The organism is Microcoleus sp. N9_B4 (genome assembly GCF_036701635.1).
Classification (GTDB): Bacteria; Cyanobacteriota; Cyanobacteriia; order Cyanobacteriales; family Microcoleaceae; genus Microcoleus.
The window spans coordinates 30,020-87,690 of sequence record NZ_JAUBRC010000030.1 but is presented as its reverse complement, the minus strand read 5'-3'; the positions used below and the strand labels follow the sequence as shown (position 1 = coordinate 87,690).

The window sequence follows — 57,671 nt, the reverse complement described above, 5'->3', positions numbered from 1 at the left end:
CGTCGTCGAAAAACATAGCGGTTCCCTTCACGTCAACTCTCGACTGGGAACAGAAACTGAATTGATCGTCACCTTGCCCACTCACACCGAACAAAAAAGTTAAGACTCTCTCTTCTTCAGACTTATTTAAGCAAGCACTCACTCATCAATTATCAAACAACAATAGCCATGAATAACTTTGACAAAAATAGCGACACTCCTACAAATATTAAAATTCCCAACTATCAAATTATCTCCACAGTTTATTCAGGAAGTCGCACCTTGGTATATAGGGCTATCCGTAATTCAGACCAATTACCTGTCGTCATCAAACTCCTAAAAAATGACTATCCCACCTTTAGCGAATTGGTGCAGTTTCGCAATCAATACACCATTGCCAAAAACCTTAATTCACCTTCGATCGTCCAAACCTACAGCCTGGAACCCTATAAAAAAGGCTATACGTTAGTGATGGAAGACTTTGGGGGGATTTCTCTTCAGGAATGGGCAGTCAAAGGGAAAAACGCATTCTCATTGAGAGAATTTTTAGAAGTCGCGATCGCACTGTGTGACACATTGAATTTACTCTACCGCGAGCGGATTATTCATAAAGATATCAAACCCAGCAATATTTTAATTAACCCCGAAACCAAACAAGTTAAATTAATCGACTTTAGTATTGCTTCCTTGCTACCGCGAGAAACCCAAACACTAATTAATCCCAATGTGTTAGAAGGGACACTAGCTTACATTTCTCCCGAACAAACAGGCAGAATGAATCGGGGGATTGACTATCGCACAGATTTTTATTCATTAGGAGTTACTTTTTACGAATTACTCACAGGAGAGTTACCTTTTCAATCAAACGATCCGATGGAGTTGGTGCATTGTCATATTGCTAAAACCGCACCCTTAGTACATGAAATCAACACACAAAGCCCACCTGTACTATCAGAAATAGTTAGTAAGTTGATGGCAAAAAATCTCGAAAATCGCTATCAGAGTGCATTGGGAGTGAAGTATGATTTAGAGAAATGTTTAACTCAAATTCAAGAAATTGGTCAAATTGAATACTTAGAAATTGCTCAAAAAGATGTAAGCGATCGCTTCATTATCCCCGATAAACTCTATGGAAGAGAAACCGAGGTAGCAACTCTACTAGAAGCCTTTGAAAGAGTTGCGAACCCCCCTGAATCCCCCTTTGGTAAGGGGGGACACCCCCCTGAATCCCCCCTTACCAAGGGGGGACATAGGGGGGTAGAAATGATGTTGGTAGCGGGTTTTTCCGGAATTGGAAAAACAGCAGTTGTTAACGAAGTTCATAAACCAATTGTGCGGCAACGCGGTTATTTTATCAAAGGTAAATACGATCAATTTCAACGCAATATTCCCTTCAGTGCCTTTGTCCAAGCATTCCGAGATTTAATGGGGCAATTGTTAACAGAAAGTGATGCACAGATTCAGAAATGGAAAAGTAAAATATTAGAAGCTGTCGGGGAAAATGGACAAGTCATTATTGAAGTTATCCCCGAACTAGAAAGAATTATTGGTCAACAACCAACCACAGTGGAATTATCAGGAACAGCCGCTCAAAATCGCTTTAATTTATTGTTTCAAAAATTCACCCAAGTTTTTACCAGTCCAGAACATCCATTAGTAATGTTTCTTGATGATTTGCAATGGGCCGATTCAGCTTCCCTGAACTTAATGCAGGTTTTAATGGCTGATACTAGTCATCTTTTTATTATTGGAGCCTATCGCGATAATGAAGTTAATCCAGGACATCCCTTGATGTTGACTTTGAGTGAGATGCAAAAAACACTCTTCACAATTAATACGATTACCTTAACACCCTTGAGTCAATTACAAGCCAATCAATTAGTAGCTGATACGTTAAAATGTTCCGAAAATTTAGCATTGCCCCTGACTCAATTAGTTTTCCAGAAAACTCAAGGAAATCCATTTTTTGCGACACAGTTTCTCAAAGCATTGTATCAAGATGGATTCATTCAATTTGATTTAGAGTTGGGTGGTTGGCAATGCGATATTGCTCAGGTACGTCGGCAAGCACTGACCTCGGATGTGGTGGAGTTTATGGCATTACAATTGCAAAAATTGCCAGCCGAAACTCAAGAAGTGTTAAAATTAGCAGCTTGTATTGGCAATCAATTCGATCTGACAACTTTAGGAATTGTTTGGGAACACTCCGAGGTAGAAACGGCGGCAAGTTTATGGAAAGCCTTACAAGAATGGCTAGTTTTACCGATTAGTGATATTTATAAATTCTATGTTGGGGAAGAAAGTCAAGGAGTTTATCAAGAAAATCAAGAAACTGTTGCCTACAAATTTTTACATGACCGAGTACAACAAGCAAGCTATTCTCTGATTCCCTCAGACCAAAAACAAGCAACTCATCTCAAAATCGGACAATTACTCCAACAAAGCTTATCCAATATCGAGCAAGAGGAAAAGGTATTTGATATTGTCGGGCATTTGAATTTAGGAATTGAGTTAATGACTCAACCGAGCGCTCGCCAAGCATTAGCTCAACTAAATTTACAAGCGGGAGTGAAGGCGAGAAATTCCACAGCTTACGCCGCAGCCAGGGTTTATCTACAAACAGGGATTGAGTTATTACAGCTAGACTGCTGGCAACATCAGTATGAATTAACTTTAAATCTGTATGTTGCATCGGCTGAAGTTGCCTATTTGAATGGTGATTTTGAGGAAATGGAACAGATGGCAGCACTGGTGTTGCGATCCGCTCAAACCATACTAGACCGAGTGAAAATTTATCAGATCCAAATCAGCGCACTGACAGCCCAGAGTCAGATGTTAGAAGCAATATCTGTCGGCAAAAATGCGCTGGTAGAATTGGGGGTTGAGTTCTCATCTGAACCTGATGAAGCCTTGACAGGCAAAGTACTACAAACCCTTGGCGATCGCCTTCAGGGCAAACAGATTTCAGAACTGATTAACCTCCCTGCAATGAGCGACTCAGAGACAATTGCAGCGATGCAACTATTAGCCATGTTGTTTTCAGCGATTTTTGCAGCGTGTCCTGCCTTGCTACCTTTGTATTGCTCCACAATGGTGAGTCTATCTCTCCAATTTGGAAATGCGCCTGCATCAACAATCGGATATGTAGGTTACGGCATGGTATTGTCTTCTTTTTTAGGACAAGTAAAAACAGGTTATGACTTTGGGCGACTAGCACTGAGCTTAGTCAATGAGTTGAATATACAGGAATTCAAGCCCTCCGCTTTACTTTTTTTTGGCGCTTTTCTTCAGCATCGTCAAGAAAAACTAAGGTCAGCGATACTAACGCTCAAAGATAGCTATCTAGCGGGGATGGAAACAGGTGATTTCCTCGATGCTGGCTACAGTATCGCTATTTGTTTTTACGATCATCTATTCGGGGGAGTGGCTCTGGACGATTGGGTACTAGAAATAGAAAATTACTGTGTTGTATTAGCCACTCTGAAGCAAGATTCTCCTCTGGCTTACCTAAAGGCAACACAACAGACGGTGCAGAACTTGACGGAAATTGTCAACCAACCGGATTTATTAATCGGTACTGCCTACGATGAAACGGTGATGTTTCCTAAGCAGCATCAAAATAACGAACTCACTATCCTTGCTGTTGTCTATATCTATAAACTGATGCTTGCCTATATTTTTGGCAACTACACCACTGCCCTAGACTACCTTACCCAAGCTAACCGCTATTTGATGGCAGCAACAGGAATGATTCAAATTCCGGTTTTTCATTTCTATGCTGGGTTAACCTACCTGGCACTATGCTCTATGGAGTCAGAAATTGAGCAAGCAGACACTCTGCTCCTGATGGAAATTCATCAAACGAATATTACTCAATGGGCGCATCATGCTCCCATGAATCACCAACATAAAGTTGACTTGATCAAGGCAGAAAAATACCGAGTTTTAGGACAAAAAGCAGAAGCAATTGAGTTATACGACAAGGCAATTGCTGGAGCCAAAGCCAACGAATATCTCCAGGAGGAAGCCCTTGCCAATGAACTAGCCGCGAAATTTTATCTCAACTGGGGTAAAGAAAAAATTGCCCAAATCTATATGCAAGAAGCCTACTACTGCTACATTCGTTGGGGAGCAAAAGCTAAAGTCGCCGACTTAGAAAAATGCTATCGGCAACTACTGGCTCCCATCCTCCAGCAAACCCGTTCTCCCCTTTCCCCTCACGAAACTCTCTTCACATTGGGAAGTGTCACCTCCACCTGTTCTCCCATTTCCAGCAGTAGCAGTGTCTCTACTGCTCTAGATTTAGCTGCCATTCTCAAAGCTTCCCAAACTCTTTCTGCCGAAATCGAATTGTCCAAACTGCTTTCATCGTTGCTTTCTATCGTCATCGAAAATGCGGGGGCTGATAAGTGCGTGTTAATGCTCTTACAAGAGGAGCGCCTGTGGATCGAAGGGTCAATTATCGGGGGTGCGGAGCCAGTCGTGTTGCAGCACCTTCCCATTGAGGACTCTCAGGATATTCCCCTGAAGGTAATTTATAAAGTGAAGCATGAAAGGCAAACTATTGTGCTGCTGGATGCAAGTGCCGATCCGACTTTAGCCAATGACCCGTATATTATTCGTCAGCAGCCTCATAGTATCTTGTGCAGCCCGATTTTACATCAAGGTAAGTTTCTAGGCGTTTTATATCTGGAGAATAATTTAGCAACGGGGGCATTTACAAGCGATCGCGTCGAACTGCTCAATTTACTCTGCGCTCAGGCGGCAATTTCTTTGGAAAATGCGCGACTTTATCGAAATTCCCAGAACTATGCACAAGAGTTAACACAATCTTTAGTAAAATTGCAGGCTACTGAAACCCGCTTTCAAAATTTGGCGAATAATATCCCGGGGATGGTGTACCAATTTCGTCTGGGGCCAGATGGTTCAATTTCAACATCCTACGTTAGTTCTGGTTGTTTTGACTTGTATGAGGTAGAGCCAGAATTGGTGATGACAGGAAAGTTTAGTCTTTACGATCTGCATCATCCTGACGATAACCCAGCGATTGAAAAAGCAATCGCTTACTCTGCCCAAAATCTGACACCATTTGAACAAGAATGGCGTATTATTCTACCTTCTGGAACCGTGAAATGGATTCAATCTGCTGCTAGACCAGAGCGGCTAGCTGATGGATCGATCCTATGGGATGGGGTGGTGATGGATATTAGCGATCGCAAAAACATTGAAGCTGAACAAACCCGCCTGTTGGCAATTCTGGAAAGTACATCTGACTTGATTGGCACTGCCGATCCAACGGGTAGAAATCTTTATCTCAACCGGGCATGGCGTAATCTTTTAGGTTTAGAACATGAGGCAGTAGCAAAGGGTTCTGAAATCTCTCACTATCACCCGGCGTGGGCGCTAGAGATAATTGGAAATCAGGGATTACCCGAAGCTATCCGCTCTGGAATTTGGATGGGTGAGACGGCAGTTTTTGATGGACATGGAGGGGAAATTCCCGTTTCTCAAGTTGTGCTTGCCCACAAATCGAATGATGGGGAGTTAGAGTATTTTTCTACGATTATTAGAGACATCAGCGATCGCAAACAAGCTGAGTCAGCCATCTTGCAAAAATCTCAAGAACTCCAACAAGCTCTACAATCTTTACAACAAGCCCAATTACAAATCGTCCAAAGTGAGAAAATGTCGGCATTGGGAAACTTAGTTGCTGGCGTTGCCCATGAAATTAATAACCCCGTCGGCTTCCTAACTGGCAATTTGAATGAAGCTAAATCTACAGTTCAAGAGTTAGTAGAGCATCTCAATCTCTATCGCTCTCGCGCCCCGGAAACAGAGCTTGCCGACCATGCCGAAGATATCGATTTAGACTATATCATAGAAGACCTGCCCAAAATGATTGATTCAATGCAATTGGGCTGCGATCGCATCAAAGATATCAGCACTTCACTCCGCACCTTTTCTAGGGCTGACAAAGACTACAAAGTTCCTTTTAATATCCACTCTGGCCTCGACAGCACGATCTTAATTCTCAAATATCGATTGAAAGCCAACGATCGGCGACCCGCAATCGTTGTAGTGAAAGACTACGGGAATATTCCCGATATCGAATGCTTCCCCGGACAGCTAAACCAGGTGTTTATGAACATTCTCGCCAATGCGATCGATGCACTGGAAGAATCAAATACAAATCGCAGCTTTGCAGAAATCAAGGCTAATCCCAACCGCATTACCATTCAAACCTCCTTAGTAGATCACCAGGTAAAAATTAGTATCGCTGATAATGGTCAGGGGATGAATGAACAAGTTAAAGCCCAAATATTTGACCATTTATTTACGACCAAAGCAGTCGGGAAAGGGACTGGTTTGGGATTGGCGATCGCTCGTCAAATCGTCGTCGAAAAACATAGCGGTTCCCTTCACGTCAACTCTCGACTGGGAACAGAAACTGAATTGATCGTCACCTTGCCCACTCACACCGAACAAAAAAGTTAAGACTCTCTCTTCTTCAGACTTATTTAAGCAAGCACTCACTCATCAATTATCAAACAACAATAGCCATGAATAACTTTGACAAAAATAGCGACACTCCTACAAATATTAAAATTCCCAACTATCAAATTATCTCCACAGTTTATTCAGGAAGTCGCACCTTGGTATATCGGGCTATCCGTAATTCAGACCAATTACCTGTCGTCATCAAACTCCTAAAAAATGACTATCCCACCTTTAGCGAATTGGTGCAGTTTCGTAATCAATATACTATTGCCAAAAACCTTAATTCACCTCTGATCGTCCAAACCTACAGCCTGGAACCCTATAAAAAAGGCTATACGTTAGTGATGGAAGACTTTGGGGGGATTTCTCTTCAGGAATGGGCAGTCAAATGGAAAAACGCATTCTCATTGAGAGAATTTTTAGAAGTCGCGATCGCCCTCTGCAATACCTTAGATATATTGTACCGCGAGCGCATCATTCACAAAGACATTAAACCCAGCAATATCTTAATTAACCCCGAAACCAAACAAGTTAAATTAATTGACTTTAGTATCGCCTCCTTGCTGCCAAGAGAAACCCAAACACCGATCAATCCTAATGTATTAGAAGGGACGCTTAGCTATATATCCCCAGAACAAACAGGCAGAATGAATCGGGGGATTGACTATCGCACAGATTTTTATTCATTAGGAGTTACTTTTTACGAATTACTCACAGGAGAGTTACCTTTTCAATCAAACGATCCGATGGAGTTGGTGCATTGTCATATTGCTAAAACCGCACCATTAGTACATGAAATCAACCCACAAATCCCGCCTGTACTATCAGAAATAGTTAGCAAGTTGATGGCAAAAAATGTCGAAGACCGCTATCAGAGTGCATTAGGAGTGAAGTTTGATTTAGAAAAATGTTCAACTCAAATTCAAGAAATCGGTCAAATTGAATACTTTGAAATTGCTCAAAAAGATGTAAGCGATCGCTTTACCATCCCCGAAAAACTCTACGGACGAGAAAACGAAGTAAATCAACTATTAGCTGCCTTTGAAAGAGTCAGCACAGGTAACACCGAAATCATGCTAGTGGCGGGATTTTCTGGAATTGGAAAAACTGCCGTAGTTAACGAAGTACATAAACCCATTGTCCGGCAACGGGGTTATTTTATCAAAGGCAAATATGACCAATTTAAACGCAACATTCCCTTTAGTGCCTTTGTGCAAGCTTTCCGCGACTTAATGGGGCAATTACTATCTGAATCAGATGCCAAATTGCAAACCTGGAAAAATCAAATTATATTAGTAGTGGGAGAAAATGGACAAGTCTTAATTGACGTAATTCCTGAGTTAGAAAACATCATTGGCAAACAGCCACCAGCCACAGAACTATCAGGCAGTGCTGCCCAAAATCGGTTTAACCTCCTATTGCAAAAGTTTGTGCAAGTTTTCACTCATCAAGAACATCCCTTAGTAATGTTTTTGGATGACTTGCAATGGGCAGATTCTGCCTCCCTGAATTTATTAAAATTACTGCTACAAGATACGAAATATTTATTAGTATTAGGAGCTTATCGCGATAATGAAGTCTCACCAGTACATCCATTTATTTTAACTGTAGATGAGATTGTCAAAACTGGAGCAACAGTCAATACAATGACCTTGCCACCGTTAAGGGAATCAGACATGAATTGCTTGGTAGCAGATACGCTGAATTGCCAATTATCCCTGACCGAGCTTTTGACTAAATTAGTTTATCAGAAAACCCAAGGAAATCCTTTCTTTGCAACCCAGTTTCTCAAAGTCTTACATGATGATAAGTTAATTAGTTTTGATTGGGACATTTGCCATTGGCAGTGCGATATTGCCAAAGTCAAAGCCTTAGCAATTACTGATGATGTAGTAGAGTTTATGGCATTGCAATTACAGAAATTGCAGACAGAGACTCAAAATATTCTCAAACTAGCGGCTTGTATTGGAGCCGAGTTTGATTTGAATACTTTAATAATTGTTAGTGAGAAATCTGTAGAAACAACAGCTATAATTTTATGGGAAGCATTACAAGAAGGCTTATTAATTCCCACTACCAGAATCTATAAATTTTTTACACAATCGGATAGTGAAGAAGTTTTGCCAGCCTCAGCCAATCCGACTTATCGGTTTTTACACGATCGGGTTCAACAAGCTGCCTATTTGTTGATTCCAGAGGAACAGAAACAACTGACTCATCTTGCCATTGGACAACTGCTTTTACAAAATAGTGACAAAGCGCAACAAAATGAACGGATTTTTGAGATTGTCAATCAGTTAAATTATGGTATTTCACTTCTTTCCTCACTCGCTCAGTGTGAGCAGTATGCTCAATTAAATCTGAGGGCAGGTCGCAAAGCCAAAGAATCAACTGCCTATAGCGCAGCACAAAATTACCTCGCTCAGGGAATACAGCTATTAAGGGCAAGTGATTGGGATGTTAATCCTAATCTGAGGCAAAGCTTGTACGAGGAAGCGGCAGAAGTCGCATTGCTCAATTGTGATTTTGAGCAGATGGAATCTCTGATTCAGGTTGTGTTACAACAAACTACTACCTTACTTGGACAGGTGAAAGTATATGAGGTCAAACTCCAAGCATATAAGGTACAAAATCAACAGCTTCAGGCGATTACGGTTGGTCGAGAAATCCTTCAGAAATTGGGGGTAAGTTTTCCTGAGTCTGTCACCCCTTTAGAAATTCAACAGTACGTCGAAAATACACTGGCATCTTTACCGAGTTATGCAATCGAAGAGTTAGTAAACTGCCCAGTCATGCAAGATGCGAATGCTTTAGCTGCTTTACGAATTATGACTAGCCTTGTTCCGTCCGTGCATCAGGTAGCTCCCCACCTTTTTCCAATTATTGCCTGTGAAGAAGTCAATTTATCGCTTAAATACGGTAATTCACCTTGTTCTGCACCGGGATACGCAGATTTTGGAATTATTGTCAGCAGTGTGTTGAATAAGCTAGAAGAAGGCTATCAATTTGGACAGCTAGCACTTAAAATTATGGATAAATTCTCTGATAAATCGGTTCAAAGCATGACTCAGTTTAAGGTTGCTGCCTTTAATCAATCAAATCGAGAAAGCATTCAACAAGCGATTAATTTATTGAAAGAGTCCTATCAAGTTGGATTAGAAACAGGAGATTCAGTTCACTCACTTGTTTCCACTTCGTTTAGGTTAATGTACACCTATTTAAGTGGTGCAGAGGGGCTAGAAACATTACTAGAAGAACTTGCTATTTATCAAGCAAAGTTTGCAACAAGTCAACATTTTTTAAGTTGGGCACATATCCTGCGTTATTCTATCAAAAATCTTACTGAGTTTAGCGAAACTCCAAGCTGTCTTGGTAGTGATGCTAGGGATGAAGCGGAGTATGTATCAAGAATCTGTAAAGAAAACGATCAATTAGCCCTCCATCTATTTTATCTGTGTAAGTTGATGTTGAGCTTCTTGTTTAGAGATATTGCTGTTGCAATTCAGGATGGAGATGCAGGAGAAAAATATCTTCAAGCTGGTCTGGGAATGCCTTCTGCACCAGTTTATTATTACTATGATTCATTAGCTCGTCTCACACTTTATCCAAAGGTCGATCCTTCGCAGCAAGTAAAACTTCTCTCTCAGGTTGAAACTAACCAAGCAAAACTAGCCATCTATGTCAGTGCTGCACCAATCAATTATCAACACAAGTATTTTCTGGTAGAAGCACTACGGTGCTGCATTTTAGGTAACAGAGCAGAAGCGATCGATCTGTACGATCGCGCGATCGCTGGAGCTAAAGCCAATGGCTACATCCAAGAAGAGGCTTTAGCCAATGAACTAGCCGCCAAATTTTATCTCGACTGGGGCAAAGAAAAAGTCGCGATCGCCTACATAATTGAAGCCTACTACGGCTATGCTCGCTGGGGAGCCAAAGCCAAAGTTGCAGACCTAGAACGTCGCTACGGGCAACTGCTGGCTCCTATCCTCGGGCAAGCTCACTCTGCCCTCTCGGTCAACGAAACCGTCTTTGCAGTAGGAACCGTCACCTCCACCAGTTCCTCCTCCACTGTCTCCAATTCCCTCGACCTCTGTGCCATCCTCAAAGCTTCTCATGCTATTTCCGGCGAAATCGAACTCGAAAAACTACTTTCATCGTTGCTTGAGATCGTCATCGAAAATGCTGGAGCCGATAAATGCGTGTTAATGCTGTTGCGAGACGATAGCCTGCTAATTAAAGGGTCAATTACCCTGGGGTCAGAGCCGGTCGTGTTGCAGCGCCTACTGGTTGAAGAGAGTCAGGAAATTCCCCACAGACTAATTTACAAAGTCAAGCACGATCGGCAGACTGTTGTGCTGCTGGATGCGACTGCCGAGCCGACCTTAATAAATGACCCGTATATCATGCGTCAGCAGCCGAAGAGTATTTTGTGCAGCCCGATTTTGCATCAAGGGAAGTTGCGGGGCATTTTATATCTAGAAAATAATTTAGTTACGGGGGCGTTCACGAGCGATCGCGTCGAGATCCTCAATCTACTTTGCGCTCAAGCTGCTATCTCCCTAGAAAATGCCCGACTTTATGAACAGTCACAAACCTATGCCCAACAGCTAGAGGAATCACTCAATGAGTTGAGTGCTGGTAATTCTCGCTTCCATAACCTGGTAGACAATGTGCCTGGGGTAGTTTATCAATATCGCATGAGTGCCGATGGGGTTATATCGTTGAGCTACATTAGTACCGACTGTTACAGCTTGCTCGAAATTACCCCAGAGCAAGCCATGTCGAATTGGCAGTTTTTCAACAATATGGTGCATCCAGAAGACATCGCAAGTTTTCTAGAGTCCCAAACTCAAGCCATTCAAACCATATCTCCCTGGCGATGGTCAGGACGAATTATTACACCCTCTGGAATTATCAAGTGGATTCATGGGGAATCTAGAATCCAAAGATTTGCCGATGGGTCTATGGTTTGGGATGGATTATTTTTGGATATTAGCGATCGCAAACAAGCAGAAGCCGCCATCCTCCAAAAATCTCAGGAATTAGAACAAGCTTTACGAAACTTGCAACAAACCCAATTGCAAATGATTCAAAGCGAAAAGATGTCAGCTTTGGGAAACTTAGTTGCTGGCGTTGCTCATGAAATTAATAACCCCGTCGGCTTCCTAACTGGCAATTTGAATGAAGCCAAACGCACAGTTCAAGACTTAACAGAACATCTAGCTTTGTATCGCACCCAAGCATCTGCTGCCAACATTGCCGACCATGCGGTCGAGATTGATTTAGACTATATCATCGAAGACCTGCCCAAAATGATTGATTCGATGCAACTGGGATGCGATCGCATCAAAGATATCAGCACTTCACTCCGCACCTTTTCTCGCGCTGACAAAGACTACAAAGTTCCTTTTAATATCCACGAGGGGATAGATAGCACGCTTTTAATTCTTAAATATCGATTGAAAGCTAACGATCTGCGACCCGCTATTGAAGTAGTGAAAGACTACGGAAGTATTCCAGCGATCGAATGCTTCCCCGGACAGCTTAACCAGGTGTTTATGAACATTATGGCCAATGCGATCGATGCCTTAGATGAATTCAATACAAATCGCATCTTTGCAGAAATCAAGGCTAATTCTAATCGCATTACCATTCAAACTACCTTAGTAAATAATCAGGTAAAAATTAGTATTGCTGATAATGGTCGCGGGATGACTGAATCAGTCAAATCAAAGATTTTTGACCATTTGTTTACGACAAAAGCGGTAGGGAAAGGCACGGGATTGGGATTGGCGATCGCGCGTCAAATTATAGTCGAAAAACATCTGGGACAAATTACCGTTAATTCTCTACCTAGTGAGGGTAGTGTGTTTGAGATCACTCTCCCTGTCAAATAATAGAATAGAATAGAATCAAATATTCTAATTAAAGTGTTATCTAATAGAGGACGAACGAATTATGAGCCAGTACCCCAATTTGTCAGGCTATCAAATAACAGAAGAACTTTATCTCGGTACTCGTACTCTTGTCTACCGAGGCATCCGTATTAGCGACCAACAACCAGTAGTTATCAAACTACTACGAAACGACTACCCCAGCTTCAACGAACTTGTCCTATTTCGCAACCAATATACCATTACTAAAAATCTTGACTTTTCTCATATTATCAAACCCCTGACTTTAGAAGTATACCACAATAGCTATGCCTTAGTCATGGAAGATTTTGGTGGAGTCTCCCTCTCTATTTATCTCCAGATAAGAAAAGATATCAGCAAAATCAATAAAACCTTACCTTTAGCAGAATTTCTCCAAATCGCTAGACAACTGACAGATATTCTCAACTATCTCTACCAAAACCACGTCATTCACAAAGATATTAAACCTGCTAATATTCTCATTAATCTTGAAACCAAAGAAGTCAAATTAATTGACTTTAGTATTTCTTCTCTGCTACCACGAGAAACCCAGGAAATCAAAAATCCCAATGTCTTAGAAGGAACCTTAGCCTATATCTCTCCCGAACAAACCGGGAGAATGAATCGAGGCATAGACTATCGGACTGACTTTTATTCTTTGGGCGCAACTTTCTACGAATTACTCACAGGAGAATTACCATTTCAAGCGAACGATGCGATGGAGCTAGTACATTGTCATATCGCCAAAGCATCGCCATTAGTACATGAAATTAACCCACAAATTCCATCTGTACTTTCAGAGGTTGTCAGTAAATTGATGGCAAAAAATGCTGAAGACCGATATCAGAGTGCATTAGGACTGAAGTTTGATTTAGAAAATTGTTTACATCAAATTCAAGAAACTGGTAAAATTAATGATTTCCCCATTGCTCAAAGAGATGTGTTCGATCGCTTTACGCTCCCCGAAAAACTTTATGGTCGAGAACAAGAAGTAAGAATCCTGCTGGAAGCATTTGAAAGAGTCAGCATCGGCACAACAGAAATGATGCTAGTGGCGGGATTTTCGGGGATTGGCAAAACCGCAGTTGTCAACGAAGTGCATAAACCCATTGTGCGGCAACGGGGTTATTTTATTAAAGGCAAATATGACCAATTTCAGCGCAACATTCCCTTCAGTGCATTTGTGCAAGCATTTCGAGATTTAATGGGGCAATTATTATCAGAATCAGATCGGCAACTACAAACCTGGAAAACCCAAATTCTCGCAGCAGTGGGAGAAAGCGGACAAGTATTAATTGACGTAATTCCTGAATTGGAAAACATCATTGGTAAACAACCACCAGCGACAGAATTATCAGGCAATGCTGCTCAAAATCGGTTTAATTTACTATTTCAAAAGTTTGTGCAAGTCTTCACCAGTAAAGAGCATCCCTTAGTGATGTTTTTAGATGACTTGCAATGGTCAGATTCCGCTTCCTTGAACTTGCTGAAATTATTGATGCAAGATACAGGATATCTCTTAATATTAGGAGCTTATCGGGATAATGAAGTTTCTCCCGTCCATTCCTTCAGTTTAACAGTAAATGAAATTGCCAAAACTGGGGCGACAGTGAAGACAATTACTTTGCCACCACTCGACCAATCTGAGGTGAATCAGTTAGTGGCAGATACACTGAATTGCGAATTATGTATTGCCCAATTTTTAAGCAAATTAGTCTATCAAAAAACCGAAGGAAATCCTTTTTTTGCAACGCAATTTCTCAAAGCTTTACACGATGATAAGTTAATAAGTTTTAATTGGGATATTCAGCATTGGCAGTGCGATCTTGCCAAGGTCAGAGCCTTAGCTATCACCGATGATGTGGTAGAGTTTATGGCACTGCAATTGCAGAAATTGCCGGTCGCAACTCAGTCTGGGTTGAAGTTGGCAGCTTGTATTGGAGCGCAGTTTGATTTAGCTACTTTGGCGATCGTTTCAGAAAAATCATTTGAAGAAACGGCGGCAGATTTGTGGAAAGCGTTACAAGAAGGCTTGCTCGTCCCCACCACCGAAGTATATAAATTCTTCACTCAAAGTGACGCGATCGCCACGGTTAACCCAACTGCTGCTAATGCCAATTATAAATTCCTGCACGATCGCGTCCAACAAGCTGCTTATTCCCTGATTCCAGATTCACAGAAAAAAGCAACTCATCTCAAAATCGGACAATTACTTCAACAAAATTCCTCAGAAATAAAACAAGAGGAAAAATTGTTTGATATTGTCGGACATTTGAATCGAGGAATTGAGTTAATTACTCAAGCCGAGAAACGACAAGCCTTAGCTCAAGTTAATTTAAAAGCAGGACAGAAAGCCAGAAATTCTACAGCTTATGCTGCGGCAAGAGTTTATCTGCAAACGGGCATTGGGCTACTAGAGATAAATTGTTGGCAAAGTCAGTATGAATTGACCCTAAAACTCTATGTTGCCTCCGCCGAAGCCGCTTATTTGAATGCTGACCTCGACGGCATGGAAGAGATGGCAGCAGTGGTGTTGCAATCAGCTCAGACAGTTTTCGATAAGGTGAAAATCTACGAAATTCAAATTGCGGCACTAACGGCTAGAAGCCAAATGTTAGGGGCGATCGCAGTGGGAAGAGAGGCTCTAGCGCAATTGGGGGTAGAACTCCCGACGGAAGTAGACGAAACCAAGATTGGCAAAGCCTTACAAGACCTTAATCACCAACTCCAAGACAGAGAAATTGCAGGGCTGATTGACCTACCGATGATGAGCGATCGTACTGCTCAAGCCGCGATGCAACTGTTAGGAGTGTTGTCTACACCAGTGATCCAGGGAATGCCAGGTTTACTGCCCCTCTTGGGCGCAACGATGGTGCGGTTGTCGCTCCAATTTGGCAATGCCCCCGTCTCGACAGTAGGATATGTGATTCATGGAATGGTGCTGTGTACCTTTTTGGGCGAAGTCGAAGCAGGCTACAAGTTTGGTAGATTAGCGCTCTCGTTGCTGGAGAGGTTGAATGCTCAGTCCATGAAGTCTAACACTCTAAACCTGTTTGGGTCTCTCATTCAACATCATCAAGAATCGCTCTTGGCAACGATACCGGTGCTCAAAGATAGCTACACGGCAGGTATGGAAACAGGCGATTTTCTCTTTGCTGGCTACAGCATGACAGCTTGCATGACTATTGCGCTTTTGGCAGGTGTAGACCTAGACACTTTGGCCTCCGAATTCGCCGTTTACAGTGCTGCTCTGGCTCAAATGAAACAAGATTCGGCGCATATTTATTTGGGCATAACTGGGCAAACGATAAAGCATTTGAGAGAAACGGTCAACCAACCAGATTGCTTAATTGGTAATGCCTACGATGAAACGGTGATGCTGCCCAAGCACCAGCAGGATAACGATCTCATACCGATCGCGCTTGCCTACATCTACAAACTGCTGCTTGCCTACTCATGGGGCAATTATCAAGCTGCCCTCGACTACATCACCCAAGTCAAGCTGTATTTGATGGCGATATCGGGAATGTTTGTGGTTCCCGTTTTCCATTTTTATGCCGCACTTACGTACTTGGTACTCTTTCCCACTCAGCCACAACCAGAGCAAGCCGAAATGCTTGCCCAAGCTGGAACCCATCAAACTATTCTGCATCAATGGGCGCAAAATGCCCCGATGAATTATTTGCATAAATGGTATTTAGTGGAGGCTGAACGGCAACGGGTTTTAGGCAATAAAGCAGGCGCAGTAGATTTGTACGATCGCGCCATCCAACTAGCTAAAGAACATCAATTCCTCAACGAAGAAGCACTAGCTAATGAACTGGCGGCGAAATTTTACCTAGAGTGGGGTAAAGAAAAATTTGCCCAACTTTATGCGATCGAGGCTTACTATGCTTACAGTCGTTGGGGAGCTAAGGCTAAAGTAGACGATCTGGAAAAACGCTATCCCCAACTCCTCGCTCCCCTCATTCAGCAATCTCGTTCCTCTACTTCCTTCAAGGGAACTATCGCCCACCAGGGAACGATCGCTTCTACGCGCACTTCTAGTAGTGCCTCTGAAGTCCTAGATTTAGCAACTTTACTCAAAGCTTCTCAAGCAATTTCTGGAGAAATTGAACTAAATAAACTCTTAATTACTCTCCTAGAAATAGTTATTGTTAATAGTGGCGCAAATAAGTGTGTCTTACTCCTCAAACAAGATATTGATTTAAAAATAGTAGCCTTGATAAAAGAAGGAGAATCACCACAAGCTTTACCATCAATTCCATTAGAATCTAGCTCAGATTTGGCAATTAGTTTGGTGAATAATGTCAAGCGAACTTTGTTACCTTTGGTATTAGAAGATGCTCGGATAAGTTCTCAATTGGCAGCAGATATTTACATCCAAGAACACCAACCTAAAAGCATCCTTTGTAGCCCAATTCTGAATCAGGGGCAGTTAATTGGGATTTTATACTTGGAAAATAACTTGACGGTAGGCGCGTTTACCAGCGATCGCGTCGAACTGCTGAATCTACTTTGCGCTCAAGCTGCTATCTCCCTAGAAAATGCCCGACTTTATGAGCAGTCACAAACCTATTCCCAGCAGCTAGAGCGAGCCTTGCATGATTTGCAGCAAACCCAATTGCAAATGATTCAAAGCGAAAAGATGTCTGCTTTGGGTAATTTAGTTGCTGGCGTGGCTCATGAAATTAATAACCCCGTTGGCTTTATTGCTGGCAATTTGAATGAAGCTAAAGACACGGTTCAAGACTTAACAGAACATCTAGCTTTGTATCGCACCCAAGCATCTGCTGCCAACATTGCCGACCATGCCGAAGATATCGATTTAGACTATATCATCGAAGATTTGCCCAAAATGATTGACTCGATGCAATTGGGCTGCGATCGCATCAAAGGTATCAGCACTTCACTCCGCACCTTTTCTAGGGCTGACAAAGACTACAAAGTTCCTTTTAACATCCACTCTGGTATCGACAGCACGATTTTAATTCTCAAGTATCGATTGAAAGCTAACGATCTGCGACCTGCTATTGAAGTAGTGAAATACTACGGGAATATTCCCGATATCGAATGCTTCCCCGGACAGCTAAACCAGGTGTTTATGAACATTCTCGCCAATGCGATCGATGCACTGGAAGAATCAAATACAAATCGCAGCTTTGCAGAAATCAAGGCTAATCCCAACCGCATTACCATTCAAACCTCCTTAGTAGATCACCAGGTAAAAATTGGTATCGCTGATAATGGTCAGGGGATGAATGAACAAGTTAAAGCCAAAATATTTGACCATTTATTTACGACCAAAGCAGTCGGGAAAGGGACTGGTTTGGGATTGGCGATCGCTCGTCAAATCGTTGAGGAAAAACATGGCGGTTCCCTGAACGTTAACTCTATACTAGGAAAAGGAACAGAATTTATCATCACCTTACCCATCAAGGTGGCATAAACAAGTTAATTGTTCCCTAGCATTCGGACTCATGTAAGTGATCGCTCACTCATAAATCCTCAAAAAACTATGACCATTAATAACTCTGACTCCTCCAGCAAACCTCACACAACCGTTCAAATTCCCAACTATCAAATTGTCGAGACAGTTTATTCAGGAAGTCGAACTTTAGTATATCGGGCTATCCGTACCCACGATCGATTACCTGTCGTCATCAAACTCCTGAAAAACGACTATCCTACCTTTAGCGAATTGGTACAGTTTCGCAATCAATATACCATTGCTAAAAACCTTTTTCAACCTGGAATCATCCAAACCTATAGTCTAGAACCCTATCGGAATAGCTATGCGTTAGTAATGGAAGACTTTGGGGGTATTTCTCTTCAGGAATGGGCGGGTTCGGGGAAAAACGCATTCTCATTAAGAGAGTTTTTAGAAATCGCGATCGCCCTCTGCAACACCTTAGATATATTGTATCGCGATCGCATCATTCATAAAGACATCAAACCCAGCAATATTTTAATTAATCCCGAAACTAAACAAGTCAAATTAATTGACTTTAGTATTGCGTCTCTACTCCCAAGGGAAACACAAACACTAATCAATCCCAATGTCTTAGAAGGGACACTTGCTTATATTTCCCCAGAACAAACAGGCCGAATGAATCGGGGAATTGACTATCGGACTGACTTTTATTCTTTGGGTGTTACCTTCTTTGAATTACTAACCGGAAAGTTACCTTTTGAATCCAATGATCCAATGGAGTTGGTACATTCTCATATTGCCAAAGCCTCGCCATTAATACATGAAATTAACTCGGAAATTTCCTCTGTACTATCAAAAATTGTCAGCAAATTGATGGCAAAAAATGCCGAAGATAGATATAAAAGTGCTTTGGGATTGAAGTTTGACTTAGAAAAATGTCTAACTCAACTTCAAGAAACTGGTGAAATTCAGAGTTTTGAAATTGCGCGAAGGGATGTATGCGATCGCTTCCTCATCCCTGAGAAACTCTATGGTCGAGAAACTGAGGTTCAAGCATTACTTAAAGCCTTCGATCGCGTTTCCCAAGGCAGCTCAGAACTCATGCTAGTGGCGGGATTCTCTGGGATTGGCAAAACCGCCGTAGTCAATGAAGTCCACAAACCCATTACCCAGCAAAAAGGCTACTTCATCAAAGGCAAATTCGACCAATTCAACCGCAACATTCCCCTGTCAGCCTTTGTCCAAGCACTGCGAGATTTGATGAATCAACTACTCTCAGAATCCGATCGGCAGTTACAAACCTGGAAAGAAAACCTGCTCAAAGCACTAGGAGATAGCGGTCAAGTCCTCATCGATTTGATTCCTGAACTCGAACGGATTATTGGGTCACAACCTCCCACTCCAGAACTTTCTGGTGAGGCCGCCCAAAATCGCTTTAACCTCCTGTTCCAAAACTTTATTCAGGTTTTTGCGAAGGTAGAACATCCCCTAGTCATCTTTATCGATGACCTGCAATGGGCTGACTCCGCCTCCTTGAACCTCATGCAAAGTTTGTTGACGGAAGCCCAATCTCACTCTCAATGTCTCTTAGTCTTAGGAGCCTATCGAGATAATGAAGTATTTCCCGGCCATCCCTTTTTGATGACAGTTAAGACCCTAGAAAATGCCGATGTTACCCTGGAAACTCTCACCCTCAGTCCCTTGAGTGCTGATAGCCTCAATCACCTAATTGCTGATGCTTTTCAAGCCTCACAAAGCGCTGTGCAGCCCTTAACCAACCTGGTCATACAAAAGACCCAGGGCAATCCGTTCTTTGCGACCCAATTTCTTAAGGCATTACATCAAGATAGTCTAATTACTTTTGACCGGGAGGTTTGTCACTGGCAATGCGACCTAGTGCAGGTACAGGATGCAGCCTTAACCGATGATGTGGTGGAATTCATGGCTTTGCAGTTACGAAAACTGCCCGTTACCACCCAAGAACAGCTTAAATTTGCCGCTTGTATTGGGGCAAAATTTGACCTCAAGACTTTGACGATTGTTTCAGAACAAGACGAAATTCAAGTAGCCTTGACTTTGTGGTCTGCGCTCAAAGAGGGGCTGATTGTGCCGGAGGGTAAAATCTATAAGTTTTATTTGGATGATAATCAAACCCAGGAGCATCGATCCCTGAGTGAAGAGATTTCGGAGCAAATTCACTATCGCTTTTTCCACGATCGCGTGCAACAGGCCGCCTACTCACTAATTCCTGAAGACCAAAAACAGGCCACTCACCTCAAAATGGGTCAGTTACTCCAAACTCGTTTGTCAGCAGCAGAGCGAGAGGAGAAGTTATTTGATATTGTCAGTCATCTAAATCTAAGTCGTGGGTTGCTAAGTCATCAAGCCGAACGTGAGTCTTTGATTCGACTAAATCTAGCTGCGATCGAAAAAGCGAAAAAGGCAACCGCTTACGGTGTGGCGAGAGACTTGGTGACGGTGGGACTGGAATTACTCTCGGAAGATAGTTGGCAAACTCAGTATGAGTTGAGCTTAAAACTCCATGAGATCGCCGCAGATGTGGCCTGTTCAAAGGCTGATTTTGAGGAAGCGATCGCCCAAGTTCAACAGGTTTTGGATAAGGCTCAGACGGTTTTGGATAAAGTGCCTGTTTATATGGTGCAAATCAGGGTGTTGACGGCTCAGAATCAATTGGCGGATGCGATCGCCATTGCTGCTCAAGCCGTCACTCAATTGGGGATAGAATTTCCCTCAGACATCACACCAAGCCTAACCCAACAAACCATACAAAATGTGGAAGTCGCGCTAGAGGGGAAAGTCATTGAGGATTTGGTCAACTTGCCTGCAATGACTGACCCGACCATGATGGCTGTCATGGAACTGCTGGGAACGATCATGCCAATGGTATTTATAGCTAAACCCGCATTTCTGCCCTTTGTTTGTGCGAACATTGTGAGCCTGTCGCTCCAGTCTGGCAATGCTCCTGTTTCGAGTGTTGGCTATGCTACCTATGGCTTGGTCTTAGCGACGGGCTTGGGTCAAGTCGAGCGGGGCTATCGCTTGGGGAAAATGGCTTTAACTTTAATCGATCGGCTCAATACAAAAGCGTACAAGTGTCTGACAATCCTTCATTTTTCTGCCTGTGTCCAGCATCAAAAAGAATCTATGACTTCTATGGCTGCTTTGCTCAAGCAGGGATATTTAGTAGGAATAGAAATCGGTGACTTTTTGTATTTAGGCTATTGTATGGCCCACTATTTTTATGCTTGTTTCTATGCTGGCAAGGAATTGTCTGCCCTTCAATCAGAAATCGCTCATTTTTGTTCGGTCATTGCTTCACTAAAGCAGGATAATGCCCTAGCCTACTTAAAAATGAACCAAGAGTTATTTGGGCGCTTGCTTGAAAAAAACCATCAACCAACTCTCTTGATTGGAGATGCTTATGACGAGACGAAAATATTTCCACAGTACCTTCAAAATAAGCAACTAACAGGCTTTGGCATTGCTTACACCTACAAGCTGATCTTGGCTTATTTGTTTGGTGATTATAACCAGGCTGTTGAATATCTCAATGAAGCTAGCCAATATTTAGGTAGTATTGTCGGAATGCTGCATATTCCCGCCTTGCATTTTTATGGGGGGCTAACCTATTTAGCGGTGGTAGCAGGTAAGTCTGAGGATGAGCAGTTACAACTACTTGCTTTAGCGGAACAGCATCACGCTAACCTATCAACCTGGGCAGAGAATGCCCCTATGAATCACCAGCACAAGGTGGCTCTCTTGGCAGCAGAAAAATGTCGAGCTTTGGGCAATATCTCAGAGGCAATTGATGGCTATGAGCGGGCCATTGCGGGCGCTAAAGCCAACGGTTTCATTCAAGAAGAAGCCTTAGCAAATGAACTTGCAGCTAAATTCTATCTCGATTGGGGGAAAGAGAAAGTCGCCGCCAGCTATATGCAAGAAGCTTACTACTGCTATGCCCGTTGGGGAGCAAAAGCCAAAGTCGCCGACTTAGAACAACGCTATCCCCAACTGCTTGCGCCAATATTACAGCAAACCCGTTCTCCGCTTTCAACTAACGAAACTATCTTTACATTGGGGAGTGTCACCTCTACCAGTTCCGCCACATCCAGTAGTAGCAGTATCTCTGTAGCTTTAGATTTAGCCGCTATTCTCAAAGCTTCCCAAACTATCTCAGGCGAAATCGAACTGGAAAAACTGCTGGCATCGTTGCTTTCGATCGTCATCGAAAATGCGGGGGCTGATAAATGCGTGTTAATGCTCTTGCGAGACTCGCGCCTGCTGATTAAAGGGTCAATTACTATAGGGACGCAGCCAGTTGTGTTGCAAAGCCTTCCTGTTGATGATAGCCAGGACATTCCCCTGAAGCTGATTTACAAAGTCAAGCACAATCGGCAGACTGTTGTGCTGCTGGATGCGACGGCCGAGCCGACTTTAGCGAATGACCCGTATATTGTGCGTCAACAGCCTCAGAGCATCTTGTGCAACCCGATTTTGCATCAAGGTAAATTATTGGGCATTTTATATCTAGAAAATAATTTAGCCAAGGGAGCGTTTACGAGCGATCGCGTCGAATTACTCAATCTGTTATGCGCTCAAGCGGCAATTTCTATAGAAAATGCCCGACTTTATGAGCAGTCACAAATCTATGCCCAGCAGCTAGAACAAGCCTTACAAAACTTGCAGCAAACCCAATTGCAAATGATTCAAAGCGAAAAGATGTCGGCATTGGGCAACTTAGTTGCTGGCGTTGCTCATGAAATTAATAACCCCGTCGGCTTCCTAACTGGCAATTTGAATGAAGCTAAATCCACAGTTCAAGACTTAGTGGAGCATCTCAACCTCTATCGCGATCGCGCCCTAGAAACAGAGATTGCCGACCATGCCGAAGAGATTGATTTAGACTATATTATCGAAGATTTGCCCAAAATGATTGACTCGATGCAACTGGGATGCGATCGCATCAAAGGTATCAGCACTAGCCTCCGCACGTTTTCTAGAGCCGACAAAGACTACAAAGCGCCCTTCAACATCCACTCTGGCATAGACAGCACGATCTTAATTCTCAAATATCGATTGAAAGCCAACGATCAGCGACCCGCAATCGTTGTAGTGAAAGACTACGGCAATATTCCCGATATCGAATGCTTCCCCGGACAGCTTAACCAGGTGTTTATGAACATTCTCGCCAATGCGATCGATGCTTTAGATGAGTCAAATACAGGTCAAAGTTTTGCCCAAATCAAGGCTAACCATAATCGGATTACCATTAAAACTTCCGGGGACAATCAAGAGGTAAAAATTACCATTGCTGATAATGGTCGAGGGATGAGTGAAGAAGTTAAAGCCAAAATATTTGATCATTTATTTACAACCAAAGCCGTTGGTAAAGGCACGGGGTTAGGATTGGCGATCGCTCAACAAATCGTTACAGAAAAACATGGCGGTTCCATCCACGTTAACTCGATACTAGAAGAAGGAACTGAATTTATCATCACTTTACCTTTCACGGCAGAATAAAGCCGTTAATTTTCCCTAGCATCCAGACTCATTTAACCCATGACTCACCCATCAATTCTCAAATAAAAACGGTCATGAATAACTATCACAAAAACACCAACTCTCCCACAACAGTTCAAATTCCTAACTATCAAATTCTTGAAACCGTTTATTCAGGAAGTCGGACTTTAGTATATCGAGCTATCCGTACATCAGACCAATTACCTGCGATCGTTAAACTCCTAAAAAACAACTATCCCACCTTTAGCGAACTGGTACAGTTTCGCAATCAATACACGATTGCTAAAAATCTTAATTCACCTCTAATTATTCAAACTTACAGCCTAGAAGCCTACCAAAATGGCTATGTGTTAGTCATGGAAGATTTTGGGGGTATTTCTCTTCAAGAATGGGCACTGAAAGAAAAAAAACAACTCTCTTTGAGGGAGTTTTTACAGATCGCGATCGCCCTCTGCAATACCTTAGATATACTGTATCGTGAACGCATCATTCATAAAGACATCAAACCCAGTAATATTCTCATCAATCCGGAAACGAAAGAAATCAAATTAATTGACTTTAGTATCTCATCATTGCTACCCAGAGAAACACAAACACTACTCAATCCCAATGTGTTAGAAGGGACACTGGCTTATATTTCTCCAGAACAAACAGGTCGAATGAATCGGGGACTGGACTATCGGACTGACTTTTATTCTTTAGGAATCACTTTCTACGAATTACTCACCGGAGAATTACCTTTTGACTCCAACGATCCAATGGAAATCGTCCATTGTCATATTGCCAAAGCATCGCCATTAGTCCATGAAATTAATTCAAAAATTCCTCCTGTTCTCTCAGAAATTGTTAATAAATTGATTGCCAAGAATGCTGAAAATAGATATCAAAGTGCATTAGGACTAAAATTTGATTTAGAAAATTGTTTAACTCAACTTCAAGAAAGTGGTCAGATTGAATACTTTGAAATTGGGCGACGGGATCTGTGCGATCGCTTTCTCATCCCCGACAAACTTTATGGACGAGAAGCGGAAATAGAAACCCTACTTCAAGGATTTGGACGAGTTGCCAATGGCGCATCTGAGCTAATGCTAGTCACTGGCTTTTCGGGGATTGGCAAAACAGCAATTGTCAATGAAGTACATAAGCCCATCGTGCGATCGAAAGGCTACTTCATCAAAGGCAAATACGATCAGTTTCAACGCAATATCCCGTTTTCTGGATTAGTACAAGCATTCCGCGATCTGATGGGCCAACTGCTGACTGAAAGCGATGCTCAGTTAGAGCAGTGGAAAGCCAAAATTCTGTCTGCTTTGGGTGAAAACGGGCAAGTCTTGATCGATGTAATTCCCGAATTAGAAGAAATTATTGGCAAACAACCAGCGGCGATCGAACTTACTGCTAGTGCGGCACAGAATCGCTTCAATCTACTGTTTGTCAAGTTCATTGAGGTGTTTGCCACGCCAGAGCATCCATTGGTGATGTTTCTGGACGATTTACAGTGGGCAGATTCAGCATCTTTGAGTTTGATGAAGCTGTTGATGAGTCAAGCAGAGGGGGGCTATCTGTTCATTATTGGTGCTTACCGCGATAACGAAGTTTTTCCAGCCCATCCGCTGATGCTGGCGTTGGAGGAAATCGAAAAAACCAAGGCAATTGTTAACACGATCGCGCTGACTCCGTTAAGTCAATTTGACGTGAATCTTATGATTGCAGACACTTTGAATTGTGCGATCGAACGGGCAATGTTGTTAACAGAGTTAGTCTATCAAAAAGCCAAGGGCAATCCGTTTTTTACGACGCATTTTCTGAAGGCGTTGTATGAGGATGGGTTGATTACATTTAACTGGGAGATAAACGCTTGGCAGTGTGATGTAGCGCAGGTGCGATCGCTGGCACTCACCGATGATGTAGTAGAATTCATGGCAGTACAGCTACAAAAGTTACCGACCACAACGCAAAACATTTTGAAGCTGGCCGCTTGCATTGGCAACCAGTTTGATTTAGCAACACTGGCAATTGTTTCCGAACAATCGGAAATAGAAACAGCGACCGTGTTGTGGAAAGCCTTGCAAGAAGGACTAATTTTACCCCAGAGCGAAATCTACAAGTTTTATCAAAACTTGGAACTCGACACTCAACATTCAACCCCCAATAACCAACAATGTTACTATAAGTTTTTGCACGATCGGATTCAGCAAGCAGCGTACTTTTTGATTCCGGAACAGCAAAGGCAGATTACTCACTTAAAAATTGGCCGCTTATTACTGGGAAATACCACCTCAGACAATCTGGAAGAGAAGATTTTTACCATCCTCAATCAGATTAATTATGGGGTGAATTTACTGCAAGAAGAATCAGAACGGGAATTGATTGCCCGACTCAACTTAAAGGCCGGTGAAAAAGCAAAGGTTGCAACTGCTTATGACGCAGCACTCAAGTATTTGAATACAGGTAAGACGCTGTTATCGAGTGAGAGTTGGGAGACTAATTACGCACTGACACATCATCTCTATACAAGTATTTCGGAAGCTGAATATCTCAATGGTAACTACAAGCAAGCGGAAGAATTGATTGATATTACCCTCAAAAAATCAGCCTCTATCTTAGACCGCGTACCCGTATATCGCGTCCAATTACAGTTGTATAATGTACAATGTATGTATAATGAAGTGTTTGATGTCGGACTATTCTGTCTGCAAGAACTGAACGTCAATTTAGAACCAAATCCACCCCAAAAGCACGAACTTCAAGTTGAGAAGTTAATCAATCTTCCTCTGATGACCGATCCCTATAAAGAAGCAGCAATGGAAGTATTGATGGCCTTAACGGGTCCAGGTTACGTGCAACGACCCCAATTACTGATCGAAATTATTAACACCTTTCTTCATCTCTCGATTCGATACGGTAATTCCAAGTATTCACCTTATGGTTATTCTCTTTATGGGATGCTCCTTTGTGCGACGATGGAAGATATCGAGCAGGGCTATCAATTGGGTCAGATGTCGGTAGATATATTAGAAGAAGTCGGTGCTAAACTATGCAGTGCGAAGGTTTTGAACATATTTGGCAACTGCATTCGACACTGGAAAAAACCTGCGCGAGAAAATATAGATTTAGCAATTGGCGTGCAGGGATTTTCTAGCGGCTTAGAAACTGGAGACATAGAGAATGGTGGATATTCAATTATTCATTATTGCGTGAGTCTGGTGTTTTTGGGAGTGCATTTGCCTGAACTGGAGAAGAAAGTTGACGATTATTTGCAAGTTCTAACGCAACTCAAGCATCAATATGCGACAACGATTCTTCAGATCGGTCGCCTGACTATTTTGAATTTGCAGGAAAATGACTTTAGTAAGTTTGAATTGCCTGAATATTTTCAAGAATCTGAACAGTTAGAGTCTGACCTGATTGCCAGTAAAAGTTTTACTCCTCTCTTTCTTTTGTATGTGCTTAGAGGTTTGTTTTCGTACTTAATTGGTAAATATCAAGCAGCAGTTAATTACCTGAAATTAGCAGAATCTTATGTTGGCAATGCACCGGGATTACTTGCTGTCAGCGAACATAACTTCTACTATTCACTTTCTTTGCTAGCTCAATATCGGGAATTGGAGGAAAATCAACAGATTGAATGCTTGAAAATAGTGGATGCTAACCAGCAAAAAATGAAGATTTGGGTTAATCATGCCCCTGAAAATTTTCTACATCAATATGAGCTAGTAGAAGCAAAAAAAGCCAGCAAGTTCAGTCAAACTTGGCAAGTTGCTGAGTCTTACGATCGCGCAATTGATGGAGCTAAAACCAGCGGCTATATCCAAGTAGAAGCACTCGGCAATGAGTTAGCAGCAAAATTCCACCTCGACTGGAACAAAGAAAAAGTTGCCGCAGCTTATATGCAGGAAGCCTACTATTGCTACGCTCGTTGGGGAGCGACCGCCAAAATTATTGACTTAGAAAAACGCTATCCCCAACTGCTTGCTCCTATCCTCCAAAAAACTCATTCTCCTCTCTCCACGAATGAAACTATTTTTAGATTAGGGAATGTCTCATCCACCAGTTCCGCTACTTCCAGCAGTAGCAATATCTCTGTGGCTTTAGATTTAGCTGCCATTCTGAAAGCTTCTCAAACTCTTTCTGGCGAAATCGAATTTGAAAAATTGCTTTCATCTTTGCTGCATATCGTTATCGAAAATGCGGGAGCCGATAAGTGTGTATTAATGCTGAAGGAGTCAAATAATTTACTGATTCGAGCCTTAGCAAGCCTAAGCTTAGATAACAATGAGAATGCTAAAGTTAATTTTTCTTCAATGCTGACTAATCCACAGCCTGTTGAAGAGTCACAGAATGTACCAATTGGCTTAATTAATACTGTCAAACGCAACTTAAAACCTGCGGTAATTTTTAATGCCACCGTGTATCCGCAATTAATTAATGACTCTTACATTCAGCAACACCAACCTAAGAGTATCTTGTGCAGCCCGATTTTGCATCAAGGGAAGTTGTTGGGCATTTTATATCTAGAAAATAACTTAGTCACTGGAGCTTTTACTAGGGATCGCGTCGAACTGCTCAATCTGTTATGCGCTCAAGCGGCAATTTCCCTGGAAAATGCCCGACTTTACGAGCAGTCACAAACCTCTGCCCAACAGCTAGAGCAGTCATTCGCTAAATTGAGTGAGAGTAACTCTCGCTTTGAGAAACTTGTAGATAATGTTCCTGGTGTTGTTTATCAAGCCTGCTGGACTCCCGATCGAAGCAGATATCTGACCTACATCAGTGCTGAGTGTTACGACTTGTTGGAAGCCACGCCAGAACAGGCGATCGCCAATGTGCACTTTTTCACGGAGATGATACATCCAAATGATGCTGCCAGTTACGAGCAGTCGCTTCTCGACTCAATACAAACATTGACTCCTTTGGAGTGGTCAGGACGAATTATTACAGCATCAGGGATTGTCAAGTGGATTCACGCTGAAGCTCGAGTTGAACAACAGGCGGATGGAACTGTGGTTTGGGATGGATTATTGTTGGATATTAGCGATCGCAAATGTGCCGAAGCCGGCATTATCCAAAAATCTCAAGAATTAGAGCAAGCCTTATATGACTTGCAGCAAACCCAATTGCAAATGATTCAAAGCGAAAAGATGTCAGCATTGGGTAACTTAGTTGCTGGCGTTGCCCATGAAATTAATAACCCCATAGGCTTTATTTCCGGCAATTTATATGAAGCCAAATCCACCGTTCAAGACTTAACGGAACATCTAGATTTGTATCGCAGCCAAGCATCTGCTGCCAACATTGCCGATCATGCGGTCGAGATTGATTTAGACTATATCATCGAAGACCTGCCTAAAATGATGGACTCGATGCAATTGGGCTGCGATCGCATCAAAGGTATCAGCACGAGCCTCCGCACGTTTTCTAGAGCTGACAAAGACTACAAAGTTGCTTTTAACATCCACGAGGGCATCGACAGCACGATTTTAATTCTTAAATATCGATTGAAAGCGAACGATGACCGGCCTGCCATTGAAGTAGTGAAAGACTACGGCAATCTTCCGGCGATTGAATGTTTCCCCGGACAACTTAACCAGGTATTTATTAACATTCTCGCCAATGCGATCGATGCGTTGGACGAATCAAATACTGGTCGAAGTTTTGCAGAAATCAAGGCTAATCCCAACCGCATTACCATTCAAACCTCCTTAGTATATAACCACGTAAAAATTACCATTTCTGATAATGGTAAGGGAATGAATGAATCAGTCAAACACAACATATTTGACCACTTATTTACAACTAAAGGTGTGGGGAAAGGCACAGGATTGGGATTGGCGATCGCACGGCAGATTGTAGTTGAGAAACACTGCGGTACAATCGACGTAAACTCTGTATGGGGAGAAGGGACGGAGTTTACGATCTCATTGCCGATAAAAGGATAAGACTATCTTGATAGATAGCGATCTTTCTCTTCAAAAGTTAACAATCATAAAAGCGGTAGAGTCGGTCGGTTGGGGATTTGGCAGTTCTATTTTCCTCAGACTCCACCAATAAAAGTGTATACTTATTTACAAGAGTCAATGTCTGAGATGGAGTAATCCAGAGGAGTACCGCAGTGGATTTGACAAACCGAATTTCTGGATATCATCTAGTTGAGCAATTATACTGCGGTTCGAGAACCATAGTTTATCGAGCCATTCGAGAAACAGATCAGCTTCCGGTTGTCATTAAACTATTAAATCGAGACTATCCCAACTTCAGCGAACTGCTGCAATTCCGCAACCAGTACACCATCGCCAAAAACCTACGTCTGCCTGGAGTAGTTCAACCCTATAATTTGGACTCCTATCGCCACAGCTATGCCCTAGTAATGGAGGATTTTGGCGGTATTTCTCTGCGAGACTACGCCCAAGAACGCAAGCTGACTTTAGCAGAAATATTGGAAATTGCCATTCAAATAACTGACATTCTCAATGGACTCTATCGGCATCGAGTCATTCACAAAGATATTAAGCCAGCTAACGTCCTCATACATCCCGAAACTAAACAAGTCAAACTGATTGACTTTAGCATCGCCTCCCTACTGCCGAGAGAAACTCAAGAAATTCAAAATCCCAACGTTTTAGAAGGAACCCTCGCCTATATTTCTCCCGAACAAACTGGACGAATGAACCGAGGCATCGACTACCGCACAGATTTTTATTCTCTGGGAGCCACCTTTTACGAACTGCTGACAGGAAAACTGCCATTTGAATGTGAAGATCCGATGGAGTTGGTTCACTGCCATATTGCCAAACAACCTCCTTCAATAAACAGCAAAGAAATCCCGCAGGTGGTTTCGGATATTGTTATGAAGCTGATGGCCAAGAATGCCGAAAAGCGCTATCAAAGTGCCTTGGGATTGAAGCATGACTTAGAAAGGTGTTTGCAGCAGTGCCAAGAAACTGCAAAGATTGAAACTTTTGAATTAGGAATGCGCGATGTGTGCGATCGCTTCCTGATTCCTGAAAAGCTTTATGGTCGAGAAATAGAAGTACAAACCCTGTTGAATGCCTTCGATCGCGTGGCAAATGGCACATCAGAATTAATGCTGGTCGCTGGGTTTTCCGGGATTGGAAAAACGGCTGTAGTCAACGAGGTGCATAAACCGATTGTCCGGCAGCGCGGCTATTTCATCAAAGGCAAATTCGACCAGTTCAACCGCAACATTCCCTTCTCAGCATTTGTCCAAGCATTCCGCGATTTTATGGCACAATTACTCAGTGAAAGTGATGCCAAAATCCAAGAATGGAAAACTCAAATTCTCGAAGCGCTGGGTGACAACGGAGAAGTCATTATTGAAGTCATTCCCGAACTAGAACGGATTATTGGATCACAACCCCCAGCCCCTGAATTATCGGGGATGGCTGCTCAAAATCTCTTTAATTTGCTCTTCCACAAATTCATTGCTGTCTTCACCACAAAAGAGCATCCATTGGTGATATTTTTGGATGACTTACAATGGGCGGATTCGGCATCGCTGAAGTTAATGCAATTGCTCGTCAATGAGTCGCAATTGGGATATCTGTTGCTGCTGGGAGCCTATCGGGATAATGAAGTATCACCCGGCCATCCCCTGATGTTGACCCTAGATGAAGTGAGGAAAGCCGGAACCACACTCAACACTATTACATTAGCACCGCTCGACCAAATCAGTTTAAATCAATTGGTGGCAGATACGCTAGTTTGTTCCCCTAATTTGGCACAGCCACTGACAGAATTGGTCTATCAAAAAACTCAAGGAAACCCATTTTTTGCAACGCAGTTTCTCAAAGCCTTGCATCAGGATGAATTAATTACTTTTGATCTCCAATCGGGACATTGGCAGTGCGATATGAGTAAAGTTCGAGAGGCAGCACTGACCGATAGTGTAGTGAAATTTATGGCGCAGCAGTTGCAGAAGTTGCCCAGAGAAACTCAGGAGGTTTTAAAATTAGGCGCTTGTATTGGCAACCAGTTCGACTTAGCAACATTGGCAATTGTTTTAGAGAGTTCGGAAACTGAAACCGCAACGGCTTTGTGGAAAGCTTTACAGGAAGGGCTGATTATTCCCCAAAGTGGGGTTTATAAATTTTATGTAGGCGCCGAACAGGCGATTTCTGAAGCTACTACTCAAACCGTTGCCTATCGTTTTTTGCACGATCGCGTCCAACAAGCAGCTTATTCTTTGATTCCTACGGCACACAAGGAAGCAACCCACCTCAAGATCGGACAACTTTTGTTTAAAAACTATTCGACCGAAGAAAGGAACAACCAGATATTTGAAATTGTAAATCAACTGAATATGGGTGTCGGGTTAATCAATCAGCAATCTGAGCGATATGAACTAGCCCAATTGAATCTACTGGCAGGACAGAAAGCGAAAGCATCTACTGCCCATGTAGCTGCATTAAACTATCTAAAGACAGGTATTAAACTGTTGGCAACTGATAGCTGGCATAGTCAGTACAATCTAACGCTGGCGATATATCAAGAAGCCGTAGAAGCAGCCTATCTTAGCAGTGATTTTGCACAGATGGATCAGTGGATTGAAGTAGTTTTACAGCAATCTCCAGCCCTATTAGACACGATCGAAGTTTACAATGTCAAAATGCAGGCTTGTATGGCTCAGAATCAGTTGCTAGAAGCCATACAAACCGGACTGCAAGTTTTGCAATTGTTGGGGTTAGAGTTTCCTGAAAATCCGCAACTGTCTGATGTTCAAGCCAAACTAGAATCAACCCTGTCTGCTTTAGCTGGTAGGTCTCCTGTAGACTGGATTGCATTGCCAGAAATGACCGATCCCTTCAAACAGGCAACTATGCGGATTCTCAGCAGTTTGGCTCCCTGTGCTTACCAGGCTGCACCGTTCTTGCTGCCGTTAGTCGTACTGCAACAAGTCAACTTATCAATTCAATATGGCAATACGGCGCTCTCAGCTCCAAGTTACAGCTACTTTGGTTTAATTCTCTGTGGTGTTGTGGGAGACATTGAGACAGGCTATCAATTCGGTCAACTCGCTTTAAGCTTGCTAGATCGGCTTAACGCTAAAGAGATTAAAGCCAGAACGATATTTGTAACAAATGCGAATGTCCGGCATTGGCGAGAACCCGTGCAAAAAACCTTGGAACCATTGCAATCAGCTTATGCAATTGGGCTGGAAACAGGAGATTTAGAATTTGCCGCACTGTCTACCTACATTTATGCTTACCATGCCTACTTGGGTGGCAATGAATTGTCAGTGCTGGAAGGGGAAATTACCAGCTACAACGCAGCATTAGCTCAGATTAAGCAGAAAAATGCCTTGAATTTCAATCAGATTCTACATCAAGCTATCTTGAATTTGAGCGAGTGTGCCGAACAGCCATCCAGGTTAATTGGGAATGTCTATGACGAGCAAACTATGCTGCCACTACACCAGCAAGCCAATGATGCAACTGCTATTTTCTACGTTTACTTTAATAAACTAATTCTTTCCTACTTGTTCGATCAGTTTTTTGAAGCAGTTGAGAATGCAAGAACAGCAGAAGCATACTTAAGAGGCGTGACAGCTAATTTTGTAGTGGGGGTATTTTATTTTTACGATTCCCTTACTCAACTAGCCGTATTAGGAGACGCATCGGAATTTGAAAGCAGCAGCCTTCTTGAAAAAATTCGAGCCAACGTAGAGAAGATTCATAAATGGGCACATTATGCGCCTGCAAATTACCAACATAAGCTCGATATGATTTACGGAGAACAACATCGCGTTTTAGGCAATAAAGCTGAAGCAATTGACTTTTATGACCTTGCTATTGCAGGAGCCAAAGAAAACGAATACCTCCAAGAAGAAGCGTTAGCCAACGAACTCGCAGCAAAATTCTACTGGGAATGGGGCAAAGAAAAAGTCGCGGCCAGCTATATGCAGGAAGCATATTACTGTTATGCCCGTTGGGGTGCACTAGCCAAAGTTGAACACCTAGAACAAAGCTATCCCCAATTACTTCAGCCTATCCTGAATCAGCCCAAACTTCGCTTTAATCCTCTAGAGACCCTGGCAACGATTAGCCACTCTTCGCACACTTCCACCAGCAGCAGCACCAGTATTTCCGATGCCCTTGATTTCGCATCTATTGTGCAAGCTGCTCAAGCTTTATCCAGTAAAATTCAGATTGATGAATTGCTCAGCACCCTCAATCAAATTATTTTAAAAACTTCGGGCGCAGAAACTTGTGCTTTGCTACTCCCCCATCAGGATGAATGGCAACTCCGGGCAATAACTCACATCAATCCAGATCACGAGTTACCCACAACCCTACTGCAAACCCAACCTCTAGATGGCTCGGCGGTGATTCCGCTCAAGCTGATTTATTATGTCAAACACACCCTGGAAACTGTGGTTATTGAAGGTGGCAAGACCGAGATTCCGGGTTTAATGAATGACTGTACCCTCCTGTATCACTCTCAGAGTATGCTATGTACTCCGATTCTCGATCGCGGGAACTTAGTTGCGATACTTTATCTCGAACATAGCTCGACAAAAGGAGTGTTTACTCGCGATCGTCTCCTCGTCCTCAACTTCCTCTGCACTCAGGCTGCCATTTCCTTAGAAAATGCGCGATTGTATCAGCAAGCGCAGGACTACGCCCACCAAGTGGAACAATCACAACTGCAATTAGTGCAGAGCGAAAAAATGTCGGCGTTGGGGAATTTAGTGGCCGGGGTTGCCCATGAAATTAATAATCCAGTCGGATTTATTTCTGGCAATATTCATGAAGCGATCGCCGCTGTCAAAGATATTACAGAATACTTGCAACTCTATCAAGAAAAATTTCCCAGTCCGGGTGAGGAGATTGAAGAAAAAGCTGAAGAGAGCGATATCGAATATCTCTTAGAAGATTTACCAAAAATGTTGCATTCTATGCAAGTCGGGTGCGATCGCATTCAAGGTATCAGCACCAGTCTTCGTACCTTCTCCCGAGCCGACAAAGATTACAAAGTTCCTTTCAATATTCATGACGGAATTAACAGTACAATTTTGATTCTCAAACACAGATTGAAAGCGAACGAACAGCGTCCAGCGATTGAAGTTGTGAAAGAGTACGGGAATTTGCCATCAGTTGATTGCTTCCCCGGACAATTAAATCAGGTGTTTATGAATATATTGGCAAATGCCATTGATGCACTGGAAGAATCAAATCGGGAACCGAGTTTAGAGAAGATTAAAGCTCCAGCCCATTGCATCACGATTCGGACAGAAATAAACTCTAAGGAGTGGGTGACGATTCGCATTTCTGACAACGGGCCCGGGATATCAGATGAGATAAAAGGTCAGATTTTTGACCACTTATTTACAACTAAAGGTGTGGGTAAGGGCACGGGATTGGGTTTGGCGATCGCACGGCAGATTGTGGTTGAGAAACATGGGGGTGCGATCGAGGTAAATTCCGCACTAGGTCAAGGGACTGAATTTGCGATCTCATTACCTACAAACGGATGAAGTTAATTATGCGATCGCCGCCTTTAACCCTTACACATAGAGGCGCACATTAATTTTTAGCCGTCAATATTTGAGATGAGGAGAGCGAAAATGAATTCAGGTATAGATTTAACCAGTCCCATTGCCGGATACCATCTAATCGAGCAACTATACAGTGGTTCGAGAACCCTAGTTTATCGAGCCATCCGAGAAACAGATCAGCTTCCGGTTGTCATTAAACTATTAAATCGAGACCATCCCAGCTTCAGCGAACTGCTGCAATTCCGCAACCAGTACACCATCGCCAAAAATCTAGGTCTGCCGGGAGTCGTTGAACCTTACAGTCTGGAATCCTACCGCAACAGTTATGCCCTAGTGATGGAGGATTTCGGCGGCATTTCTCTACGGCAATACGCCCAAGATCGATGCCGAAGACGGCTCGGTGAAGCACCTACGTGGACTTTAGCAGAAATATTGGAAATTGCCATTCAAATAACTGACATTCTCAATGGACTCTATCGGCATCGAGTCATTCACAAAGATATTAAGCCAGCTAACGTTCTGATTCATCCCGAAACCAAACAAGTCAAACTGATTGACTTTAGCATCGCCTCCCTACTGCCGAGAGAAACTCAAGAAATTCAAAATCCCAACGTTTTAGAAGGAACCCTCGCCTATATTTCTCCCGAACAAACTGGACGAATGAACCGAGGCATCGACTACCGCACAGATTTTTATTCTCTGGGAGCCACCTTTTACGAACTGCTGACAGGAAAACTGCCATTTGAATGTGACGACCCGATGGAGTTGGTTCACTGCCATATTGCCAAACAACCTCCTTCAATAAACAGTAAAGAAATCCCGCAGGTGGTTTCGGATCTGGTCATGAAGCTGATGGCAAAGAATGCCGAGAAACGCTATCAAAGTGCCTTGGGATTGAAGCATGACTTAGAAAGGTGTTTGCAGCAGTGCCAAGAAACTGGAAAGATTGAAACTTTTGAATTAGGAATGCGCGATGTATGCGATCGCTTCATCATCCCCGACCAACTCTACGGACGAGAAACTGAAGTAGAAACTTTACTGCAAGCATTTGAGCGAGTCAGTCTTGGTGCAACAGAAATGATGCTGGTAGCAGGTTTTTCGGGTATTGGTAAAACCGCCGTTGTCAACGAAGTTCATAAACCAATTGTTCGGCAACGCGGTTATTTTATCAAAGGAAAATTTGACCAATTTCAACGCAATATTCCCTTCTCTGCTTTTGTCCAAGCATTTCGGGATTTAATGGGGCAATTGTTAAGCGAAAATGATGTCCAACTAGAGCAATGGAAAAATCAAATATTAGAAACTGTCGGAGACAACGGTCAGGTAATTATTGAAGTCATTCCCGAATTAGAAAAAATCATTGGAAAACAACCACCAGCAGTAGAGTTATCAGGAACGGCAGCCCAAAATCGCTTTAATTTATTGTTTCAAAAATTCACCCAAGTCTTTACTAGCGCCAAACATCCATTAGTGATGTTTTTAGATGATTTACAATGGGCTGATTCAGCATCATTAAAGTTGATGCAGCTATTAATGGCTGATACAGGTCATCTTTTCATCATTGGTGCTTATCGCGATAACGAAGTCAATCCAGCCCATTCATTAATGCTGACTTTGAGCGAAATTCAAAAAAACCAAGCAGCCATTAATACTATTACTTTAACATCCCTAAGTCAATCCCAAATCAATCAATTAGTCGCTGATACCCTAAAAATTACAGAAAATTTGGCATTACCCATTTCACAATTAGTCTATCAAAAAACCCAAGGCAATCCATTTTTTGCCACCCAATTTCTCAAAGCCCTACACGAAGAAAATCTCATTCAATTTAACTGGGAGTTAGGCTGTTGGCAATGCGATTTGTCCGAGATTAATCAACAAGCCTTGACCGATGATGTTGTACAATTTATGGCGTTGCAGTTAGAAAAGTTACCCTTAGCAACCCAGAATATTCTGAAGTTAGCCGCTTGTATTGGCAATCAGTTCGATCTAGCAACATTAGCAATTGTTTCAGAACACTCAGAAGTAGAAACCGCAGCCAATTTATGGAAAGCATTGCAAGAAGGTTTGATTTTACCGATCGGTGATGTTTATAAATTTTATGTAGGGGCAGAAAGTCAAGCGGTTACGTCAGAAAAGTGTCAAAATGTTACCTACAAATTTTTACACGATCGCGTTCAACAAGCAGCCTATTCCCTAATTCCCGATGACCAAAAACAGACAACTCACTACCAAATTGGACAACTACTACTACAACAGATTCCAAAAGCAGCAAGAGAAGACAGACTTTTTGAAATAGTTAATCAATTAAATCGCGGAATTGATTTAATTACCGAACAAACACAACAATATGAATTAGCACAACTTAATTTAATTGCCTGTCGCAAAGCCAAAAATTCCACTGCCTATCAAGCTGCGGGTGAATATGCCAAACTTGGATTATATTTGTTAGGAGATAAAGCTTGGCAACAGCAATATGAAATGAGCCTTGCTTTCTCTGAATTAGCTGCGGAAATCGCTTCTTTGTGCGGCGAATTTGAACTAACGGAACAGTTGGTTGATAGTGTTATAGAACAGGCACACTCTCTGCTAGAAAAGGTCAATGTCTACTGTATTATAATTCAATCTTACGTTTTTAAAAATAAACCATTTGAAGCCCTTGATGTCGGACAGAAACTTCTGCAACAGCTTGGCGTAACTTTTCCTGAATCACCCACACCAGTAGATCTTCAACAGTCAATTCAAGAGATTAAGGAATTGATTGGAGATAAAGAAATTGCAGATTTAGTGGATTTACCTGTGATGACAGATCGGGAAGTCTTGGCAATTATCCAGATTGCTAGTAGTCTCATCCCACCAGCGTACAACTGTGGTTCTATCTTGTGTCCATTACTGATGGCGTTGTCCGCCAAATTATCCATTCAGCATGGAAATACAGTAACTTCTGCATTTAGTTACGCTAACTATGCCTTCCTTCTCTGCAATTTTTTCCAAGATGTCGATACAGGGACAAAGTTTGGTGAATTGTCACTTCAAATGATGTCCAGATTTGACGCTAAAGCTATTCAACCAGAAGTACTTCTGGTGCTGGCAGGTTTTGTTCTGCACCGCAAATCTCACATCAAAGATATCCTCCCACTCTTGCAAGAAGGCTACGTGACTGGTTTAGAAGTTGGCAGCACGAAGTTTGCTGGATATCATGCCCGAACTTTTTGTAACGCTTCTTTTTGGAGTAATCAGCCTCTTGCTACCGTAGAACAAAATGCTCGTGCTTACTACCATGGGTTGATGCAACTTAACCAAGCGGCACTAGCCAATCATTGTCGCCTTTCTTGGCAGTCGGCATTAAATTTGCTGGGTTTGGGGGAGCATCCTTGTATTTTATCTGGGGAAGCTGTACAAGAGACAGAAATTCTGCCGCAGCTAATTTCTGATAATGATGTAGCTGAGTTGTGTGTCTTCCATTCATATAAACTTATGCTCTGTTTCTTATTTGGAGAAATTGAGCAAGCGCAAAACCATACTGTTGAGTGCAGTCGCTACTTAACTACTGCTAAGGGATTAGTATACGAGCCTGCGTTTTATTTCTATGATTCTTTGATTGCTCTAGCAGCTTTGAATTTGCAATCAGAACAAGTATCAGAGGTAGTTCAGCGGGTAGAGCAAAACCAAACTCAACTACAACACTGGTCACAATATGCTCCTATGAATTATCAACATAAGATTGATTTGGTAGAAGCGGAAAAATGTCGAGTGTTAGGAAAAAAAGCAGAAGCCAGTGAATTATACGATCGGGCAATATCTAAAGCCAAAGCCAACGAATATATCCAAGAAGAAGCACTGGCTAACGAACTGGCTTCTAAATTCTACCTAGATTGGGGCAAAGAGCGCATTGCCCAAGAATACATCACCCAAGCCTACTATGGCTATGCTCGCTGGGGCGCTAAAGCCAAAGTCGCTGACCTAGAAGCTCGCTATCCTCAACTGCTTGCACCTATATTAGAGCAAACCCGTTCTCCTCTCTCCACTCACGAAACTATCTTCACTTTAGGGAGTGTTACCTCCACCAGTTCGGCCACATCCAGTAGTAGTGTTTCTGTGGCTTTAGATTTAGCTGCTATTCTCAAAGCTTCCCAAGCAATATCCCGTGAAATCGAACTGTCCAAACTACTTTCATCATTGCTTTCGATCGTCATCGAAAATGCTGGAGCCGATAAATGCGTGTTAATGCTGTTGCGAGACGATAGCCTGCTAATTAAAGGGTCAATTACCCTGGGGTCAGAGCCGGTCGTGTTGCAGGGCCTACTGGTTGAAGAGAGTCAGGAAATTCCTCACAGACTAATTTACAAAGTCAAGCACGATCGGCAGACTGTTGTGCTGCTGGATGCGACTGCCGAGCGGACTTTAATAAATGACCCATATATCATGCGTCAGCAGCCGAAGAGTATTTTGTGTAGCCCGATTTTGCATCAAGGGAAGCTGATGGGCATTTTATATCTAGAAAATAATTTAGTAACGGGGGCGTTCACGAGCGATCGCGTCGAACTACTCAATCTGTTGTGCGCTCAAGCGGCAATTTCTATAGAAAATGCCCGACTTTATGAGCGATCGCAGAACTATGCTCAACAGCTAGAACAGTCTCTGGAAGAGTTAAAGATTAGTGAAGCCCGCTTTCAGAAACTTGCCAACAACGTGCCTGGCTTGATTTATCAGATTCGGATTCAAGCCGATGGTTCTGCTTCAGTGCCCTACGTCAGTTCTGGATGTCAAACACTCTATGAAGTGGCGGCAGAGGATCTGATGGTAGGAAAATACAGCCTACGCGATTTTGAACATCCCGACGATCGAGCAGAGGCATTTCAGGCAGTTATCGAGTCTGCTCAAACGCTCACCCCATTTCAACATGAGTGGCGGATTATTACTCCCAATGGGAATGTGAAATGGGTGAAAGCCGCTTCTCAGCCAGAACGTAGAGAAGACGGAGAAATCGTTTGGGATGGAATGCTGATTGATATTACCGATCGCAAGCAAGCAGAAGCAGCGGTGATTCAAAAATCACAGGAACTCGAACAGACTCTGGCAGATTTGCAGAACACCCAACTGCAAATGGTGCAAAGCGAAAAAATGGCATCACTCGGAAATCTGGTAGCAGGTGTTGCTCATGAAATTAACAACCCCGTTGGCTTTATTTGGGGCAATTTGAATGAAACCCAGCAAACGGTGCAAGACTTAGTGGAGCATCTCAATCTCTATCGCGATCGCGCCTCAGAAACAGAGCTTGCAGACCATGCCGAAGATATCGATTTAGACTATATCATCGAAGACTTGCCTAAAATGATTGACTCCATGAAAGTTGGATGCGATCGCATCAAAGGTATCAGCACTAGCCTCCGCACGTTTTCTAGAGCCGACAAAGACTACAAAGCGCCCTTCAACATCCACGATGGCATAGATAGTACGCTCTTAATTCTCAAATATCGATTGAAAGCGAACGATGAGCGACCCGCCATTGAAGTAGTGAAAGACTACGGCAATATTCCGGAGATCGAATGCTTCCCCGGACAGCTTAACCAGGTGTTTATGAACATTATAGGCAATGCGATCGATGCGTTGGATGATTCCAACATTGGGCGGGATTTTGCGGAAATAAAGGCTAACCCTAATCGAATTAAGATTATCACATCCACGGAAGTTCAACAGGTAAAAATTACCATTTCTGATAATGGTAAGGGAATGAATGAAGAAGTTAAGCCAAAAATATTTGACCATTTATTTACAACTAAAGGTGTGGGTAAAGGAACTGGGTTGGGATTGGCGATCGCACGGCAGATTGTAGTTGAGAAACACGGCGGTACAATCGAGGTAAATTCTGCATTGGGAGAAGGGACGGAGTTTACAATTTTATTGCCGATGAAAGGATAAGACTATCTTGATAGATCGCCATCTTTCTGTTCAAAAGTGAAAAAGTATAAAAGCGGTAGAGTCTGTAGGCTAGGGCTTTCGCAGTTTTATTTTCCTCAGACTAGATCAATAACAGTGTATACTTAGTGACAAAAGTCAATGTCGTCTGAGATTGAGTAATCCAGAGGAGTACCGCAGTGGATTTGACAAACCGAATTTCTGGATATCATCTAGTTGAGCAATTATACTGCGGTTCGAGAACCGTAGTTTATCGAGCCATTCGAGAAACAGATCAGCTTCCGGTTGTCATTAAACTACTGAATCGAGACTATCCCAGCTTCAGCGAACTGCTGCAATTCCGCAACCAGTACACCATCGCCAAAAACCTACGTCTGCCTGGAGTAGTTCAACCCTATAATTTGGACTCCTATCGCCACAGCTATGCCCTAGTAATGGAGGATTTTGGCGGTATTTCTCTGCGAGACTACGCCCAAGAACGCAAGCTGACTTTAGCAGAAATATTGGAAATTGCCATTCAAATAACTGACATTCTTGACGGACTGTACCGAAACCGAGTCATTCACAAAGATATTAAGCCAGCTAACGTTCTAGTTCATCCCGAAACCAAACAAATTAAACTGATTGACTTTAGCATCGCCTCCCTACTGCCGAGAGAAACTCAAGAAATTCAAAATCCCAACGTTTTAGAAGGAACCCTCGCCTATATTTCTCCCGAACAAACTGGACGAATGAACCGAGGCATCGACTACCGCACAGATTTTTATTCTCTGGGAGCCACCTTTTACGAATTGCTGACAGGAAAACTGCCATTTGAATGTGAAGATCCGATGGAGTTGGTTCACTGCCATATTGCCAAACAACCTCCTTCAATAAACAGCAAAGAAATCCCGCAGGTGGTTTCGGATATTGTTATGAAGCTGATGGCAAAGAATGCCGAAAAACGCTATCAAAGTGCCTTGGGCTTGAAGCATGACTTAGAAAGGTGTTTGCAGCAGTGCCAAGAAACTGGAAAGATTGAAACTTTTGAATTAGGAATGCGCGATGTATGCGATCGCTTCCTGATTCCTGAAAAGCTTTATGGTCGAGAACGAGAAATACAGCAACTTTTAGCAGCCTTTGAACGAGTAGCACAAGGGAACAGCGAAATGATGCTCGTTGCAGGCTTTTCCGGCATCGGAAAAACTGTTGTAGTCAATGAAGTTCATAAACCCATTGTCAGGCAACGGGGTTATTTTATCAAAGGTAAATTCGATCAATTTCAACGGAATATTCCCTTCAGTGCTTTTGTGCAAGCCTTCCGAGATTTAATGGGGCAATTATTAACAGAAAGCGATGCACAAATTCAGAAATGGAAAAACCAAATATTATCAGCAGTTGGAGAAAATGGACAAGTCATTATTGAAGTTATCCCTGAATTATCAAAAATTATTGGTGAACAGCCACCCGCACCTGAATTATCTGGAACAGCAGCCCAGAATCGCTTTAATTTATTGTTTCAAAAATTCACCCAAGTTTTTACCAGTGCAGAACATCCATTAGTGATATTTTTAGATGATTTGCAATGGACCGATTCAGCATCGCTGAACTTAATGCAGCTTTTAATGGCTGATACAAATCATCTTTTGTTAATTGGTGCATACCGTGATAACGAAGTCAATCCAGGACATCCCTTGATGTTGACTTTGAGTGAAATTGAAAAAACACAATCAACAATTAATACGATTACTTTAGCACCCCTGAGTCAAATGCAAGTCAATCAGTTAGTTGCTGATACACTTAAATGTCCAGAAAATTTGGCCTTGCCTCTTTCTCAATTGGTATTTCAGAAAACTCAAGGAAATCCGTTTTTTGCTACACAGTTTTTCAAAGCATTACATCAAGATAACCTGATTCAATTTAACTACCCCTCTCTGTCCCCCCTTGGTAAGGGGGGACAGAGGGGGGTACAAGGGGGGTGGCAATGTGACATTATACAAGTGAATCAGCAAGCGCTTACCGATGATGTAGTTGAATTTATGGCGTTGCAGTTAGAGAAATTACCATTAGCAACCCAGAATATCCTCAAGTTAGCCGCTTGTATTGGCAATCAGTTTGATTTAGCAACTTTGGAAATTGTTTCGGAATACTCAGACCTAGAAATAGCAGCAGATTTGTGGAAAGCGTTGCAGGAAGGATTAATTTTACCAATCGGTGATGTTTATAAATTCTATGTCGGGCAAGAAAGTCTTGCAGTGACTCAAGAAAATTCTCAGACTGTTACCTACAAATTTTTACATGACCGAGTACAGCAAGCTGCCTATTCCCTGATTCCCAATGACCAAAAACAATCAACTCATCTCAAAATTGGACAGTTACTCCTGCAAAATACCTCGGAGATAGAGCTTGAGGAAAAAGTGTTTGATATTGTCGGGCATTTGAATCTAGGACAAAAGTTAATCACTCAACCAAGCGAACGGGAAACATTAGCTCAACTCAACTTAAAAGCAGGCACTAAAGCCAGAAATTCTACAGCCTACGTAGCAGCAAGGGTCTATCTGCAAACAGGCATAGAGTTACTGACTACCAACTGTTGGCAAAGTCAGTATGAATTGACCTTGAATCTCTATGTTGCGACTACTGAAGCCAGCTATTTGAATGCTGATTTTGAGGACATGGAAAAGATGGCAGCTCTAGTCTTGCAAAAAGCTCAGACGATTTTCGACAAAGTTAAAATTTACGCAATTCAAATTGTGGCAAAGACAGGACAGAGCCAGATGTTGCAGGCGATCGCCGCAGGAAGAGATGTACTGGGACAATTGGGAGTCGATCTCCCCAGTGAACCTGACGAAACTAAGATTAGTCAAGCGCTACAGAACCTTGCAAGCCAACTCCAGGGTAGAGAGATTGAGGAACTGGTGGATCTGCCAGTGATGAGCGATCGCCAAACTCAGGCAGCGATGGAACTATTAGGAATGGTATTTTCACCCACTTTTCTGGGAATGCCGGGATTGCTGCCCCTAGTGAGCGCGACAATGGTGAGTTTATCGCTCCAGTTTGGGAATGCGCCCTCATCAACGGCGGGGTATGGAATTCACGGAATGGTTTTGTGTGCCTTTTTAGGAGAGGTAGAAACAGGTTATGCCTTTGGGCGACTGGCGTTGAATTTACTCGATCGGTTCAATGCGCGGGAATTTAGACCCCTAATTTTGCATCTCTATGGCATCTTTATCCAGCATCGCAAAGAAGCGCTAAGGGAAGTGAGATTGATCCTGAAAGAAGGCTATACGGCTGGCATAGAGGCTGGGAGTTTTCTATATGGTACCTACAACATCGTCGCTTACTTCTTTGCTACCTTTGCCAGTGGCATGGAACTAAATATTTGGGAACCCGAACTAGCAAATTACAGCACTGTTTTGGCGCAAACGAAACAATATTCTGCTCAGATTTATATAAGTATGATGGGGCAGATAGTGCAGAACTTGAGGGGAACTGGGAGTCAACCGGATTGCTTAATCGGTAATCTCTATGATGAAATGGTGATGATTCCCAAGCACCATCGGGACAATGAACTAACGCCGATCGCTGTTGTTTATATCTACAAACTACTGCTTGCTTACTCTTTTGGGAATTACACGGCTGCCCTAGATTACATTACTCAAGCCGAGCCTTATTTGATGGCAGTGGGAGGATGCGTTCACGTTCCCATTTTCCATTTCTATGCACCCCTAACATACCTAGCACTTTTTCCCACACAGCCAGAGTCGGAGCAAGCGAAAATTCTCGCTGTTGTGGAAACCCATCAAACGATTTTGCACCAGTGGGCTCACAATGCTCCCATGAATCATTTGCATAAATGGTATTTAGTTGAGGGTGAACGTCATCGGGTTTTAAATGAAAAAATTGCAGCCATTGAGTGTTATGACCGAGCAATTACCCTGGCGAAAGATAATCAATTTATCAACGAAGAAGCCTTAGCGAATGAACTAGCCGCTGCGTTTTACCTCGACTGGTGTAAAGAGCAATTTGCTCAAATTCACATCATAAATGCTTACTACTGCTACACCCGGTGGGGAGCGAAAGCAAAAGTTAATCACCTAGAAAAAACCTATCCTCAATTACTCCAACCCATCCTGCAACAGCAACGACTTAACCTCAACCCAATAGAAACTATTGGCTTTCGTGGGACTTCCTCATCCACTCGCACGAAGAGCACTGGCAGTACGAGTATTTCCGATGTCCTAGATTTTACTTCTGTCCTGAAAGCTGCTCAAGCTATTTCCAGTTCTCTGGAATTAGACTCACTCCTTGCCAGCCTCACCCGAATTATCCTCGAAAACTCTGGGGCAAAAAAAGTTGTATTGCTACTTCCCCAAGATGATATTTGGCAAGTCCGAGCCAATACCTTTATTGAGCATCAGGAAATACAAACTCTCCTCAGCCCACAAGGGTTAGAAAATTGTCAATCTCTTCCCATAAAAATTTTCCATTACGTCAAGAATACTCGACAAACAGTTGTCATAGATAATTGCCAAACCGATATCCCTGGTTTAATTGGGCAATATATGCTTGAACATCAACCCCAAAGTGTATGTTGTAACCCGATTATTAATCAAGGGCATTTAGTCGGGATTCTTTACTTAGAAAATCAAGTGACAAGCGGGGTATTTACTGAAGAACGCTTACAAGTTATCAACTTACTTGCTTCTCAAGCTGCCATATCTCTAGAAAATGCTCGACTTTATCAACAAGCTCAACAAGCTTTACAAGATTTACAACAAGCTCAATTACAAATTGTCCAAAGTGAAAAAATGTCGGCACTCGGTAATCTTGTTGCTGGTGTTGCCCATGAAATGAATAATCCTTTGGGTTTTATTTCTGCGAGTCTTGAAGAAGCTAAACCTACTTTTACCGAGCTGATCGAACACTTAAGATTGTATCAAAAAACTTTCCCCAATTCAAGTGATGAAATTAAAGACCATGCGTCAGAAATTGACTTAGATTATACTTTAGAAGACTTACCCAAGATAATTAATTCAATGGGGATGGCCTGCGATCGCCTCAAAAATATCAGCACTTCCCTCCGCACTTTTTCCCGTGCTGACAAAGATTATAAAGTGCCATTTAATATCCATGAAGGCATTGACAGCACGATTTTAATTCTCAAACATCGCCTGAAACCAAACGAGAAACGTCCTGCCATAGAAGTGATTACCAACTATGGAAATTTACCTAAAATCGACTGTTTTCCCGGTCAAATAAATCAGGTATTTATGAATATTATAGCGAATGCTGTTGATGCTTTAGATGAATCAAACATTGGGCGAAATTTTGCTCAAATCAAGGCTCATTCCAACATTATTAGTATTCAAACATCAGTAGAAAATGAGAGAGTAAAAATTGCCATAAAAGATAATGGTCATGGCATGACTGAATCAGTCAAACAAAAAATATTTGACCATTTATTTACAACCAAAGCCGTTGGTAAAGGCACGGGGTTAGGATTGGCGATCGCACGGCAGATTGTGGTTGAGAAACATGGGGGTGCGATCGATGTGAATTCGGTATTGGGAGAAGGGACTGAATTTGCGATCGTTCTGCCAGTTTGTTCCCTCAACTAGGCACACTAACCTTATACATCAGATACCTGTGAAAAAGACCCTCACATCCAATTGAACAAAAACGTTCTGGCTTAGAGCCGGAGTCGCAATGAAATTATCTGGGTTATACAGTATTATTCCAGATTCGGATCTCTAAATTCGGGGTTATTGATAAATTCTTCATCGGTCAAACTTCGCAGGAAAGCCAACAAATCTCGTTGTTCCTTTACAGTCAACTTAAAGCCTGAAACAAAATTACTTTTGAGCGGGTTTTCACTTCCTACTCCAGCAAATTCTCCTTTCTTAATAGTTCTGCCACCTGCTTTGTAGTGACCAATAACTTCTTCTAAAGTTTTGATACTTCCGTCGTGCATATAAGGTGCTGTCAAGGCAATATTTCGCAGAGTTGGTGCTTTAAATCTGCCCATGTCTGAGGGTTGGTTCGTAATTTCGTAAACCCCTGTATTGTTGGGCGGATAAGCACCTTTGCCGTCGATATTGTACAGGCCTGTATTGTGAAAAGCGATTTCTTTAAAGGCTAGCCGATCGTGCATAATAGAGTCGGATAAATTGAGACCGCCGTGACAGTGAAAGCATTCCAAGCGTTCGCTGTTAAATAATTCTTCTCCCCGTTTGGCTGAGGCTGAAATTGCGCTGGATTCGCCTTGGTAGCGGTATCGATCGTAGGCAGAATTGAGGGAAATTAAAGTGCGTTCAAAGGAGGCGATAGCTTTGGTTAAGTTGTTAATACTAATATAATTGTCTCCGGTTCCAAAGGCGGCTGCAAACATTTGGGGGTATTGTAAATCTGACCGCAGCATTGCTAAAAGTTCCTGTTCTTTACCTACCATTCCCATTTCGATCGGGTGTTCGCCAAACAGGGGAACTAATAGCTGAGATTCCAGTTTATTCTGTAGGGGATTTGCCCAAGTCAGCACTGAATTGTAGCCGATATTGGCTAAACTCATGGCATTACGCGGGTGTTTTTCTCCGGTAGCGCCGACTCCTAATGTTTTGCCGTCGGTGAATGCTTTGGCTTGAATGTGACAGGTAGCGCAGGAAAATTTTCCTGTAACTGACAGGCGTTTTTCGTAGAAAAGATGTCGCCCCAGTTCGACTTTCTCCTTGGTAATTGGGTTATCTGCTGGTACAATTGGTTTTGGCATTGCTGCGGGGATATTCCAATTGTAAGTTGGCGGTGGAGAAGTTGCGATCGCGCTTGTTTCGGGCGACAAAACTTCGCTAATGCTGGTTGCTAAGCAAAATGAGATAATGCAGATAATAGTAAAAGTTAATAGTCGATTTAATTTCATTCTTTTTATCGTAGGGTGGGCACTGCCCACCATTGCTGTTATGGTCCTGGGCGCAGAAACCGAGTTTTTTGGACCCGGTTTCTCAAACCCGGTTTATGAAGGGATATATGCGTAATTCCTCTGTTATTTAACCTTAAAAAAACTCTGTTCGGCAGCGGGTTGGCCTCCAAAGGGCAAACCTAGATTTGTCATAATTCCAGCGCAGTCGCCGTCATTCGGTTCTGACATACAGCCGGGAGGAGTATTGGCTTGATTGACTTCCAAATTAGTTTGAGAAACTAGCGCTTTGATGTCGGCAACAACTGTATTTTTTGCAGGATCGAAGTTACTAAAAACTATTTTTGCGGTGTTGGGATTAGCACAGCTACTCGGCTTCAGAGTGTTGCCTTCAGCTTTGCATCCGGTACTTCCTAAATGAATGGCAAAACCCTGCACTCCGCCGCCGTGACTGCCTTCTGTGTGAGCAATTTGGCTGCTTTGCCGGCCCGATTTTCCGGCTGGCATTCTGCTAGTCATTTGATTTTTTAGGTCAATTCGCACAAATTTGTAGCCTCCCCGCCAGTTCCACCACAGGGATGTTAAATTGAGGGGAGAAGGTGCTAGACTTGCGTCTCCGTGATTGAGATTGAATGGCAAGCCGAGGGTGAATTGCAGCCCTTTGTAGCTGCCTTTTGGTATTGTGCCAAGAACTCGATCGCGAATTTCTACAGTGCCGTTTGCACAACCGCCGGATTTATTTTCAAAGTCCAGCAAAGCAATGTTTTGATGCTGCCATTTGCCGTCTTGTTTGAGAGTTAGCGGTACGGCTTTGCCGCTGTTGTCAATTAAGGCAACATCGGATATATAAAAGCGGAAATCTGTAGGAGTAACGGTAGCAGCCGGCGTGCCTAAGTTACTGTAGCTTTCCCCGCAGTTAAACGGCTTTTCCCCCACCGCCGCGCTAAATTTAATCTCCAATTCTTGAGTTTCTGCCGCTGTGGCTTGATGCCGACCGACAGTTGAATAGGTACACAAAATAGCGAGGGCTGCCGCAGTTGAAGCCTGTATTAGTTGTTTTTTCATTTGAGGTTAAGCTTGGGCTGAATGGATGCCAAATATACTGAGTTTGGTAATTTTTGCCTGATTCTTACACTTCTTCGCTTGAATTGTCAAATGACAGCTTGTAAAACTTGTAAATAACAGGATTTATGATTAATTTTTTCTAAATAAACACTCCTCATCACCGTAAATGATGTAAGCTAGACAAACAATTACCTATATGGTAACTAAATCTTAAATCTTAAATCTTAAATCTTAAATAGCATGAATCCTCTGCCCAATTACCGCCCCAAACAACTTTCCCTCGGCCCTTTAGAGGCAGAGATTTTGAACATAGTTTGGGAACTAGAAATTGCTACAGTGAAAGACGTGCACGATCGCATTTTGTCCGATCCCGATCGAGAATTGGCTTACGCTTCAGTAACAACAGTGCTGCGCCGCCTGACAGACAAAGGTTGGCTGGTTTGCGACAAAACAGAACGGACGTTCACTTGGCAACCTTTAGTTTCTTGCGAAGAAGCTCGATCGCTCTTGGCTTACGATCGATTGCAGAAATTTCTAGCAGTAGGCAATCCCGATATTGTAGCAGCATTTGCTGACAGCCTCGACCAAGCAACTGTCGAACAATTAGAAGAAATTTCCCTTCGCATTCAAGCTGTCCGCCAAGCTAGGGAGGAGCAAAAATAATGCACTTAATCCTAATTTTAACTGCACTGATTGCTGCTTGCTGCCTGAGATTGAGATGGTCTTTTCCTCACGGAAATTGGACTCGCCGCTGGCAGCGATCGCTCTTGTTATTCCTGTTTCCCCCCCTGTTATTGCTCGCCACAGCTCTAGCAATTTTATTCATGGGAATTCAAGGACAAATGGTAGGAATCCAGATCGTAGGAATTGAGGAAGGGTGGTTGAGCTACTTGCTAGCTGTAACTTTTTTAATAATAGCAGCATTTTGGTGTATTAAGCTAGCCTCCAAGGGCATTTTATTTTTAAATCAAATTCGCAATTGCCCGCAGAAAGAAATAGCCGGAACAACAGTCAGAGTTATGAACACGCCCGCTCTATTTTCGGCTTTAGTTGGTTTTTGGCAACCTGAATTTGCAGTCACTTCTGGTTTGTTGAAAACCCTCGCCCCAGCTCACTTGCAAGCAGTAATTGCCCACGAACAAGCGCACTACTATTACCGCGATACTTTCTGGTTTTTCTGGCTGGGATGGCTGCGGCAAATCACGGCTTGGCTGCCGAATACGCAAGCTTTGTGGGAAGAGTTATTAACGCTGCGGGAATTGCGGGCTGACGCTAAGGCGGCGGCGGGAGTAGATTCTTTGTTATTAGCAGAAGCTTTGCTGTTGGTAGCGAGCTATCCGCACCGATATTTTGATATAGCTTGCGTGGTTGGTGCTGTCGGGTTGCCTAATAGATTGGGAGAGAGAATAGATGCGCTTTTGACAGGGGCAGAAACGCCGCTAAAATCGAATAAGTGGTTTTGGAGTTGGCTGATTTTAACGCTTTTGCCTTTAGTAACTGTTCCGTTTCACAGTTAATACAAGTGGCGATCGCACAAACATCTTGCACCATTCTCGCTTAACAGGCTTTCTGGCCTGTTCCACAAAGAGTGAGTTTTCTTGTGGGGAGTAGGGGTTGGGCGTCCCGCCCGCCCATGAAAGGCTTCCACACGAATGGTGCAATATCTGAGATAGAACCAACATTGTCTTCATCCCTGCCGAAGTTCTAAAATAAGTATTGCAGCAAGCAAAGTTAACGAGTGAGGCGAAAGAAATGCCCTCCCCATTTCCGGGAATGAATCCCTATTTAGAACAACCAGAATTTTGGTCAGAAGTTCACAGCCGCGCGATCGTAGCGGCCGCGATCGCGATCGGGAGCATCTCAGTTTTGCATTTACAGTGCGAGCTTAAGAGCTCGCGTATTGTACAATACGCGAACTCTTAAGCTCGCACTACAATAAAAAAAATGCTTTTTACAAAACTGAGATGCTCCCGATCGTAATTAATGAGGAAGGGGAAGGGGAAGGAAAAAGCAGGAATAATATTATGTCCGCAAAATTGGTTTGTAGTGAGGAATGCAAGTCCTCATAAAAACCGAGGACTTGCATTCCTCACTACAAACACATTTTTCATAAAGGAATCTCGATCGCAAATTCCGTACCTTCTCCTACGGTGGAACGGCAGCTCAATGCTCCAGCGTGTTTTTCCGCGACAATTCGGTAACTGATGGCTAACCCCAAACCAGTGCCTTTTCCCATCGGTTTTGTCGTGAAAAAGGGGTCAAACAATCGGCTCCGCACGTCTTCTGTCATGCCGATCGCATTATCGGCAATGCGGATGCAAATACTATTTTCGTTTAGGGCTTCTGTGCGAATGCTAATAGTTGGTTCCCAATCGTCGCCGCCGGCTGCTGAGCGCCTTTTTTGGTTGCAAGCATCTTCCAAGGCGTCAATACTGTTGCTAAGCAGATTCATAAATACCTGATTGAGCTGACCTGCATAACATTCTATTAAGGGGAGTTTACCGTAATCTTTGATTACTTTTATTTCGGGATAGTCGCCTCTGGCGCGCAGTTTGTTGTGTAATATTAAGAGGGTATTGTCTATGCCTTCGTGAAGGTTGGTAGGCTTTTTTACCGAGTCGTCTAAACGGGAGAAATTTCGCAAGCTCAGAACTATTTCGCGAATGCGATCGGCTCCCATTTTCATCGAAGATAATATTTTTAGTAAATCTTCTGTCAAAAATTCTAAATCGATATTATCAATACATTGTTGAATTTCTACCGCTGGCTGAGGATAGTGTTTTTTGTAAAGTTCCACAAGCTGCAACAAGTCTCTGATATATTGGCTGGCATAGGAAATATTGCCGTAGATAAAACTGACAGGGTTATTAATTTCGTGAGCTACTCCAGCTACCATTTGACCGAGACTTGACATTTTTTCGGTATGAATTAGGTGAGCTTGAGTTTCTCGAAGTTCTTTGAGAGCGATTTCTAGCTGCTGGGCTCTGTTGTTGGCGATCGCCTCGGAGAGCCGCAAAGCATCCTCGGCTGCTTTGCGCTCTGTCATGTCAAAAATCGCACCGTTGAGGGATAAAACTTGACCTGCTGCGTTGAAAATGGCTTGACCTTTCTCTGCCACCCACCGCACATTTCCGTCGCAGTGAATCAGGCGATATTCGAGCGTGTAAGGTTGTTTTGTCTTAATAGCCCGATCGATAATTGTCTCGATCTGCTCAGCGTCATGGGGATGAACTATACTCGGAAAAGCCTGCACCGGTTTTTGCATAAAGTTAGCTGCGGGATAGCCGGAAATAGCTTCGATGCCACTGCTGATAAAATTTAAGCTCGATCGCCCAGCCGCACTGCAACGGTAAACTGCACCGGGAATGCTAGAAACTAATGACCTAAATTCTTCTTCTCTTTCCCGCAAAGTTGCCTCAATCCGCTTGCGCTCGCTAATGTCGCGAGCAAACGCGCACTGATATTCTTTGCCGTTAAATTCCCAATGGTCGATCGTAATTTCTACCGGAAAAATGCGACCGTACTTAGTGAGGTGGTGAACTTCAATATTAACCGAACCGCAGCGTTTTAAGACTTTCCAGTGCAAACTCCAAGCAGTTTGGGGAAAATCTGGATTGATGTCGTGCACGGTCATCGAGAGCAATTCAGCGGTAGAATATCCCAATGAAGAGCAAGCGGCGTCGTTGACGTACAAAAATTTACCGTCGGGCCCGATCCAGAAGATCGCATCTGCAGATCGGTCGATCGCAAATTGAGTCAGTTGCAACTTTTCCTCAACCCGCTGGCGATCGGCAATTTCTTTTTCTAACTGTTCGTTAAGCGAATTGATATCTAAAGCGCGATCGACAATAGTGTCTGAAGGGGAAAATTTGAGTGATAATTTTGCCAATTCTCCTTTGTGGATATCATGCGGGTGATGGTTTTTTTCTACCTCTTTTAACTGCCGTTGTTGAAAATTTTCTTTGTGATTTAAACCCGAATCTGCAAGTGCTTTCGGCATGAGGGCGAGAGCGACTGCGGCTAAAAGCAAAGAAATCAAAGCACTTGTAGCTTTGAGAGTTACCGACAGCCAATATATGGAATGCCAAAGCGTCCAAACTTCCGTGAATTTAGCAGCGCCCCAGGCAAAAAAAACAACGGCAAACAGCCGGAAAATCTTGCTGTGAGAACCTTGGCGGGTAAAATAAACTAAAGATAGGGCGATCGAGCAATAAGCCAGTGCCGTCAGCGAGTCAAAAACAGCGTACAATCGCAACTCCGGTACCGCGTTGCAACCGAGTGTAGAAGATACAGCAAGTGTGGAAAAAAAAATTGTTAATTGTTCTTGCATAAAGTTCAAGAAAAAAATTATCTGTACCAATGCAAATCCGATCAAATCTAATTATTTGATTTTGGCTAGTGAAATATTTACATAATTATATACTTTTTTCATTTTTATGAAACAGCTATTTTTTCAGGAAATATCAAAACTATCGAGGTTGGGCCCTGGGAACGAAGCTTTCCCGAAGTATGAGCCATGCCGAGCGTCACGGCTCGCAACGCTTACAACGCTTACGTTGCTCCCTGTGACGGAATACATAGGTTCGCCTAACTATTGCTTCAGAAACATTTAAATTGTTAATGATCACTATTAAATTTTCTTTTAGATTACTTAAGCCGTGAGCCAGGGGTTTTTAACCCCTGGCTCACAGATGGACTAGCAGACTTTTAACGCAGAGAAAATCTCAATTTTTGCGCTGGGAATCCACAATTAAGCACCGCCCAGCGCCCACTGCACCAAAGTCCGAACTCCAAAACCGGTAGCCCCAGGGCCATTGTAGCCATTTTCTTTGTCAGTCCAAACCGGGCCGGCAATATCTAAATGCGCCCATGCAGTATCCTTTACAAACTGCTTCAAAAATAGCGCCGCCGTAATCGAACCGCCGGGACGTGGCCCTGTGTTTTTCATGTCGGCGTGCAATGCTTTCAAACCCTCAAAATATTTTTCTTCCATCGGCATTCGCCAAAATTTTTCGCCGGCCAATTCTGAGGCGGCGACTATTTCGGCGGCGACGCTATCTTGAGGACTCCACAAACCCGCGATATCGTCGCCTAAAGCAATTACGCAGGCCCCGGTTAGAGTTGCTAAATCGACAATTGCGTCAACTCCTAATTTATCAGCAAATACCAAAGCATCAGCCAGGGTTAAACGGCCTTCAGCGTCGGTATTGTTGACTTCAATTGTTTTGCCGTTGGAAGCTGTAAGGATGTCTCCAGGGCGCATGGCGCGGCCGCTGATCATATTTTCAGTGACGGCGCTGATAAAGTGAACTTCCACATCGGGTTTGATGTGTCCGATCGCCTTTGCCGCTCCCAAAGTAGCCGCAGCACCGCCCATATCTACTTTCATCATTTCAATGCCACTGCCCGCACCTTTGATGTTCAAACCGCCAGAATCAAAGGTCAATCCTTTGCCTACAATTGCTATTTTGCGGCGCGGTGTGCCTTCGGGTTTGTAAGTTAAGTGGATGAATTTGGGCGGCAATTCAGATGCCCTGGCAACGCCAAGAAAGGCTCCCATTCCTAGTTTTTCGCAGTCTTCCTGCTCCAATATTTCTAATTCTAAACCGCATTCGGTAGCCAGACTTTGAGCAGTTTCTGCCATGGTAATCGGGGTGACAAAATTTGCCGGCGCTGCGACTAATTCCCGTGCTAGAATGACTCCGGCAGTGATTTGGCGGGCGCGGGCGATCGCACTTTCGGTACCGGCAAAACCGAGCAAATGAATTTGTTCGAGTTGCGGGCTTTTGTCTTCCTGTTCCGATTTGAAACGGTTGTCTTGATTTAGGGAGAGTTCTACACCTTCGGCGATCGCGCTTGCTGTAACATCCGGGGCGTTTTTCCACACCGGAAAGCTAATTCCGAGGGTTTTGCATTTCTCTTTTTTGGCTAACTTGGCGCAAACGCCTGCTGCTTGCCGCACGGTGTCTAATTTTAAGTCCTCTGTTTTGCCCAAACCGACGATCGCAATTTTGCGAATGGGATTATTGCCGCCGACGCGGGTGATGGCGCTAGTACCCACTTTGCCCTTAAAATCTACTTCCAGTAGCAGCTCTTTCAAAGTGCCTGCAAGCTTTTCATCTAATTGTGCCAGATCGCCGGTGAGTTCCAAGCCGTCCTCAAATAGACCAATTGCCAGGGCGTCTCCCGTCCAAACAGAGCGGGGCGTATCGGTGACTAGAAATTCCATGTTTTGATTTACACTTTAGATTTTAGATTTTTGATTGTACTTTGCAGTGGGTGGTTTGTGGTTTTTCGTTGGTGCGGGTAAATAGATCGATCGCACAAATTCTCCGCTCCACATCGAAATAAATTCTGCTACTATATCAGCCAAGTCCGCCTGCGATCGGATATTCCACCAATATCAATCATCTGTTTGGGGGTCGGCTCTCCGTTTTTGCCCCACTCTTAACATTTATTTCTCGTTGAACAGGCATCCTGCCTGTGATGGCGTGGAACACCCATCCGGCCTGTGATGGCTCTTGACAAACGATCGGTTCTCTATATCTTATTCTCTTAAATTTTCCCATGCTAAAACGACGCCGGGCTCGATTTTTTGTTTTAATCAGCGTTTCAGTTTGCGTTATTGCGATCGGCTCTTTGGTTGCTGCGATGAAATGGATGGGTTTTGGCTCGCTCCAAAAGGCTCAGCAACCCGTGAATGCAGCGAATTCCGAATCGCAAGTCAAGATGCTGGTATCGCTGTCACCGAGCGAGCGATCGGCGAAATTAGTTGAACTCGCAGCTACTGAGTCTGCAAGTACAAACCCGCAGCAGGAAATCTCCCCTCAAAGCCGTGCCCGCTACCTGCTTGCCAGCGATTTAATCCAGCAAGGAAATGCGACCAAAGCATTAAACTTATTGGACAAATTAGAGCAAGAATATCCGGTTTTAGCTGCTCACATTGCCCTAAAAAGGGCGCAAGCTTACCAATTGAGCGGCGACAAAGGCAAAACTCAAAAAGCTTGGCAGGAACTGCTAAAAAACTATCCGAGCGACCCGGTAGCAGCGGAAGCATTATATGTTTTAGGCAAGTCAAAACCGGAATATTGGCAACAGGCAATTACTGAATTCCCCGCTCATCCCCGCAGCGTAGAAATTGCCCTCGCTAAGTTAAAAGAAAATCCCAATCAGCCGCAGTTGATGCTGCTCGTAGCAAAACACGGTCATTATGTCAAAGACTACGGGACAATTGTGGAACAACTGGTGCAGCGAAACAGCGCCGGTTTGAAACCGGAAGATTGGGAAGAAATTGCCTTTGGTTATTGGGAAAAACAAGATTATGGCAAAGGAGCTATTGCTTACGGGAAAGCTCCCCGCAACGCCAAAAATCTTTACCGAAAAGCTCGCGGTTTGTGGCTCGACGGAAAAATCCCGGAATCGAGAATTGCCTATCAAGAATTAGTGCGCGAGTTTCCCGATGCCGAAGATACTGGTTTGGGTTTAATTCGGCTGTCGCGGCTGAGCGAACCGAAAGAAGCGATCGTTTTGCTCGATCGAGTTATTAGCAAATTCCCCAATTATGCCCCCGAAGCTTTGTTAGATAAATCCCAACTTCTCGACAAAGCACGCAGCGCTCAATCTGCCTCAGATACCCGGAAGTTGCTATTGACAAAATACAATAATTCTGATAAAGCAGGCGAATTGCGGTGGACGATCGCCCAGCAGTATGCCAAAGGCGGAGATTTAAAATCAGCTTGGCAGTGGGCGAGAGAATTAACGACCCACAATCCCGACAGCGAACAAGCTCCAGAAGCAGCATTTTGGGTCGGGAAATGGGCACAGCAACTCGGTCGGCAACAAGACGCCAAGACTGCATTTGAGTACACTATATTACGCTATCCAGAATCATATTTTGCGTGGCGATCGGCTGTACTTCTTGGCTGGCCAGTCGGCGACTTTACCACAGTCCGAGATTTGTCTCCCAATGTAGTGCGGCCGCCTCAGCGCCCCGAACCAACTGCGGGTTCTCCTGCGTTGAAAGAACTCTATCAATTAGGTCAAGATAGAGATGCTTGGACGCTGTGGCAAATAGAATTTATCGACCGCGTAGAACCAAGTATAGCCGAACAGTTTACAGACGGTTTAATGCGAGTAGCAGTCGGAGACAATTTAGACGGTTTGTGGATGGTTAGTAGTTTGCGGCAACGCGAAAAACCAGATGATAGAACCGAATACCTGGAACTCAGGCAGCAACCGATTTATTGGCAAGCACTTTATCCTTTTCCTTACTTAGAAACCATTGTCAAATGGTCGCAAGAACGCAAAATAAATTCAGTATTAGTAACCGCATTAATCCGGCAAGAATCGCGGTTTATGCCCGCTATCAAATCATCAGTTGGCGCCACAGGTTTAATGCAAGTAATGCCGGAAACAGCAGCTTGGGTTGCTGGACAAATCAGCCTCAAAAAGTATTCATTGGAGAATGTGGACGACAACGTTAAACTCGGTACGTGGTACTTGGATCACACTCACGACGAGTACAAGAATAACTCAATGTTAGCTGTGGCGAGTTACAATGCCGGGCCAAATGCAGTAGCAGATTGGTTGAAGAGGTTTAATTTTAGTGACCCGGATGCTTTTGCGGAAAAGATTCCGTTTCCTGAAACGAAAGGATACGTGAAATCGGTGTTTGAGAATTACTGGAATTATCTGCGGATTTACAATCCAGAAGTTAATCAGTTAATGACTGAGCATTATGCGGCTTCTCAGAAAAAAGCCAAGTGAATTATTCGTGGTGTGGGGGCGGCTTTATCTAAATTGTTGGTAATCGTTATATCTTTTTGGTGGAACCCGCCCCTACAAAATATGGTTTCGTAGGGGCGGGTTCCACCAACCATAATTGCCCCAAACAAACAATCTCAAAAACCCGCC

General features: G+C 43.1%; 17 protein-coding genes (1 of these 17 cut by a window edge). 13 read left to right on the top strand and 4 right to left on the bottom strand.

From position 1 onward, the window contains the following. From QUA43_RS19970 to QUA43_RS19930, 9 genes are all read left to right on the top strand, one after another. Positions 1–103: part of an ATP-binding protein coding region (locus QUA43_RS19970; protein WP_333376038.1), annotated on the top strand (this coding region is incomplete at its 5' end). The annotated region extends 4,577 nt beyond the left edge of the window; the window shows 103 of its 4,680 annotated nt. A 65-nt stretch (positions 104–168) separates the two neighbouring features. Next, complete coding sequence (locus tag QUA43_RS19965) at positions 169–6,474, top strand: protein kinase domain-containing protein (protein ID WP_333376037.1); 6,306 nt, start codon at positions 169–171, stop codon at positions 6,472–6,474. 65 nt (positions 6,475–6,539) lie between these two features. Continuing rightward, the gene (locus tag QUA43_RS19960; protein ID WP_333376036.1) at positions 6,540–12,377 is read left to right on the top strand and encodes an AAA family ATPase; all 5,838 of its coding nucleotides are present in this window, start codon (positions 6,540–6,542) and stop codon (positions 12,375–12,377) included. 61 nt (positions 12,378–12,438) lie between these two features. Beyond that, positions 12,439–17,844, top strand: a complete 5,406-nt coding sequence (locus tag QUA43_RS19955; RefSeq protein WP_333376035.1) for an AAA family ATPase — start codon at positions 12,439–12,441, stop codon at positions 17,842–17,844. Positions 17,845–17,913: 69 nt separating this feature from the next. Continuing rightward, positions 17,914–23,370, top strand: a complete 5,457-nt coding sequence (locus QUA43_RS19950) for an AAA family ATPase (protein ID WP_333376034.1) — start codon at positions 17,914–17,916, stop codon at positions 23,368–23,370. Positions 23,371–23,444: 74 nt separating this feature from the next. Further along, a complete protein-coding gene (locus QUA43_RS19945) occupies positions 23,445–29,309 on the top strand; it encodes an AAA family ATPase (RefSeq protein ID WP_333376033.1) in 5,865 nt (1,954 codons plus the stop codon). 173 nt (positions 29,310–29,482) lie between these two features. Further along, positions 29,483–34,864, top strand: coding sequence for an AAA family ATPase (locus QUA43_RS19940; RefSeq protein WP_333376032.1), 5,382 nt, complete (start codon positions 29,483–29,485; stop codon positions 34,862–34,864). A gap of 90 nt (positions 34,865–34,954) precedes the next feature. Further along, a complete protein-coding gene (locus tag QUA43_RS19935; RefSeq protein ID WP_333376031.1) occupies positions 34,955–40,807 on the top strand; it encodes an AAA family ATPase in 5,853 nt (1,950 codons plus the stop codon). Positions 40,808–40,983: 176 nt separating this feature from the next. Further along, complete coding sequence (locus QUA43_RS19930) at positions 40,984–46,404, top strand: ATP-binding sensor histidine kinase (RefSeq protein ID WP_333376030.1); 5,421 nt, start codon at positions 40,984–40,986, stop codon at positions 46,402–46,404. Positions 46,405–46,517: 113 nt separating this feature from the next. Here QUA43_RS19930 and QUA43_RS19925 read toward each other — a convergent pair whose 3' ends face one another. Together QUA43_RS19925 and QUA43_RS19920 are read right to left on the bottom strand one after the other, a co-directional pair. Beyond that, the gene (locus tag QUA43_RS19925; protein WP_333376029.1) at positions 46,518–47,696 is read right to left on the bottom strand and encodes an MbnH family di-heme enzyme; all 1,179 of its coding nucleotides are present in this window, start codon (positions 47,694–47,696) and stop codon (positions 46,518–46,520) included. A gap of 123 nt (positions 47,697–47,819) precedes the next feature. Beyond that, the gene (locus tag QUA43_RS19920) at positions 47,820–48,758 is read right to left on the bottom strand and encodes an MbnP family copper-binding protein (RefSeq protein WP_333376028.1); all 939 of its coding nucleotides are present in this window, start codon (positions 48,756–48,758) and stop codon (positions 47,820–47,822) included. 240 nt (positions 48,759–48,998) lie between these two features. Between QUA43_RS19920 and QUA43_RS19915 the strand changes: the two genes are divergently transcribed. The 3 genes from QUA43_RS19915 to QUA43_RS30905 all read left to right on the top strand — a co-directional run bounded on the left by QUA43_RS19915 (position 48,999) and on the right by QUA43_RS30905 (position 50,681). Continuing rightward, positions 48,999–49,421, top strand: coding sequence for a BlaI/MecI/CopY family transcriptional regulator (locus QUA43_RS19915; RefSeq protein ID WP_333376027.1), 423 nt, complete (start codon positions 48,999–49,001; stop codon positions 49,419–49,421). Then, a complete protein-coding gene (locus QUA43_RS19910; RefSeq protein ID WP_333376026.1) occupies positions 49,421–50,275 on the top strand; it encodes a M56 family metallopeptidase in 855 nt (284 codons plus the stop codon). Before QUA43_RS19915 ends, QUA43_RS19910 begins: the two co-directional genes overlap by 1 nt. A 235-nt stretch (positions 50,276–50,510) precedes the next feature. Further along, on the top strand, positions 50,511–50,681 hold the full coding sequence (locus QUA43_RS30905) for a DUF4058 family protein (protein ID WP_445301986.1): 171 nt from the start codon (positions 50,511–50,513) through the stop codon (positions 50,679–50,681). Positions 50,682–50,865: 184 nt separating this feature from the next. Here QUA43_RS30905 and QUA43_RS19900 read toward each other — a convergent pair whose 3' ends face one another. Both QUA43_RS19900 and QUA43_RS19895 read right to left on the bottom strand, forming a co-directional pair. After that, positions 50,866–53,088, bottom strand: coding sequence for a PAS domain S-box protein (locus QUA43_RS19900; protein WP_333376025.1), 2,223 nt, complete (start codon positions 53,086–53,088; stop codon positions 50,866–50,868). 420 nt (positions 53,089–53,508) lie between these two features. After that, a complete protein-coding gene (locus tag QUA43_RS19895; RefSeq protein WP_333376024.1) occupies positions 53,509–54,987 on the bottom strand; it encodes a leucyl aminopeptidase in 1,479 nt (492 codons plus the stop codon). Between the two features lie 338 nt (positions 54,988–55,325). Between QUA43_RS19895 and QUA43_RS19890 the strand changes: the two genes are divergently transcribed. Further along, positions 55,326–57,524 (top strand): transglycosylase SLT domain-containing protein, encoded by a 2,199-nt coding sequence (locus QUA43_RS19890; RefSeq protein WP_333376023.1) that lies wholly within the window; start codon positions 55,326–55,328, stop codon positions 57,522–57,524. Positions 57,525–57,671: the final 147 nt, after the last annotated feature.

Bases quoted from the DNA above. Each gene is read 5' to 3' on its own strand.
- QUA43_RS19965 (WP_333376037.1), top strand. From the start codon at position 169: ATGAATAACTTTGACAAAAATAGCGACACTCCTACAAATATTAAAATT.
- QUA43_RS19960 (WP_333376036.1), top strand. From the start codon at position 6,540: ATGAATAACTTTGACAAAAATAGCGACACTCCTACAAATATTAAAATT.
- QUA43_RS19955 (WP_333376035.1), top strand. From the start codon at position 12,439: ATGAGCCAGTACCCCAATTTGTCAGGCTATCAAATAACAGAAGAACTT.
- QUA43_RS19950 (WP_333376034.1), top strand. From the start codon at position 17,914: ATGACCATTAATAACTCTGACTCCTCCAGCAAACCTCACACAACCGTT.
- QUA43_RS19945 (WP_333376033.1), top strand. From the start codon at position 23,445: ATGAATAACTATCACAAAAACACCAACTCTCCCACAACAGTTCAAATT.
- QUA43_RS19935 (WP_333376031.1), top strand. From the start codon at position 34,955: ATGAATTCAGGTATAGATTTAACCAGTCCCATTGCCGGATACCATCTA.
- QUA43_RS19925 (WP_333376029.1), bottom strand. From the start codon at position 47,696: ATGAAATTAAATCGACTATTAACTTTTACTATTATCTGCATTATCTCA.
- QUA43_RS19920 (WP_333376028.1), bottom strand. From the start codon at position 48,758: ATGAAAAAACAACTAATACAGGCTTCAACTGCGGCAGCCCTCGCTATT.
- QUA43_RS19915 (WP_333376027.1), top strand. From the start codon at position 48,999: ATGAATCCTCTGCCCAATTACCGCCCCAAACAACTTTCCCTCGGCCCT.
- QUA43_RS19910 (WP_333376026.1), top strand. From the start codon at position 49,421: ATGCACTTAATCCTAATTTTAACTGCACTGATTGCTGCTTGCTGCCTG.
- QUA43_RS30905 (WP_445301986.1), top strand. From the start codon at position 50,511: ATGCCCTCCCCATTTCCGGGAATGAATCCCTATTTAGAACAACCAGAA.
- QUA43_RS19900 (WP_333376025.1), bottom strand. From the start codon at position 53,088: ATGCAAGAACAATTAACAATTTTTTTTTCCACACTTGCTGTATCTTCT.
- QUA43_RS19895 (WP_333376024.1), bottom strand. From the start codon at position 54,987: ATGGAATTTCTAGTCACCGATACGCCCCGCTCTGTTTGGACGGGAGAC.
- QUA43_RS19890 (WP_333376023.1), top strand. From the start codon at position 55,326: ATGCTAAAACGACGCCGGGCTCGATTTTTTGTTTTAATCAGCGTTTCA.